At 72.6% G+C, this 57,671-nt stretch carries 46 protein-coding genes and 1 pseudogene (1 of these 47 running past the window's edge); 24 read left to right on the forward strand and 23 right to left on the reverse strand.

Annotated features, from left to right (window positions below; translation table 11 throughout):
- Window positions 1-226, forward strand: a pseudogene (locus ACFY2B_RS26875) (hypothetical protein); the annotation flags it as partial.
- 253 nt (window positions 227-479) lie between these two features.
- Here the strand turns inward: ACFY2B_RS26875 and ACFY2B_RS26880 are convergent.
- Genes ACFY2B_RS26880 through ACFY2B_RS26890 form a run of 3 tightly spaced genes read right to left on the reverse strand, consistent with a single transcriptional unit; the run spans window position 480 to window position 3,222 of the window.
- Entirely contained in the window at window positions 480-1,232 is a 753-nt protein-coding gene (locus ACFY2B_RS26880) for an amino acid ABC transporter ATP-binding protein (RefSeq protein WP_390765777.1), read from the reverse strand.
- 50 nt (window positions 1,233-1,282) lie between these two features.
- A complete protein-coding gene (locus ACFY2B_RS26885) occupies window positions 1,283-2,212 on the reverse strand; it encodes an amino acid ABC transporter permease (RefSeq protein WP_390765637.1) in 930 nt (309 codons plus the stop codon).
- Between the two features lie 53 nt (window positions 2,213-2,265).
- Window positions 2,266-3,222: an ABC transporter substrate-binding protein gene (locus ACFY2B_RS26890; RefSeq protein ID WP_390765638.1), complete on the reverse strand. Its 957-nt coding sequence runs from the start codon at window positions 3,220-3,222 to the stop codon at window positions 2,266-2,268.
- 807 nt (window positions 3,223-4,029) lie between these two features.
- Here ACFY2B_RS26890 and ACFY2B_RS26895 point away from each other — a divergent pair.
- The 4 genes from ACFY2B_RS26895 (at window position 4,030) to ACFY2B_RS26910 (ending at window position 7,941) form a co-directional block, all read left to right on the forward strand.
- A complete protein-coding gene (locus tag ACFY2B_RS26895) occupies window positions 4,030-5,253 on the forward strand; it encodes an NADP-dependent malic enzyme (RefSeq protein ID WP_390765639.1) in 1,224 nt (407 codons plus the stop codon).
- 807 nt (window positions 5,254-6,060) lie between these two features.
- A complete protein-coding gene (locus ACFY2B_RS26900; RefSeq protein WP_390765640.1) occupies window positions 6,061-7,026 on the forward strand; it encodes a zinc-binding dehydrogenase in 966 nt (321 codons plus the stop codon).
- 106 nt (window positions 7,027-7,132) lie between these two features.
- A complete protein-coding gene (locus ACFY2B_RS26905) occupies window positions 7,133-7,342 on the forward strand; it encodes an HTH domain-containing protein (protein WP_376538460.1) in 210 nt (69 codons plus the stop codon).
- Window positions 7,342-7,941, forward strand: a complete 600-nt coding sequence (locus ACFY2B_RS26910) for a Clp protease N-terminal domain-containing protein (protein WP_390765641.1) — start codon at window positions 7,342-7,344, stop codon at window positions 7,939-7,941. The genes ACFY2B_RS26905 and ACFY2B_RS26910 overlap by 1 nt, the downstream gene beginning before the upstream one ends.
- Before the next feature lie 141 nt (window positions 7,942-8,082).
- Here ACFY2B_RS26910 and ACFY2B_RS26915 read toward each other — a convergent pair whose 3' ends face one another.
- The 3 genes from ACFY2B_RS26915 to ACFY2B_RS26925 form a co-directional block, all read right to left on the reverse strand.
- A complete protein-coding gene (locus ACFY2B_RS26915) occupies window positions 8,083-9,183 on the reverse strand; it encodes a helix-turn-helix transcriptional regulator (RefSeq protein WP_390765642.1) in 1,101 nt (366 codons plus the stop codon).
- Between the two features lies 1 nt (window position 9,184).
- Window positions 9,185-10,132, reverse strand: coding sequence for a DUF4097 domain-containing protein (locus ACFY2B_RS26920; protein ID WP_390765643.1), 948 nt, complete (start codon window positions 10,130-10,132; stop codon window positions 9,185-9,187).
- A gap of 631 nt (window positions 10,133-10,763) precedes the next feature.
- Window positions 10,764-10,943, reverse strand: a complete 180-nt coding sequence (locus ACFY2B_RS26925; RefSeq protein ID WP_376538452.1) for a DUF6104 family protein — start codon at window positions 10,941-10,943, stop codon at window positions 10,764-10,766.
- Between the two features lie 206 nt (window positions 10,944-11,149).
- Here ACFY2B_RS26925 and ACFY2B_RS26930 point away from each other — a divergent pair, with 206 nt between their 5' ends.
- The 8 genes from ACFY2B_RS26930 (at window position 11,150) to fxsT (ending at window position 24,528) form a co-directional block, all read left to right on the forward strand.
- Complete coding sequence (locus ACFY2B_RS26930; RefSeq protein WP_390765644.1) at window positions 11,150-11,794, forward strand: CU044_2847 family protein; 645 nt, start codon at window positions 11,150-11,152, stop codon at window positions 11,792-11,794.
- Complete coding sequence (locus ACFY2B_RS26935; RefSeq protein WP_390765645.1) at window positions 11,791-13,953, forward strand: trypsin-like peptidase domain-containing protein; 2,163 nt, start codon at window positions 11,791-11,793, stop codon at window positions 13,951-13,953. Before ACFY2B_RS26930 ends, ACFY2B_RS26935 begins: the two co-directional genes overlap by 4 nt.
- A gap of 139 nt (window positions 13,954-14,092) precedes the next feature.
- Window positions 14,093-15,118: an AAA family ATPase gene (locus tag ACFY2B_RS26940; RefSeq protein WP_376538446.1), complete on the forward strand. Its 1,026-nt coding sequence runs from the start codon at window positions 14,093-14,095 to the stop codon at window positions 15,116-15,118.
- Between the two features lie 7 nt (window positions 15,119-15,125).
- The gene (locus ACFY2B_RS26945; RefSeq protein ID WP_390765646.1) at window positions 15,126-18,482 is read left to right on the forward strand and encodes an SAV_2336 N-terminal domain-related protein; all 3,357 of its coding nucleotides are present in this window, start codon (window positions 15,126-15,128) and stop codon (window positions 18,480-18,482) included.
- Between the two features lie 13 nt (window positions 18,483-18,495).
- Window positions 18,496-18,675, forward strand: a complete 180-nt coding sequence (gene fxsA, locus ACFY2B_RS26950; protein WP_390765647.1) for an FxSxx-COOH cyclophane-containing RiPP peptide — start codon at window positions 18,496-18,498, stop codon at window positions 18,673-18,675.
- A gap of 104 nt (window positions 18,676-18,779) precedes the next feature.
- Window positions 18,780-19,970, forward strand: a complete 1,191-nt coding sequence (locus ACFY2B_RS26955; protein WP_390765648.1) for an FxsB family cyclophane-forming radical SAM/SPASM peptide maturase — start codon at window positions 18,780-18,782, stop codon at window positions 19,968-19,970.
- Window positions 19,970-21,385, forward strand: a complete 1,416-nt coding sequence (locus tag ACFY2B_RS26960; protein WP_390765778.1) for an aKG-HExxH-type peptide beta-hydroxylase — start codon at window positions 19,970-19,972, stop codon at window positions 21,383-21,385. The genes ACFY2B_RS26955 and ACFY2B_RS26960 overlap by 1 nt, the downstream gene beginning before the upstream one ends.
- A 128-nt stretch (window positions 21,386-21,513) precedes the next feature.
- Window positions 21,514-24,528 carry an FxSxx-COOH system tetratricopeptide repeat protein gene (gene fxsT, locus ACFY2B_RS26965; RefSeq protein ID WP_390765649.1) on the forward strand — a complete coding sequence of 1,005 codons (3,015 nt, stop codon included), beginning with the start codon at window positions 21,514-21,516 and terminating at the stop codon, window positions 24,526-24,528.
- A 74-nt stretch (window positions 24,529-24,602) separates the two neighbouring features.
- Here the strand turns inward: fxsT and ACFY2B_RS26970 are convergent, their stop codons facing one another.
- The 4 genes from ACFY2B_RS26970 to ACFY2B_RS26985 all read right to left on the reverse strand — a co-directional run bounded on the left by ACFY2B_RS26970 (window position 24,603) and on the right by ACFY2B_RS26985 (window position 31,350).
- A complete protein-coding gene (locus tag ACFY2B_RS26970) occupies window positions 24,603-28,424 on the reverse strand; it encodes a multifunctional oxoglutarate decarboxylase/oxoglutarate dehydrogenase thiamine pyrophosphate-binding subunit/dihydrolipoyllysine-residue succinyltransferase subunit (RefSeq protein ID WP_390765650.1) in 3,822 nt (1,273 codons plus the stop codon).
- Between the two features lie 282 nt (window positions 28,425-28,706).
- A complete protein-coding gene (locus ACFY2B_RS26975) occupies window positions 28,707-29,816 on the reverse strand; it encodes an ATP-binding protein (protein WP_390765651.1) in 1,110 nt (369 codons plus the stop codon).
- The gene (locus ACFY2B_RS26980) at window positions 29,813-30,553 is read right to left on the reverse strand and encodes a response regulator transcription factor (RefSeq protein WP_376530531.1); all 741 of its coding nucleotides are present in this window, start codon (window positions 30,551-30,553) and stop codon (window positions 29,813-29,815) included. The genes ACFY2B_RS26975 and ACFY2B_RS26980 overlap by 4 nt, the downstream gene beginning before the upstream one ends.
- A 113-nt stretch (window positions 30,554-30,666) precedes the next feature.
- Window positions 30,667-31,350 carry a spermidine synthase gene (locus tag ACFY2B_RS26985; RefSeq protein ID WP_390765652.1) on the reverse strand — a complete coding sequence of 228 codons (684 nt, stop codon included), beginning with the start codon at window positions 31,348-31,350 and terminating at the stop codon, window positions 30,667-30,669.
- A 460-nt stretch (window positions 31,351-31,810) separates the two neighbouring features.
- Here ACFY2B_RS26985 and ACFY2B_RS26990 point away from each other — a divergent pair, with 460 nt between their 5' ends.
- Window positions 31,811-32,641, forward strand: coding sequence for a rhomboid-like protein (locus ACFY2B_RS26990; protein WP_390765779.1), 831 nt, complete (start codon window positions 31,811-31,813; stop codon window positions 32,639-32,641).
- Between the two features lie 54 nt (window positions 32,642-32,695).
- On the opposite strand, the gene ACFY2B_RS26995 is transcribed toward ACFY2B_RS26990, so the two are convergent.
- The gene (locus ACFY2B_RS26995) at window positions 32,696-33,619 is read right to left on the reverse strand and encodes an NmrA family NAD(P)-binding protein (protein WP_390765653.1); all 924 of its coding nucleotides are present in this window, start codon (window positions 33,617-33,619) and stop codon (window positions 32,696-32,698) included.
- Between the two features lie 106 nt (window positions 33,620-33,725).
- Here ACFY2B_RS26995 and ACFY2B_RS27000 point away from each other — a divergent pair, with 106 nt between their 5' ends.
- Both ACFY2B_RS27000 and lon read left to right on the forward strand, forming a co-directional pair.
- A complete protein-coding gene (locus tag ACFY2B_RS27000) occupies window positions 33,726-34,292 on the forward strand; it encodes a TetR/AcrR family transcriptional regulator (RefSeq protein WP_390765654.1) in 567 nt (188 codons plus the stop codon).
- Window positions 34,293-34,556: 264 nt separating this feature from the next.
- A complete protein-coding gene (gene lon / locus ACFY2B_RS27005; RefSeq protein WP_390765655.1) occupies window positions 34,557-37,001 on the forward strand; it encodes an endopeptidase La in 2,445 nt (814 codons plus the stop codon).
- Window positions 37,002-37,087: 86 nt separating this feature from the next.
- Here lon and ACFY2B_RS27010 read toward each other — a convergent pair whose 3' ends face one another.
- Complete coding sequence (locus ACFY2B_RS27010; protein ID WP_390765656.1) at window positions 37,088-37,909, reverse strand: lysozyme; 822 nt, start codon at window positions 37,907-37,909, stop codon at window positions 37,088-37,090.
- Window positions 37,910-38,139: 230 nt separating this feature from the next.
- Here ACFY2B_RS27010 and ACFY2B_RS27015 point away from each other — a divergent pair, with 230 nt between their 5' ends.
- The gene (locus ACFY2B_RS27015) at window positions 38,140-38,631 is read left to right on the forward strand and encodes a MarR family winged helix-turn-helix transcriptional regulator (RefSeq protein WP_390765657.1); all 492 of its coding nucleotides are present in this window, start codon (window positions 38,140-38,142) and stop codon (window positions 38,629-38,631) included.
- Here ACFY2B_RS27015 and ACFY2B_RS27020 read toward each other — a convergent pair.
- Window positions 38,618-39,511 carry a protein phosphatase 2C domain-containing protein gene (locus ACFY2B_RS27020; protein ID WP_390765658.1) on the reverse strand — a complete coding sequence of 298 codons (894 nt, stop codon included), beginning with the start codon at window positions 39,509-39,511 and terminating at the stop codon, window positions 38,618-38,620. The genes ACFY2B_RS27015 and ACFY2B_RS27020 overlap by 14 nt on opposite strands.
- A 383-nt stretch (window positions 39,512-39,894) precedes the next feature.
- Between ACFY2B_RS27020 and ACFY2B_RS27025 the strand changes: the two genes are divergently transcribed.
- From ACFY2B_RS27025 to ACFY2B_RS27045, 5 genes are read left to right on the forward strand one after another with little or no spacing between them, the layout of a single operon-like run.
- Complete coding sequence (locus ACFY2B_RS27025; RefSeq protein WP_390765659.1) at window positions 39,895-43,002, forward strand: nitrate- and nitrite sensing domain-containing protein; 3,108 nt, start codon at window positions 39,895-39,897, stop codon at window positions 43,000-43,002.
- Window positions 42,999-43,505, forward strand: a complete 507-nt coding sequence (locus tag ACFY2B_RS27030) for a roadblock/LC7 domain-containing protein (protein WP_390765660.1) — start codon at window positions 42,999-43,001, stop codon at window positions 43,503-43,505. Before ACFY2B_RS27025 ends, ACFY2B_RS27030 begins: the two co-directional genes overlap by 4 nt.
- On the forward strand, window positions 43,502-43,921 hold the full coding sequence (locus ACFY2B_RS27035; protein WP_390765661.1) for a DUF742 domain-containing protein: 420 nt from the start codon (window positions 43,502-43,504) through the stop codon (window positions 43,919-43,921). The genes ACFY2B_RS27030 and ACFY2B_RS27035 overlap by 4 nt, the downstream gene beginning before the upstream one ends.
- Window positions 43,902-44,537, forward strand: coding sequence for an ATP/GTP-binding protein (locus ACFY2B_RS27040; RefSeq protein WP_390765662.1), 636 nt, complete (start codon window positions 43,902-43,904; stop codon window positions 44,535-44,537). Before ACFY2B_RS27035 ends, ACFY2B_RS27040 begins: the two co-directional genes overlap by 20 nt.
- A gap of 40 nt (window positions 44,538-44,577) precedes the next feature.
- Complete coding sequence (locus ACFY2B_RS27045; protein ID WP_390765663.1) at window positions 44,578-45,831, forward strand: styrene monooxygenase/indole monooxygenase family protein; 1,254 nt, start codon at window positions 44,578-44,580, stop codon at window positions 45,829-45,831.
- A gap of 110 nt (window positions 45,832-45,941) precedes the next feature.
- Here the strand turns inward: ACFY2B_RS27045 and ACFY2B_RS27050 are convergent, their stop codons facing one another.
- The 9 genes from ACFY2B_RS27050 to ACFY2B_RS27090 form a co-directional block, all read right to left on the reverse strand.
- Window positions 45,942-47,018, reverse strand: a complete 1,077-nt coding sequence (locus tag ACFY2B_RS27050; RefSeq protein WP_390765664.1) for an NlpC/P60 family protein — start codon at window positions 47,016-47,018, stop codon at window positions 45,942-45,944.
- Between the two features lie 114 nt (window positions 47,019-47,132).
- Window positions 47,133-47,462, reverse strand: coding sequence for a hypothetical protein (locus tag ACFY2B_RS27055; RefSeq protein ID WP_390765665.1), 330 nt, complete (start codon window positions 47,460-47,462; stop codon window positions 47,133-47,135).
- A 10-nt stretch (window positions 47,463-47,472) separates the two neighbouring features.
- Window positions 47,473-48,126 (reverse strand): TetR/AcrR family transcriptional regulator, encoded by a 654-nt coding sequence (locus tag ACFY2B_RS27060; RefSeq protein ID WP_390765666.1) that lies wholly within the window; start codon window positions 48,124-48,126, stop codon window positions 47,473-47,475.
- A 62-nt stretch (window positions 48,127-48,188) separates the two neighbouring features.
- Complete coding sequence (locus ACFY2B_RS27065; RefSeq protein WP_390765667.1) at window positions 48,189-49,127, reverse strand: diiron oxygenase; 939 nt, start codon at window positions 49,125-49,127, stop codon at window positions 48,189-48,191.
- Window positions 49,128-49,442: 315 nt separating this feature from the next.
- Entirely contained in the window at window positions 49,443-50,900 is a 1,458-nt protein-coding gene (locus tag ACFY2B_RS27070) for a penicillin-binding transpeptidase domain-containing protein (protein WP_390765668.1), read from the reverse strand.
- On the reverse strand, window positions 50,897-52,258 hold the full coding sequence (locus ACFY2B_RS27075) for an FtsW/RodA/SpoVE family cell cycle protein (RefSeq protein WP_390765669.1): 1,362 nt from the start codon (window positions 52,256-52,258) through the stop codon (window positions 50,897-50,899). The genes ACFY2B_RS27070 and ACFY2B_RS27075 overlap by 4 nt, the downstream gene beginning before the upstream one ends.
- Before the next feature lie 42 nt (window positions 52,259-52,300).
- On the reverse strand, window positions 52,301-52,678 hold the full coding sequence (locus ACFY2B_RS27080; protein ID WP_390765670.1) for an SH3 domain-containing protein: 378 nt from the start codon (window positions 52,676-52,678) through the stop codon (window positions 52,301-52,303).
- A gap of 480 nt (window positions 52,679-53,158) precedes the next feature.
- Entirely contained in the window at window positions 53,159-54,406 is a 1,248-nt protein-coding gene (locus tag ACFY2B_RS27085; protein WP_390765671.1) for a histidine kinase dimerization/phospho-acceptor domain-containing protein, read from the reverse strand.
- Window positions 54,406-55,140: a hypothetical protein gene (locus ACFY2B_RS27090; protein ID WP_390765672.1), complete on the reverse strand. Its 735-nt coding sequence runs from the start codon at window positions 55,138-55,140 to the stop codon at window positions 54,406-54,408. The genes ACFY2B_RS27085 and ACFY2B_RS27090 overlap by 1 nt, the downstream gene beginning before the upstream one ends.
- 219 nt (window positions 55,141-55,359) lie before the next feature.
- Between ACFY2B_RS27090 and ACFY2B_RS27095 the strand changes: the two genes are divergently transcribed.
- Window positions 55,360-56,163 carry an NERD domain-containing protein gene (locus tag ACFY2B_RS27095; RefSeq protein WP_390765673.1) on the forward strand — a complete coding sequence of 268 codons (804 nt, stop codon included), beginning with the start codon at window positions 55,360-55,362 and terminating at the stop codon, window positions 56,161-56,163.
- Window positions 56,164-56,179: 16 nt separating this feature from the next.
- On the opposite strand, the gene ligD is transcribed toward ACFY2B_RS27095, so the two are convergent.
- Window positions 56,180-57,061, reverse strand: coding sequence for a non-homologous end-joining DNA ligase (gene ligD / locus ACFY2B_RS27100; protein WP_390765674.1), 882 nt, complete (start codon window positions 57,059-57,061; stop codon window positions 56,180-56,182).
- A gap of 71 nt (window positions 57,062-57,132) precedes the next feature.
- On the opposite strand from ligD, the gene ACFY2B_RS27105 reads away from it, so the two are divergent.
- On the forward strand, window positions 57,133-57,671 hold the 5' end (the start) of the coding sequence (locus ACFY2B_RS27105; protein ID WP_390765675.1) for a Ku protein. It continues 550 nt past the right edge of the window; the window shows 539 of its 1,089 coding nt (coding positions 1-539); it begins with the start codon at window positions 57,133-57,135; its stop codon lies beyond the right edge, outside the window.

Below are 57,671 nucleotides of genomic sequence, written 5' to 3' on the forward strand. Positions count from 1 at the left end.
TGACTGCCAGCACGGCCCGTTGTGCTTCCAAACTGCTCATGCCAGACCAACGAATCAGCGAGCGGAAAGCCACGAGTTAAAGATCTGCACGCCCTACGGCGAGCACGCCGAGGGCGACATGCCGCCGGTCGCGTGGCACGCGCGCGTACTGCGCGAGAAGGGCTTCTCCGAGGCCCGTCCGGTGTGGTGCTCGCCCTCGGACACGCTGCTCCTCGCGCTCAAGTAGCCCGGACGGTATCGGGGGCGGGGCGGGGGCCTACGGCTGTGCTTCAGGTGCGGGCCAGGACACCCCGGCCCGCACCCCGGGCGGTGCGGTGCGTCATGCCAGGCGGTGCCACGGGTCCGTCACCGTCCGCTGCGGGGCCGGCCGCGCCGCCGCGGACGAACGACGGCGCGGCACCGGCCGGCGGAGCGGCGCGGCACCGCCCGTCCCGCGAAGGCGGCGGGGCCGCCTTCGCGGGGGGAAGCGCTCCGAGGGCTCAGAGCACCTTCGACAGGAAGGACCTCGTGCGCTCGTGCTGGGGGTCGGTCAGGACCTCGCGCGGATGGCCGGACTCGACCACCACCCCGTCGTCCATGAACACCAGCGAGTCCCCGACCTCACGGGCGAAGCCCATCTCGTGCGTGACGACGATCATCGTCATGCCGTCCTCGGCGAGGTCCCGCATCACGTCGAGCACCTCACCGACCAGCTCCGGGTCGAGGGCCGAGGTCGGCTCGTCGAACAGCATCAGCTTGGGCTCCATCGCCAGGGCACGGGCGATGGCGACGCGCTGCTGCTGGCCGCCGGAGAGCTGGGCCGGGTAGTGACCGGTGCGGTCGCCGAGCCCCACCCGGTCCAGCAGCCGCTGCGCCCGCTCCCGGGCGACGGCCTTGGACTCCCGTTTGACCTGGATCGGCGCCTCCATGACGTTCTCCAGCGCCGTCATGTGCGGGAAGAGGTTGAAGCGCTGGAACACCATGCCGATGTTCCGCCGCTGCGCCGCGACCTCCCGCTCCTTCAGCTCGTAGAGCTTGTCGCCGTGCTGCCGGTAACCGACGAGGTCGCCGTCGACGTAGAGCCGTCCGGCACTGATCTTCTCCAGGTGGTTGATGCACCGCAGGAAGGTGGACTTGCCCGAGCCGGAGGGACCGATGATGCAGAACACCTCGCGCGGATTCACCTCCAGATCGATGCCCTTGAGGATGTGCGAGAGCCCGAAGGACTTGTGTACGCCCTCGGCCCTGACCATCGGTCCGCCGGCCGAGCCGCCGACGGTGCCGGGGTCCTTGCTGAGACTGCTCATCGGGCCACCTCCGGGCGGCGGAACGAACCGAACTGGCGGAGGTTCTTCCTGAGTCTTTGCAGCGGTGTCGGTGGCAGGCTGCGCGACGAACCGCGGGCGTAACGGCGTTCCACGTAGTACTGACCGATGCTGAACACCGTGGTGAGGATCAGGTACCAGATCGACGCCACGAAATACATCTCGACGACCGCGAGTGAGGTGCTGGAGATGTCCGTGGCCCGTTTGATCAGTTCATTGAACTGGACCGCGTAGGCGAGCGACGAGGTCTTCAGCATGTTGATGTACTCGTTGCCGGTCGGCGGCACGATCACCCGCATCGCCTGCGGGAGGACCACGCGCCGCAGCGTCTTGCCCTGGGTCATGCCCAGCGCGTGCGAGGCTTCCGTCTGGCCCAGGTCCACCGACTGGATGCCGGCCCGGACGATCTCCGACATGTACGCGGCCTCGTTCAGGCCGAGACCCAGCAGCGCGGTCAGGAACGGCGTCATGACCTGGTTCATCTCGTTCTTGTAGAACCCCAGGTTGAGGATGGGGAACACCAGCGAGATGTTGTACCAGAGCAGCAGCTGGACCAGGACCGGGGTGCCGCGGAAGAACCAGACGTAGAACCAGGCGACCGTGCTGGTCACCGGGTTCGACGACATCCGCATCACGGCGAGGACGACGCCCAGGACCAGGCCCAGCGCCATGGCGAGCACCGAGATGTACAGCGTGTGCCAGGCCCCGGAGAGGATCGTCCCGTCGGTCAGGTACTTCGGGATGATGCTGTAGTTGATCTTCGCGTTGGAGAAGGCCATGCCGATCAGCACCAGGACGGCGATGACCAGCACCCCGGCCACCCAACGGCCGTAGTGGCGTACCGGGATGGCCTTGATCTGCTCCGGTGGGACGGTGGACGACGGAATCTTGTCGGCGGTGTCAGACACGGTGGCTGCCCTTCAGTCCTTCAGTACTTCACTCCTCCAGTACTTCCGGACGCTCAGGAACCGCCGTTGATCTTCGCTTCGGTCACGGCGCCCGCCGTGACGTTCCACTTCTCCATGATCTTGCCGTATTCACCGTTCTTGATGATGGCGTCCAAGGCGGCCTGGAGGGCGTCGCGCAGTTGGGTCTTCTCCTTGCTGACGCCGATGCCGTACGGGCCGGCCTCGATCTGGTCGCCGATGACCTCGAAGTCCTTGCCGCCGCCGGAGGTCTTGGCGTTGTAGGCCGCGACCGGGAAGTCGTTGAGGTCCGCCACGGACGCGCCCTGCTTGAGGCGGAGCAGGGCCTCGGGGTCGGTGTCGAAGGTCTGGAGCGTGATCGCCTTCTTGCCGTCCTGCGTGCACTTCTTGGCCTGCGCCTTGGCGATGCCCTCGGACGTGGTGCCCTTCTGCAGGGCCACGACCTTGCCGCACAGGTCGTCCAGCGACTTGATGCCCTTCGGGTTGCCCTTCTGGACGAGGATCGAGGTGCCGGCGGTGAAGTAGTCGACGAAGTCGACGCCGTTGCCGACCTTCTGGCCGGTGTCCGAGTCGATGCCTTCCTGGCGGTCCTTCGTGTCGTTCATCGCGGACATGATCACGTTGAACCGGTTCGCCTGCAGGCCGACGACGAGGTTGTCGAACTTGCCGTTCTGGAACTCGAACTTCACGCCCAGCTGCTTGCCGAGGGCGTCCGCGATGTCCGGGTCTATGCCGACGGCCTTGCCGTCCTGCATGAACTCCACGGGCGGGTAGGCGATGTCCGAGCCCACCTTGATGACACCCGCGTCCCGGACGTCCTTGGGGAGCTTGGCGGCGAGCGGCGCCGAGGAGGAGCCGGTGGAGTCGCTGCCGCCCTTGTCGGTCTGGTCACCACAGCCGGCCAGCAGCAGCGTGCCTGCGACCGCGATCGCACTGGCCGCTGCTAGCCGGGAGTGCGCGGCGGTCGTGCGACGGGTGGGGCGAGCGGCCATGGATTCCTCCGGCTAGTGGATGATGATGCCGATGGGTCGACGAGAACACACACCTTTGGGTGTCGCGACCTCGTGGGTTACCGCATCTTGCCATTGGGGCTACGCCAATCAGGCGACCCGCCATGTCAAAATCGGATAACGGGTGACCCCCGAACCGTGCAGGTCGGTACACCGAACCGGACCGATTGCGGACATCCTTCGTGACTACCGGAACAACTCCGGAACATCTGCGGCGCATCTCACCATGTGGTCGATGCTTGCCCGGCGTCGGCCGTTGTGCGGCGGGCGGACCTCCGCAGGAGGGGATCCCCCTACGAGCGGAACCTCGCACGAGCGGATCCCCCTACGAGCGGATCCCCCTACGAACGGATCCCTGCTGCGGCTCGCGAGCCGGCGGGGCGGTGCCGTCGAGGGGCGACGTCGAGCGGTGCTGGTGGGTGGTGCTGGTGGGCGGTGGCGGCGGACGGCGCCGGCGGGTGCTGACGGCGGACGGCGCCGGCGGGTGGTGCCGGTGGGCGTCGTGTCCGGGCTTCGGTCGGTCTCTCCTGGTGGGCCCTTGCCGCGAAGAGTGACCTCGTACCCAGAGGTGATCTCCCACCCGGTGGACTCGTCTGGACTCGTCGTCGGCCCCGTCCGTCGGGTAAGAAGGTTCTTTACACCCCTCATCCGGGGCTCCGGGCGCGTGTGCGGCGCGCTCGTCGCGTACGACCCGTACGCACAGGTCAGCCGGGTCGTATGCGGTCCCGCCCACTCTTCACCAGGAGTGGCCCTCACCCTCACACCATGAACACTTAAGGGGTAAGACAAGTGGCAGCGGAGATCGTCAATCCTCGCAGCGACAGCAGGGCGGACCAGGACGGCGGGGCCGAGCCCCTCGATTCCTTCGACCCGGCCTTCGCACTTCACCGCGGCGGCAAGATGGCCGTGCAGGCCACCGTGCCGATCCGTGACAAGGACGACCTGTCCCTCGCCTACACGCCCGGTGTCGCGCGCGTGTGCACCGCGATCGCGGAACGGCCGGAGCTGGTCAACGACTACACGTGGAAGTCGTCCGTGGTGGCCGTCGTCACCGACGGCACGGCCGTCCTCGGACTCGGGGACATCGGTCCCCAGGCATCCCTTCCGGTCATGGAGGGGAAGGCGATCCTGTTCAAGCAGTTCGGCGGGGTCGACGCGGTGCCGATCGCGCTCGACTGCACGGACACCGACGAGATCGTGGAGACCGTGGTCCGCCTCGCGCCGTCCTTCGGCGGGGTGAACCTGGAGGACATCTCGGCGCCGCGCTGCTTCGAGATCGAGCGCAGGCTCCAGGAACGGCTGGACATCCCCGTCTTCCACGACGACCAGCACGGGACGGCCGTCGTCACGCTGGCCGCGCTGCGCAACGCGGCGCGGCTGAGCCGACGGGAGATCGGAAACCTGCGGGCGGTCATCTCGGGCGCCGGGGCGGCCGGTGTCGCCATCGCCAAGATGCTGGTTGAGGCCGGGATCGGGGACGTGGTGGTGACCGACCGCAGGGGCGTCGTGTCGGCCGACCGGGACGACCTGACGCCGGTCAAGCGGGAGCTGGCCGGGTTCACCAACAAGGCGGGCCGCACGGGCTCCCTGGAGGACGCGCTGGCCGGTGCGGACGTCTTCATCGGCGTCTCCGGCGGTACGGTCCCGGAAGCGGCGGTGGCCTCGATGGCGAAGGGTGCCTTCGTGTTCGCGATGGCCAACCCCGACCCCGAGGTGCACCCGGACGTCGCGCACAAGTACGCGGCGGTCGTCGCGACCGGCCGGTCCGACTTCCCGAACCAGATCAACAACGTGCTGGCGTTCCCCGGGATCTTCGCGGGCGCGCTGCAGGTGCGGGCCTCCCGGATCACCGAGGGGATGAAGCTCGCGGCGGCGGAGGCGCTGGCGGCGGTCGTCGGCGATGATCTCACCGCCGACTACGTCATCCCCTCGCCGTTCGACGAGCGGGTCGCCCCCGCGGTGACGGCGGCGGTGGCCGCGGCGGCCCGGGCGGAGGGCGTCGCCCGCCGCTGAGGTCGCGTGCCGCTGAGGGCGCGCGTCGCTGGGGTCGCACGGCTGCGTGAGCTGCGCGGCTGCGTGAGCCGTGCGCGACCGAGTGAGCGCGCGGCTGCGTGAGCGCGTCGGTGCGTGGGGCCGCGGCGGGGTGAGCACGTGGGTGCGCGAGCCCGGGGTGCCGGTCAGCGCGTGTCGGCGGGCGGATGTCGGTGGGCGAGTGTCGGTGGGCGCACGCCTCGGGGAGGGTGTCGGCGAGTGACGTGTCTCGCCGGCACCCGTGTTTCGCCGGCGCCCGTCCCCCTGCCGGCGCCCGTCCCCGCCGGCACTCGTGTCTCCGGCACTCGGCCGCCGGACGCGCGCCGCGGGTGATCGTGCGTCGGTGAGTGCACGCCGTCGGCCCTGTACCGGTGGGCGGGCGCCCGGGGCGGTGGCCGGTGAGCGGTTCGTGTCGGGACCGCGGTGGCTGACCCACGGAGCGCTCCGCCGGAAGTGCCGCGATGTGCCGTCGTTCGCCCGCGGCGCCGACGTGGCCGGTCGCGCAGTTCCCCGCGCCCCTTCAGGGCGCTGACTGCGCCCCTGGAACCGGCCCGGAAAGCTGCGGTCGACGGGGAACTACTGGTCGCGGGCCGGGGACCGCGCCGGGCGCGTGCCGGTGGATTCGCGTGGCCGGGCTCGTGGCGGTGTGCGCAGGACAGCACCCCGCCCGCGTCCGGCCCGGTCCCCGCGGGCAAGGAGCGGACCCCCGAGCCGTCCGGCACGCAAGAAGGCGTGTGTCACAGCGCTGCCTGGTTCCGTGCGTGCGGCGGGGAACCTATCGTCGAGCCCATGTTCGCTGTCTACGCCACCCGAATCGACCCCGACCAGCCGCTCTCCGGCCTTGAGTCGGGGGAGCGCCCGGCCCCCGGGGCCCGCCCCGGCTGGAGCACCGTCGACGTCAAGGCCGCCTCCCTCAACCATCACGACCTCTGGTCGCTTCGGGGCGTCGGCCTCCCGGAGGACCGGCTGCCGATGATCCTCGGCTGTGACGCCGCCGGGATCGACGAGGACGGCAACGAGGTCGTCCTGCACTCCGTCATCGGCCAGACCGGCCACGGCGTCGGCCCCAGGGAATCCCGGTCCATCCTCACCGAGCGCTACCAGGGCACCTTCGCGGAGCAGGTGGCCGTACCCACCTGGAACATCCTGCCGAAGCCCAAGGAGCTGTCCTTCGAGGAGGCCGCCTGTCTGCCCACGGCCTGGCTGACGGCGTACCGCATGCTGTTCACCAACGCCGGGGTCCGGCCCGGTGACTCGGTTCTCGTGCAGGGCGCGGGCGGCGGGGTCGCCACGGCCGCGATCGTGCTCGGCAAGGCGGCGGGGCTGCGGGTCTTCGCCACCAGCCGGGACGAGGCGAAGCGGAAGCGGGCCGTGGAACTGGGCGCCGTCGAGGCGCTGGAGTCGGGGGCGCGGCTGCCGCAGCGCGTGGACGCCGTGATCGAGACCGTCGGCGCCGCCACCTGGTCCCACTCGGTCAAGTCCCTGCGGCCCGGCGGCACGATCGTCATCTCCGGAGCCACCAGCGGCGACCGGCCCTCGCACGCCGAGCTGACCCGGATCTTCTTCCTGGAGCTGAAGATCGTCGGCTCGACCATGGGCACCAAGGACGAACTGGAGGATCTGCTCTCCTTCTGTGCCGCCACCGGTGTCCGCCCCGTCATCGACGAGGTGCTGCCGCTGGACCGTGCCCGCGAGGGATTCGAGCGGATGGAGTCGGGCAACCAGTTCGGGAAGATCGTGCTCACCAACGGCTGACCGCGGCCTCACCTCGGTACCGACGGCCGACCCGGCTCCCGGGTCGGCCGTCGGCGTTTGTCAACCATGGTTGACAGGCCGGGTCATGTCAACGTAAGTTGACATCATGACCGAAGCAACCAATCTCGCCGAGCGCGCGGGCGACCGCGACCCGCGGGTCGGGCTGCGGGCCGTCGTCGCCCTGCGCAGGCTGCTGGAGCAGCTGGAGGCCGTGCAGGTGCGCAACGCGCGCAATCAGGGCTGGTCGTGGCAGGAGATCGCCACCGAACTCGGGGTCAGCAGACAGGCCGTGCACAAGAAGTACGGGAGGCAGTGATGTTCGAACGGTTCACCCGGCATGCCCGCGACGTGGTCCAGGGCGCCGTGGAGCACGGCCGGCGCGAGGGGGCACGGACCATCGAGGCCGACCACCTGCTGCTCGCCCTGCTCGACCGTGAGGGGAGCCGGGGCTCCTTCGCCCTGGCCGCGCTGCTCGCCGACCGCAAGGAAGCCGTACGGAACGGGCTGGCCGAGGCCCGGCGGCGGGGCGGACTCACCCGGGCGGACGCCGACGCGCTGGCCGGGCTCGGAATCGACGTCTCCGAGATCGTCCACCGGGTCGAGGAGGCGCACGGCGCCGGAGCGATGTCCGGCGACCGCGCGGACCGGGGGCGGTGGTCGTCGGGCCATCCCCCGTTCAGCCGGGGTGCCAAGGACGTCCTGGAACGGGCGCTGCGCACCGCCGTGGGCCGCCGGGACCTCCCCCACGCTCGAATCCGCTTGCGCGGGGGGACCCTCGCCATCGGCGACGAGCACATCCTCATCGCGCTGACGGTCTGTCCCGGAGTGCCCGCCGAGATCCTCGCCGACCACGGGGTGACGTACGGGTCCCTGACCCGCGTGTTGTACGGCGACGGGGAGGCCAAGGCGGGCTGACGGACCCCGTCGCTTCCCGGGAGCGGCCCTCCGGCCCCGGCCCCGGCCCCGGCGCCGGCGCGGCCGGCGCGGCCGGGGCGCCGGGGCGGTCAGGGCACTGTGGTGTGTCGTGCGGTCAGGGGCAGAGGGCGCGTGGTGCGGTCAGGGGCGGGGGTGGCGGAGGATCACCCCGATGTGGGCCGCCGCCGTCGACAGATGGCGGCGGGTGTCCCGCAACTGGTCGGCGGTGACGCCGTGGTCGCGGGCCGCGTCCCGGATGTCGTCGCGGAAGCGGTCGAGCAGGCGGTCCAGATCACGGGCCGGGTCGCCGCTGGAGTCCTCCTCGGCCCACGCCGGGACGTAGTCGGCCGGGAAGTCCTCCGGGGTCTGTTCGTACTCCGGGGTGGGCGCGGGCCGGCGGGGTCCGGTCTTCGGTCCCGCGTCCGCGCGCGCTCCCGTGTCCGTGCCGGACCGGCCGAAACCGAAGTCCTTGCCGAACTCCTTCCCGAAGTCCTTCCCGAACTCGCCGAACTCCTTGGCGAGTTCGCTCAGTCCCTCACGCATCCCCGTGGGCCAGTCGCCCCGCCCGAAGTGGTCCTGCACCCGCTCCTGGACCCGCCGGGCGATCCGCTGCATCTCCTCCTGGGCCTGCATCCGCGCGCGGGCCTGGGCCTCCTGGGCCTGACGCCGTGCCCGCTGGGCCTCCTCGCGGGCCCGGCGGCTCTCGTCCTTGGCCCGCCTGGCCTGCTCCTTCCATTCCTGCTTGGCGCGGCGCATCTCCTCCTTGGCGGCGCGCCAGGACTCCTTGTCGCCCAGGTCGCCGTACTCCCCGAAGGGGGGCTGGTCGGCGGCTCGGGGGCCGGTGCCGGTGCCGCGCCGGGCCTCGGAGGCGGCGGCCCGCATCTCGCGCCGCAGGTCACCCGCCGCGCCGCGCACGTCCGCCCGGATCTCGGCGGCGAGTTCCGCGACCGACTCGCGGATCTCCAGCTCCAGATCGGCCAGTTCCCCGCTGCGGTCGGCCAGTTCGGCACGGCCCGCGTCCGTGATGGCGTACACCTTCCGGCCGCCCTCGGTGGTGTGGGTGACCAGGCCCTCGGCCTCCAGCTTGGCCAGCCGGGGGTAGACGGTGCCCGCCGACGGTGCGTACAGCCCCTGGAAGCGCTCCTCCAGGAGGCGGATCACCTCGTAGCCATGGCGCGGGGCCTCGTCGAGCAGCTTGAGGAGGTAGAGGCGGAGGCGGCCGTGGGCGAAGACGGGAGGCATGTCAGAGCACCTTCTTGTCGGTCGTGCCGTCGGCCGGGGCGCTCGTCGCGTCGGCTGCCGGGCCGGAAGCGGAATTGTCCCCCGACGTGTGCCGGGACGCGGCCGGATCCGGCCCGCCGTCGTCCCGGGTGATGTCCTCGTCCTCCTTCGGCGGGCGGCGCAGCAGGGCGATCGAGCCGGAGACCGTGGTGGCACGGAGCTTGCCGGTGCCCGCGCCGAGCCGGCCGGTGATCTTGTGGGCGCCCCACTGGCCGTGCACCCGCAGGTCGTCGAAGGCGTTGGAGATCGAGCCGCTGGCCGTGTTCGCCTCCACCTCCGCGTCCGCCGGGTGCGGCAGCCGGATGGCGATCTCGCCGGAGACGCTGGTCAGCCGGACATCGGTGGGACCGTCCGGATCGAGGTCGACGATCATCGATCCGCTGACCGAGTCGGCGTGCACGGAGGAGCCCGCGCCCTCGACGACGGTCAGGTCGCCCGAGACGGAGTTGAAGCGCAGGTCGCCCGTGACGGCCTGGGCGTCGAGGCTGCCGGACACCGTGTCCGCCCGGACCGGGCCGGAGAGGGCGACGAGTGTCGTGTCACCGGTGACGCCCTTGACCACCGAGGTGCCGCTGATGCCCGAGACCACGGCGCCGGCGCCGACCACGCCCACCTCCACGCGGGTCCGCGCGGGGACGGCGAGGGAGACGACCGCGCTGCGCCGCCAGCCCTTGCGGTCCAGCCATGTGAGGAAGCCCTTCCAGGGCAGGTCCTCGTACGCCACCGTGAGGCTGCCGTTCTCCTGGGTGACCACCAGGGGCGGGCCCTCGATCTGTGAGACCTGCAGCCGGGCGGAACCCTCGTCCGTGCCCACGACGTTGACTGTTCCGTGGACGACGCGCACGTGCAGTTCGCGCACGGGGTCGTCGAAGACGAGCTGCGTGGGCTCTGCGACGGACCACTCGGACATGGTGCTGACCTCCTCGACGGCGGACGCGACGCGCCATATCGCGTCTTCCCTCAAACACGATATATCGTGGCCGCGCAAAGTCAAGACACTCGTTCGCCGGGCCGCCGCGCGGGTCGTCGGGGCGCGCTCGCGCTCGGCTTGCGCCGCCGGCCCGGTGAGGACGGAACGGTGCGCGCCGGACCGGGGGAGCGAGATGGCGTGAGGCGGCGTGAGGTGGTGCGGGTGGTCCCGGCGGCCGGGGCCGACGCGGTGGAGGGCCGGCGCGGTGGAGGGCGACCGCCTCGGGCCCGGACCCGCGCCCGCACGCCGGACGTGGCCACGGCGGGCGGGAGGGGGTCGGTCATCGCGCGGCGCGTACGGGGCGTACGGCGGCGCGGCACCGGCGGGCGCGCGGGGAGTGCGGGGAGGCGGGGGAGTGCGGGGTACGGGGGTGCAGGGCGGCGCCGGGAGGTGGGGTCGGGTGTACGAACTGGGCGGCCGTGCGACGCGGCGGGCGCGGCTGCCGCCATCGGTGCCGCGCGCGCCGCAGAGGCCCGAGTGCGGACCGCCGGAGACCTACTGGTCCGCTCTGCTCATTCCGTTCATCCTGCTCGTCTCATTCGTCCTGCTCGTTCCACCCGTCCCGACCGGCCTATTCGTCGTCCTCGTCGTCCAGTCGTGCCAGCCAGGTGGCCAGGCGCTCCACGGGCACCTCGAAGTCGGGGTTCAGGTCGACGAAGGTCCGCAACTGCTCGGCGAGCCACTCGAAGGTGATCTGCTCCTCGCCGCGCCGCTTGTCCAGTTCCTCGATGCCGCGGTCGGTGAAGTACATGGTGGGTCTCCTGCGTGGTCACGTGTGCGTGCTGGCTCCCCACCAGCCTAGGCCGCCGAGCAGAGGGCAGGGCGCGCACGTCAGGGACGCCGGGTGAGGCCGGAAAGCCCCCATGGCACGCGGTACGTCGCGCCCGAGGGGTTGGGGTTTCGAGTGAGGGGAAGGAGTCTTTCCCCGTGTGGACTCGGGGGAACGGGGGAAACAGCATGGCTCGGGAAGTGACGCGGGTAGCGCGCATCGAACTGCCGGACGGTACGCCGGTCTGGGCCCGGATATCGGGGGCCGAGGAACTGGCCGCGCCGTCGGGCGAGTTGTCGTACACGGACACCGGGTTCGCGGAACGGGTGGAGGCGGGTGTGGAGAGCCTGCACTCGCTGGTGACCGGTGTCGCGCGGTCGCTGGCCGGTCCGCTGCGCGCGGTGCGGCCGGACGAGGTGAGCGTCCAGTTCGGCATCGAACTGACCGCGAAGGCCGGCAAGGTCGTGGGGCTGCTGGCGGACGGCGAGGCGAAGGCCGCCGTCACGGTGACCCTGACGTGGACCGGCGACGGCCCGCCGGACCCCACGACGGAGCACAGCCGTGACCCGGCACCGCCGAGCGGCACTCCCCGGGCCCCGACGGCCGGTGACCCGGCCCCGGGCGATCCCGGAAGCGGCGGCTCCGCCCCGCCGGATGCCGCGCGTGGCGCCTCGGCGCCGCGGGCCTCCGCGGCCGGCGGCCCGGTCCCGCAGGATCCGCCGCCCCCCGCCTTTCCCGCACCCGCCCCCGTCAATCGCCCCGACCCGGGTGCGTTCACCGGCGGCCTGTTGCACGGGGGCGCTCGTGGGCCGGTCGGTGGGGGCGGGGTATGAGCGGGCGGCACGACTGGGGCGCATCGGGCGGGTCCCATGCCGCCCACCATGCGCTGCGTGAACTCGTCATCGCGGCCACCGTGCGCATTCATCGCACGTCTGTCGGGTATGACTTCGACGAACCCGACACCTTCCTCGGCAGCGGTTTCTTCATCGCCCCGAACTGGGTTCTCACCTGCGCGCACGTGGTACACGGCCAGGAGGGAGGCGAAGTGGCGGTGGTGTACGAGAGCGGGCCGGGGGAGGGTCCCTCCGCCGTACCCGGGCGGGTGGCGGCCACCCTGCCCGACCACGTCGAGCACCGTGGCCGCGGCGGCTGGCCCGCCCCGGACCTCGCGCTGGTCCGGCTGCGCGAACCCGTCGGCCACGACTGCGTGTACGGCTCCGAGCGGCCCACCGCCCAGTACGGCGAGGGCCGGGTGTTCTACGCGGGCTGGACCGTGACCGGAGGCCGGCTGGAGATCCTGGACGGGTTCCTCTCCGTGCAGGGGACCATCGGGGGCTGGTCGTCGGGGGTGCAGATGAGACTGGGGCAGAACGACCTGCCGAACGGTGTCTCCGGCGGCCCCGTGATCGATCCCGTGCGCGGCGAGGTCATCGGCGTCCTCAAGTCCCGTGCCGACAACGGGTCGGGCGGCACCTCCACTGGCATCGAACGCCTGCGGACGTTGCAGGTCCCGCCGGGCGCCGTGCGCACCGAGCACGACGACGTCTACCACGCCGTGTTCCACGCCCACGACCGCTACCACCGCGACCGCCAGCAGCCCAGCGAGTCCCGCCGACCCACCTGGGCCGACGTCCAGGGCGAACTCGGCGCCCGGCCCGGCCGCGCGCTCGACCCGGACCGCCGCGGGGAACTGCTCGGCCGGCTCGCCGAACTGCCGCCCCCCGACACCACCCGGGCCCTGCTGGACCTCCTCGACTCCCTGCCGAACTTCCAGGCCCCGTCGCTGAGCCCCGCCCCGCGCGGCTGGCGCGACGGCCTGGGCCTGCTCTACGAGAGCGCCGACGGCGACGGCGCGCTGAAGCTCGTCCTCGACTACGCGATGCTCGTCATGGCCGCCGAACGCTCCGCCACGCCCAGCAACCTGACCGCCGAACAGGCCCTGTGGGACTGGGTGAAGCAGACATCGACGGCGCTCGACCCCGGCTATCGCAGCCGCCTCGCCCGGCAGCGCGCCCAGCATCTGGGGCAGCGCCGGGTCCGCGGGCCCGACGACTCCTGCGGGGTGTCCGAGGGCAGGGAACCCAGCTGGCCGGCGGGACCGGCGCGGGACGCCGGGGCCGGGCCGACCGTGCTGCTCGAGGTGCTGCCGCGGGGCTGGGAGCCCGATCGCTGCGACTGGTCGATCTCCGTGGCCCGCGCCGACGGTGAGGTCACGCGGCTCCACGAGGCAGAGCGGACGCCCCTGGACGACCTGCCGTCGTACGTCCTCGGCCCGCTCGCGGAGGCGTTCCGGCGCTGCGACGAGCCCGGACGGCCCGTGGCGCTGCACGCGGCCCTGCCGCACCGGCTGCTCGGACTGGCCGTGGACGAATGGGAGCCCAGGCCGGGCGGCCCTCCGCTGGGCGCGCAGCGGCCGGTCGTCCTGCGCTGCTCGGACCGCGAGCAGGTGCCCGGCGACGAGTCGGCGTGGCCGCCGGGTCCGTACCGGGGCGCGGACCCGGCGGGTCCGCCGGGGGAGCCCGCCGAGGACGGGGACGAGGAGCGCCTCGACCGCTGGAACCGGCTGCACGCGCGCGACGCGCTGGCCGAGGTGCTCGACTGCGACGACGGGGTGCGCGAGCCGGTACCGGCCGTGGTGGAGCTGCGCGGCCTGGCGCCCCGCACCGTCCCGGTGCTGTGCCGGTTCGGCGACCGGCGCTACGACGACGACTCGGCCGCGCTCGGCCGGATCGTGCGCGCCGGGTTCGGGGTGGTCCTCTGGCGCCGCTGGCGCAGTCAACCCGACGCCGTGTGCGGGGAGTTCCACCGGGGCGCCAAGAAGGCGGTCGACGACGGGGACGGCGCGGCCCGGCTGCCCGACCTGGTGCACGGACTGCGCATGAAGGTGCGCGAGGGGCTCACGGAAGCTTTCTGGGCGGACGGGATCGCGCTGCTGTACGACGATCCGCGTCAGCCGCTGCCCGGGACCGGCGATCTGCTGGAGGCGCCCTGATGCGCCGCCCGTGCGTCGGTCTCCCCACCCCGCCCGGCCCCTTACCAGGCTCGCGGCGGATCGATACGGTGATGCTCGTTCGACGGATCGTGACGCACACGTGAGGGCTGGTGGGCCGAGTGACGGCGAGGACCGGATCATGACCGAATCCAGTGAGTGGCTCATCTACCGAGGCGCCGGGGAACCCCACGACGGAATGGACCGGCTGCCTCCGCCGCCGCCCTGGCGGGACTTCTCCGGCCGGGACGCGGCGGAGGACGGCGGCGACGGCTCCCGGGACCGCAGGCTGGGCACGCACCGGCACCTGGCCGAACTCCACCGGCCCGGCGCCGAGGAGCTGGAGATGATCAACGCGGCGCTCTATCTGCGCCGCCCCCTGCTCGTCACCGGCAGCCCCGGCGCGGGCAAGAGCACCCTCGCGCACTCCGTGGCGTACGAGCTGGGACTGGGCCACGTCCTGCGCTGGTCCATCGTCAGCCGGTCCGCGCTCCAGGACGGGCTCTACCACTACGACGCCATCGCCCGGCTCCAGGACGTCCAGATCGCCGCGCAGGGCGGGTACGGCGCCGCGGCCGGCAGCCCGGGGGCCGTCGAGGCCATCGGCAGCTACATCCGCCTCGGGCCGCTCGGCACCGCCCTGCTGCCCTCGGACACCCCGCGCGTGCTGCTCATCGACGAACTCGACAAGAGCGACATCGACCTGCCCAACGACCTGCTGAACGTGCTGGAGGAGGGCGAGTTCGAGATACCCGAACTGCAACGCATCGCCGACCGGCTGCCGGACGGCGAGGCCGAGGTGCTCACCGCGGACGGCACGAAGGTCCGGGTCCGCGACGGGCGGGTGCGCTGCCGCGCCTTCCCGTTCGTGGTCCTCACCAGCAACGGGGAACGGGACTTCCCGGCCCCGCTGATGCGCCGCTGCATCCACCTGGAGCTGGACCGGCCCGACCACAACCGGCTCGCCACCTTCGTCCGGGCCCATCTCGGCGACGAGGCGGCCCGCGCGGGCGACGACCTGATCGGCCACTTCCTGGACCGCTCGCGCAGCGAACTCCTCGCCGCCGACCAACTGCTGAACGCCATCTACCTCACCGACGCGGCCGCGCCGCCCAGCCGCGACCGCCTCGCCGACCAGCTCATCCAGCGACTCGACCGTCCGAGGTGAGGCGGCGATGTCCGACGCTGCGGCGCGACCCGGTCCGGGGCCGGTGAGCGGCCAGGACGGCGACCCCGTCGCCGAACTGGTCCGCCGGCTGCGGGAGATCGGCCTCGACCCGGACGCCGAGAGCCTGAGCGACGCCCTCTGGCTGGCCCGCTGGTCACGTTCCGCTGACTCCGAGGACGCCGGGGACCCGGCCGCCGGTTCCGGCGCAGGGGCCCCGGGCACGGCCGGCGGCGTCCCGTCGGACCGTCGTGTCCCCGTACCGGACGCGGACCGCTGCCCGCGGCGGCCTGAACCGCAGCCGGCCTCCGCCGGACCCGGCCGGCACGTCTCCCTGTACCCGTTGCCGCAGGACGGCGTCCGCCGCACCCGCGGATCCGCCCGCGTGACGGCACTGCCGGTCGGCGTGCCCGCCGCGCACGTGCTGCCCGCGCCACTCGAACTCCAGCGGGCCCTGCGGCCGTTGCAGGGCTACCGCAGCGCGGCGCCACCGCTGCGCACCCAGCTGGACGAGACGGCGACCGCCGAACTGAGCGCCCGGGCCGGCGGACTGGTTCTGCCCGTCCACCGCGCCGTGACCCGCGGCGACGCCCGGCTGCAACTGGTCCTCGACGCCTCGCCCTCCATGCGGGTCTGGGACCGGATGTTCGTCGAGCTCCAGCAGGTCTTCGGACAACTGGGCGCGTTCGGGGACATCCAGATCAGCCATCTGCACGCGGACCCGGACGGCGCACCCGCCGTCAGCCGCAGTCCCGACGTGCACGCGGCCCCGCTGCACACCGCCGACCGGCTGAGCGACCCCACGGGACGCCGTATCACCCTGCTGGTCAGCGACTGCGCGGGACCGCTGTGGCACAGCGGGCACGCGCACCGGCTCCTGCACCACCTGGCCCGGCAGGGCCCGGCCGCGGTGCTGCAACCGCTGCCGCAGCGCCTGTGGAACCGCACCCGGCTGCCCGTCAGCTACGGCGACCTGATCCGCGGTGAGACCCTGGTCGGTGCCGGTGCGCTGCGGGTGCGCACCCCGGCAGGCGCGCCGCTCGGCGGGCCGCGCGGCGCCCTCCCGGTGCCGGTCCTGCCGCCGGAACCGGTGGCGCTCGGCGCCTGGGCGCGGCTGCTGTCCGGGGCGGGCGCCGGTCCGGTGGCGGGCGCCGTGGGCTGGGTGCGCGCGGACCAGCCGCCCGTGCCGCAGGCCCGCCCGGGCCGTCGTCCGACGTCGGTCGAGCGGGTCAGCAGGTTCCGCTCCGCCGCCTCCCCGGCCGCCGGCCGCCTCGCCGTCTATCTCGCCGCCGCACCGCTGTGCCTGCCGGTGATGCAGCTCGTGCAGCGGACGATGCTGCCCGACTCGGGGCCCTCCGAACTCGCCGAGGTCCTGCTCGGCGGCCTGGTCACCCGGGCCGCGGAGGACCACGGCGCGGACGGCGTGCAGTGGTACGAGATGCCGCCCGACGTCCTGGAGGCACTGCTGTCCACGCTCGGCCGGGACGAGGCCGTCCTGGTCCTCAAGCACTGCTCCGCCTACATCGAGCAGCGCTTCGGCAAGGGCGGGCCCAACTTCCCCGCCCTGGCGCTCGCCCAGCTCGGCGGCGAGCCAGGACCGGGCACCGGGCGGGCCTACGCACCCGGCGCCGGATACCCCCGCGACAACGGTGACAACGGCGACAACGGCGACGCCACGCTGGTCCCGCAGCCGTTCGCGGAGGTCGCGGCCCGGGTCCTGGAACGCTTCATGCCACTGCCCGACCAGTTCCGCATGTACGGCGGCACGGACGGGCGTGCCGCCACCGCGGAACCGCCCACGCACCCGGCGGTCTCCCGCGCCCGCTCGCTGCTCGCCCGGTTCGACGACGAGGGCATGGTGCAGGACCTGATCGACGCCGTACAACTGCTGCGCGGCGCCGCCGAGCACGAGCTGCCGCCCGGTGCCGACGCCGAGTTGTGGGCGGAGTACGCGCGCTGCGCCCTGCGGCTGTGGGAGGTGCAGGGCGGCGCGGAACTGCTGCGCGAGGCCGAGGCCGCCGCGGAGCGGGCCGTCGCCCACCCGCACGCCCTGCACGAACGCGCGGCGCTGGCCCGGGTGCTGCACGCCGCGGCCACCGACCGCAGGCGCCGCGGCGACCGGCCCGGCGCCCTCGACCTGCTGCGCCGCGCCGACCGGGAGTACGCGGTCGCCTGCGCGGCACCCGGCCTGGACCCGCTGGAGGCGCTGCGGCTCACCCTGGAGCGGGTCGGCGCGCTGGACGCGCAGTGGCGCCTCGGCGGGGACAGCGCGCTGCTCCACGGCGCCGTCGGCATGCTGGAGGCGTTCGCCGACGCCTGGCCGGACCACCGCGACCGCCCGGCGACGCTGCCGCTCGCGCACGGCCGGATCCTGCTGCGCCTGTCCGGCGCCACGACCGATCCGGAACAGGCCCGCGGCTACGCCGGGCAGGCGGCGCGCTCGCTGCGGGACGCGCTGGAGGCCCAGGCGGCCGGGCCGCCGTTCCGGGATCGGGTGCGGGTCGTCCTCGACCTCGTCGACGCCCTGCTGCGTTCGGACGGCGACCTGGACGAGGCACAGGACCGCGTCGAGGAGGCGCTGGCACTGGCGCAGAAGCGTACCCAGCGGGCGGCCCTGCACATCCGCGTCGGACGGATCGGGGCCGCCCGCTACGCCGAGTCGGGCGACCCGCGCCAGCTCCAGGACGCCGCCGCCGCCTTCGCGACCGCCGCCGCGGACATGCCGAGGGACGCGGCCGGCCACTCCGACCTCCTCGCCGAGTGGGGTGAGACGCTGCTGCGCCGGGCCGAGTCGGAGAGCGGCGCACGCTCCTGGGACCCGCTGTCCCAGGCGGTGCGGGTGCTGCGGGACTGCCGGTCCGAGACCCCGGCGGGCAGTGAGCACATGGCGTTCCGGCTGCTGCTGCTGGGCCGGGCGCTGATCCTCAGGTACCGGCTGCGCGGCGACCGGGTCGACCTGCGGGAGGCGGAGTACCTCTTCGGGCTCGCCGCGGCCGACGCGGACGAGCCGCTGCTGGCCGCGCGCTGCCGCCTGGAGCTGGGGCAGGCCCAGTACGAGGCGTACCGCGGCCTGGACCGCCCCACCCGGCTGGACGGCGCGGTGGACGCCTTCCGGCTGGCCGCGGAGTCCGCCCACGAGGCCGAGGAGACGGCCCGGACGGACCGCCGCCGCCGAGAGGCGGTGGAACTGAGTGCGCAGGCACACCACTGGCGGGGTATGTCCTATGAAGCGGCTGCCCGTCCACGGGCGGCCCGCGAGGCGTATCGCGCGGCGCGCGGCGAGTGGTCCAGGCTTCCCGACGGCAGTCTCGGCGTCGGCGGACCGACGGCGCGGGACACGGCGGAGCGGCTGGCGGAACTGGAATGAGGGGATCGAGGGGATGACGGAGCGGAACGGGGCCCCGGCCGGGGTCGACGAGGCACTGCCGGACCTGCTGGACCTGGATCTGGAGGCGCTGAGGACGATCGAGCACCCGGTGCTGCGCGAGGTGCTGGACGGGTTGCGGGAGCGGGCGGAGCGGCCGAGCGAGATGCTGTGGGGCTTCAACCGGTCCTTGTGAGCTGAAGAACGAGCGGAAAGAGACAACTTCGGACGTGCCGGGTTTCTCTCGGTACCCGGACCGGGAATGCGGGCCACAACCAGTGGACGGCATGGGGGTGCGGGGTGTCTGGACCGACAGCTCCCGTTCCGGCGTCCGCGTCTCCTCCGCACTTCCGGCAGTTCATCGTGAAGGTGCACGGGCGCTGCAACCTCGCCTGCCGTTACTGCTACCTCTACGAAGGCCCCGACCACACCTGGCGCACCCGCCCGGCCGCCGCCTCGCCCGAGGTCCTCACCCGCACCGCCCAGCGCATCGCCGAGCACGCCCGCGCCCACGGCCTGACGAGCGTCTCCCTCGTCCTGCACGGCGGCGAACCCCTGCTCGCGGGCGCGGACACGCTCGCCCGCTTCACCGACGACGTGCGCGCCCGCGTCCCCGCCGGCTGCGCGGTCCAGGCGGCCGTCCAGACCAACGGCACGCTCCTGACGGAGCGGCGCGTCGCGGTGCTGGACCGGCACGGCATCCGGATCGGCATCAGCCTCGACGGCGGTCTGCCCGCGCACAACGCGCGTCGACTCGACCACGCCGGACGCCCGTCCTGGCCCGCCGCGGTCCGCGGGGCCCGGCTGGTGGCCGAGCGCTTCCCGCGGTCGTACGCCGGCATCCTCACCGTCGTCGATCCCACCCTCGACCCGGTGGAGACGTACGAGTCCCTGCTCGAACTCGGCCCGCCCGCACTGGACCTGCTGCTGCCCGACGGCAACTGGTCGGCGCCGCCGCCGCGATGGGAGGGCGCTCGCCACGGCATGTGGCTGTGCGCCGTGTTCGACCGCTGGTGGACGGCCGGGCGCCGGGAGACCCGGGTGCGGCTTTTTGAGGAGTGCCTCGCGCTGCTGCTGGGCCTGCCCGCGGCCACCGAGTCCCTGGGCCTCGCCCCGTTCGACGCGCTCGTGGTGGAGACCGACGGGACGATCGAGCAGGTCGACTCCCTCAAGTCGGCCTACGAAGGTGCCTCCCGCACCGGCCTGGACGTCTTCCGGCACGCCTTCGACGAGGCCCTCGGCCACCCCGGGGTGGCCGCCCGGCAGGCGGGCGCGGCGTCCCTGGCGGAGCAGTGCCGGGCCTGCCCGCTGCTCAAGGTCTGCGGCGGCGGCCACTACGCCCACCGGTACCGGGCCGGACACGGCTTCAGGAACCCCTCCGTGTACTGCGCGGACCTGAAGATCTTCATCCGACACGTGGCCGGACGACTGGCGCGGGACACCGGGGTCGCCCGTGCGGTCCCGGTCTCTTCCGAGGGGGTCACCCCGTGATACTTCCGGAGGTCCCGGACCGGGCCCTCACCGAACTCGGCCGCACCGAGGGCGGCGCCGACACCCTCGCGCTCCTCGTCCGCGACCAGGACACGCGGCGCATGATCCTGCTGCGCGCGGTGCTCGACGCGGCGGAGACGGCCGCACCGGAGGTGTGCTCCGACGCCCGGCGGACCCGGCTGCGGCAGGACTGGGCGCTCCTCGCCGAGGCGGACCGCACGGACCGGGCGCACGGCCGACCCTCGTCGGCACGGGCGCGGCTCGTGCACCCGCTGACGGGACCGTGGGCCGCGCGCTGCCGGCACGGGCTGCGGAGGAGCCTCACGACGGACCCGGCGCGGCACGAACTCGCCCGCGATCTGTCCCACTTCAGCACGTTGGCCGCGGTGGCCGCCGCGCGCGCCGGGATTCCCTTCAGCACCCGGCTGACCCCCCGTGACGGCCTGCTCGCCCTGCCGTCCCTGGGCGCCCTGCGCACGGACCCGGACGAGACGGCGGTCGAAGCCGTCCACGACAACGGTGTCCTGACCCTGCGCCGGTCCGGTGCCCGGGACGTGGTCGTGCATCTGGAGCGCGACACCGGAGCCTGGTCCGCCGCCTCCGCCTGGACGTCGGCCTACGCGCTGCCCGGCCTGCTCCCCGGCGCCCAGCCCATGCCCCTGGAGGACCTCGACCCCTACCGCGTACCGTCGTCCGGGCCCGGTCGGCACGCGCTGGGTGCGGCACCCGACGACACCGAGCGCAAGCGCTGGTTGCAGGCGTGGTCCGCGGTGGCCTCCGTCCTGGGGACCGGCGGCGAACACCGGCTCACGGAGACGCTCGCGCTGCTGCGCTGCCTGGTTCCGCTTGAGTCGCCGCCGGGCGCGGAGGGCCGCGGCAGTTCGAGTGCGACCCGGCACGAGGCGTTCGGCGCGCTGCTGAGCAGTGTGCCGGCCACACCGGTGGCCTTCGCCGCGACCCTCGTGCACGAGTTGCAGCACTGCAAGCTGGCGGCGCTGTCGGAGATGGTGACCTTGCACCAGGCCGACGCCACCGCACGCTACTTCGCGCCGTGGCGGCCGGATCCGCGACCGTACGACGGACTGCTCCAGGGCGCGTACGCGCATCTGGGGCTCGCCGACTTCTTCCAGCGCCGTGCGCTGACGCAGGACCGGGACCGGCAGCGCAGCACGTCCGCGTGGATCCAGCACGCCCGCTACCGGGCCCAGGTCGGGGCGGCGCTGCCCGCCCTCGTCGGCTCGCCCCATCTCACGGTGCGGGGCCGGGCGTTCGTCGACGAGATGGTCGTCGCCCACGAGCGGATGGCCGACCACCCCGCGCCCAGGGGACACACGGCGCGCGCTCAGGCGTATGTGAAGGCGGCGCGCGCCCTGTGGATTCAACGCCACCCGCTCGCGACGCCCACGAATCGCTGAATCGCCGTCGTCGCCCCGTTTACTGCGCAAAGATCGTCGAGCCGAGGTGTTCGTTCATGAGGTCGTCGGACTCCCCAGAGCCGCGCCGAGGTTCTAGGATTTTATGACTATGCGCTGGAGGCCGCTGCATGTCTGAAGCTCGTACCCCGGTCAGGCAGACCGGGCGGGGGAACGCGAGGCAGACCGTCACGATCAGCTTCGCGGGGTTCAACCGGGCCTGGGCGGCGTGGATCGGGGACAGACTGGAGCGGCACGGCCTGCGCGTCGTGTACCTGCGCTGGGACGCACCGGCGGAGGAGCCGCTGGTCAACCTGCTCGGTGATCTGGCGCTCGCCGAGGGCCGCATCCTCATCCTGGTCAGCGAGTGGTACTTCCAGCTGGGCCCGCGGTCCCACGAGGAGTGGAACGCCGCTCTGCGCGAGGTCGTCGCGCCGAACGCGTCCCGGTTCGCCGCCGTGTCGATCACCAACGCCTCGCTGCCCATGGCCACCGCCGTCCTGGCACCGACCAACCTGACCAACATGGGCGCGGACGAGGCCGAACGGCGGCTCTTCGACCGGCTGGACCTGCCGGTCGACGCCGCGTCCGCCCCGGACACCTTCTACCGCGGACCGCGCTTCCCCGCGGCCACGCCCGAGGTGTGGGGCGGCGTGCCCCGCCGCAACACGCGTTTCACCGGCCGCGACGGCCTGCTGACCGACGCCTACCACCTGCTCCAGGGCAGCGAGCCCGGCGCCGGCGTCCTCACGCTGCACGGCATGTCCGGCGTCGGCAAGACCCAGTTCGCGGCCGAGTACGTGTACCGGTTCGGCTCCGAGTACGACGTCGTGTGGTGGGTCAACGCCGAGAGAAGAGTGACCTACCGCCGCCTGCTCGCCGAACTCGCCCCCAAACTGGGCCTGTCCACCGGCGCCGAGTACGGAGAGCGGCTGCGCGCGGTGCGCGACTCCCTGCGCCGGGGAGAGCCGTACTCCCGCTGGCTGCTGATCCTGGACGGCGCCGACGAACCCGACCAGATCTGGGACCTCGTCCCGACCGGCCCGGGCCACGTGCTCATCACCTCCCGCAACCCGGAGTGGGGCGAGCACAACAGCCAACTCCTCGAAGTGCCGGTCTACGCGCGCGAGGAGTCCGTGGCCTTCATCCGGCGCCGGGCCCCCCGACTGAGCGAACCCGAGGCCGACCAGCTCGCGGAGGCACTGGAGGACCTGCCGCTGCTGCTCGACCAGACGGCGGGCTGGCTCAACGACTCCGCCCTCTCCGTCGACGGCTACATCGCCCTGCTGGAGGGCGGCATCGACCAGGACGTGGTCAAGGTCTCCGCCGACTTCCCGGTCGCCTTCCAGACCGCGTGGTCGATACTGCTGAACAAACTCCGCGAGACCGTCCCCGAGTCGGTCGCCCTGCTCCGGCTGTGCACCTTCTTCGCGCCGGGCTTCATCCCCGTACGCCTCCTGAAGGAGATGCCGCACGACGAGCTGCCCGAGGAACTCGCCGGACTCCTGGACGACCCGCTCCTGTGGAACAAGGCCGTCAACCAGCTGCGCCAGTACTCCGTGGTGCGCCTGGAGTCCCACGAGTTCCCCGCCGACGAGACCAACGGCGGCTCCTCCTCCGGCGAATCCGTCTATCTCCACCGCATGGTCCACCAGATCGTCCACAAGGACATGCCGGACGAGAGCCGCCGGCAGTACATCGACGTGGTCCGACAGGCCCTGGCCGCGGCGGACCCCGGCCGCCCCACCGACACCCGCAACTGGGACACCTACGCCGAGATCCTCCCGCACCTGAAGTACGCCGACGTCCTCAAGAGCAAGGACCGGCGCGTCCAGAGCATGGTCCTCAACTGCCTGCGCTACATGTCGTTCGCGGGCGAGTACAACTCCGGGTCCAAGCTGGGCAAGCGGACCCTGGACGCCTGGCGGGGGCTGCTCGGCGACTCCCATCCGCGGGTCTGGGAGGCCACCTTCCACTACGCCAACCTGCTGCGCTCCTCGGGCCGGGTCCTCGAAACGGAGGCCCTGGAGCGGGCCGCTGCGGAACAGCTGCTCGAAGAACGGGGCGAACGCGACCTGGAGTATCTGCGGACGGTCGCCGGACTCGCCGCAGACCTGCGGATCCTCGGCCGCTACGACGAGACGCTCGAACTGGACCAGTGGCTGTACCCCACCTACCAGGAACTGCTGGGTGACCAGGATTCCCGGACCCTCAACGCCCTGAACAACATGGCGTTCACCCTCCGGCTCCTCGGCAAGTACGCGGAGGCCGTGGAGCTGGACCGCAAGACCCTGGACGCCCGCCGCCTGGTGCTGAAGGCCCGGCACCCCTGGACCCTGTCCTCCGAGATCTCCTACGCCGTCAACCTGAGACTCCTCGGCCGCTACGGCGAAGCCGAGTCCGTCCAGGCTAAGAACGTGCGCGAGTCCCGGATCGTCATGGGCAAGGACAACCCCGGGACCCTGCGGGGCGAACTCAACCTGGCGCTGTGCTGGCTGCGCGCCGGGAAACGCGCCGAGGCGGGCGAACTCCTCACGAACGTCCTGGAGGGCTACGAGCGCAAGCTGGGCGACACGGCCCTGGACACGCTGTCCGCCGCCGTCAGCCAGAACTGCTTCGCCCGCGAGCACGGCGACATCGACCAGGCCCGGGAGACCGGCGAGTCCATCATCGCCCGCTACGAGATGCTCCTGCCCGAAGGACACCCGTTCATCAGCGGAGCCCGCGCCAACCACGCCCTGGTCCTGCGCAGCGTGGGCGAGCGCGACCACGCACACGTGCTCATCGAGCAGGCCCTCGCCGACCTGACCGCGGCCGTGGGCGCCGACCACCCCTACACCCTCGGCTGCGCCATCAACGCCTCCGCGCTGCGCAACCTGGTCGGCGAGACGGAGTCCGCGACCCAGCTCAGCAGGGCCACCATCACCCGCGCCACCGAGACCCTGGGCCGCACCCACCCGCTGACCCTGTCCGCCCGGGTCGCCCACGCGGCCGACCTCCGGGCCCTGCGGGACCGCCAGCAGGCCGAGAAGACCGAGCAGGAAGCCCTCTCCGACCTGGCCGAAACCCTCGGTCCCCAGCACATCCACACCATCTCGGCCCGCTCCCGCAACAGGCCGTACTGGGACTTCGAACCGCAGAACTGACCGGCCCGCACGCCCGAGGGGCCCGGTACCGGATCGATCCGGTACCGGGCCCCTCGGCTGCCGTGCCGCGAGACCTACGCCTCGAACACCTCACGCACCAGCTGCTCCTGCTCGGCCTGGTGGCGCTTGGCCGAACCGACCGCCGGGGACGAGCTGTGCGGGCGGGAGATCCGGCGCAGCCGCTCGCCGTGCGGGACGTCGGCGCCGACCGCCAGGTCCAGGTGGTCGATCAGGTTGAGGGCGATGAACGGCCAGGCACCCTGGTTCGCCGGCTCCTCCTGGGTCCACAGGTACTTCTCGGCGTTCGGGTACTTGTTGACCTCCGCCTGGAGCTCGGCACCCGGCAGCGGGTACAGGCGCTCGATGCGGATGATCGCCGTGTCGGTCACCCCGCGCTTGCGGCGCTCGGCGTCCAGGTCGTAGAAGACCTTGCCCGCGCAGAAGACGACCTTCTTCACGGCGGCCGGGTCGACCGAGTCGTCGCCGATGACCGGCCGGAACTCGCCGCTCGTGAACTCCTCCGCCTTCGCCGCCGCCGCCTTCAGCCGCAGCATCGACTTCGGGGTGAACACGACCAGCGGCTTGTGGTCCGGGTTGTGCACCTGCCAGCGCAGGAGGTGGAAGTAGTTCGACGGGAGCGTCGGCATCGCGACCGTCATGTTGTTCTGGGCGCACAGCTGGAGGAAGCGCTCCGGGCGGGCCGAGGAGTGGTCCGGGCCCTGGCCCTCGTAGCCGTGCGGGAGGAGCAGCACTACGCCACTCGTCTGACCCCACTTCTGCTCGGCGGCCGAGATGTACTCGTCGATGACCGACTGGGCGCCGTTGGCGAAGTCGCCGAACTGCGCCTCCCACATCACGAGTGCGTTCGGACGGGCCAGCGAGTAGCCGTACTCGAATCCCATCACCGCGTACTCGGACAGCAGCGAGTCGTAGACGTTGTAGCGGGCCTGGTCCGCGGACAGGTACAGCAGCGGCGTGTAGTCCTCGCCCGTCTCCCGGTCGATCAGCACCGCGTGGCGCTGGCCGAACGTGCCGCGGCGGGAGTCCTGCCCGGACAGCCGGACCGGGACGCCTTCGAGCAGCAGTGAGCCGATCGCGAGGGTCTCGCCCATGCCCCAGTCGATCGTGCCGTCCTCGACCATCGACGCCCGGCGCTGCAACTGCGGCAGCAGTCGCGGGTGCACGGTGAAGTGCTCGGGGATGTTGACCTGGGACTCGGCGATGCGCTTGACGACCTCGGCGGAGATCGCCGTGCCGACCGCGACCGGGAAGCCCGCCTGCGAGTCCGCGGACTCGGGCGCCGACGGCTGCGAGGTGGCCTCGCGGACCTCGGTGAAGACCTTCTCCAGCTGGCCCTGGTAGTCCTGAAGGGCCTGCTCGGCCTCTTCCAGGGTGATGTCGCCGCGACCGATCAGGGACTCGGTGTAGAGCTTGCGCACCGAGCGCTTCTTGTCGATCAGGTCGTACATCAGCGGCTGGGTGAAGGCCGGGTTGTCCGACTCGTTGTGACCGCGGCGGCGGTAGCAGATGAGGTCGATCACCACGTCCTTGTTGAACGCCTGGCGGAACTCGAAGGCCAGCCGCGCGACGCGCACGACCGCCTCCGGGTCGTCGCCGTTCACGTGGAAGATCGGGGCCTCGATCATGCGGGCCACGTCCGTCGCGTACATCGACGAGCGCGAGGACTCGGGGGCCGCGGTGAAGCCGACCTGGTTGTTGATGACGATGTGGACCGTGCCGCCGGTGCGGTAGCCGCGCAGCTGCGACATGTTCAGGGTCTCGGCCACCACGCCCTGGCCGGCGAAGGCCGCGTCGCCGTGGATCGCCACCGGCAGGACGGTGAAGTCCGTACCGCCCTTGTTGATGATGTCCTGCTTGGCGCGGGCGATGCCCTCGATGACCGGGTCGACCGTCTCCAGGTGGGAGGGGTTCGCGGCCAGCGAGACCGTGATCTGCTCGCCGTCCAGGCCGGTGAAGGTGCCCTCGGCGCCCAGGTGGTACTTCACGTCGCCGGAGCCGTGCATCGACTTCGGGTCGAGGTTGCCCTCGAACTCGCGGAAGATCTGCGCGTACGACTTGCCGACGATGTTGGCGAGGACGTTGAGCCGGCCGCGGTGGGCCATGCCGATGACGACCTCGTCGAGCCGCGACTCGGCGGCCGAGTCCAGCACCGCGTCGAGCAGCGGGATGACGGACTCGCCGCCCTCCAGGGAGAAGCGCTTCTGGCCGACGTACTTCGTCTGCAGGAAGGTTTCGAAGGCCTCCGCCGCGTTCAGCCGGCGCAGGATGCGCAGCTGCTCCTCGCGCTCCGGCTTGGAGTGCGGGCGCTCCACCCGGTCCTGGATCCACTTGCGCTGCTTCGGGTCCTGGATGTGCATGAACTCGATGCCGGTGGTGCGGCAGTACGAGTCGCGCAGCACGCCGAGGATGTCGCGCAGCTTCATCAGGGTCTTGCCGGCGAAACCGCCGACGGCGAACTCGCGCTCCAGGTCCCACAGGGTGAGGCCGTGCTCGGTGATGTCCAGGTCCGGGTGCTTGCGCTGGCGGTACTCCAGCGGGTCGGTGTCGGCCATCACGTGGCCGCGGACCCGGTAGGAGTGGATCAGCTCGAAGACCCGGGCGGCCTTGGTGACGTCGTCGTCGTGGGAGGCGTCGATGTCCCTGAGCCAGCGGATCGGCTCGTAGGGGATGCGCAGCGCCTGGAAGATGTCGTCGTAGAAGCGCTCCTCGCCCAGCAGCAGGTTGGCCACCTGGCGCAGGAACTCGCCGGAGGCGGCGCCCTGGATCACCCGGTGGTCGTAGGTCGACGTGAGCGTCATGACCTTCGAGACGCCGAGCTTGTTCAGGGTGTCCTGGGAGGTGCCCTGGAACTCCGCCGGGTAGTCCATCGAGCCGACGCCCATGATCACCGACTGGCCGGGCATCAGACGCGGGACCGAGTGGACGGTGCCGAGGCCGCCGGGGTTGGTCAGGGAGACCGTGACCCCGGTGAAGTCGTCCATCGTCAGCTTGTTGTCGCGGGCGCGCCGGACGATGTCCTCGTAGGCCTGCCAGAACTCGAAGAAGTTCAGCGTCTCGGCCTTCTTGATCGCCGCGACGACCAGCTGGCGGTCGCCGTTGGGCTTGACCAGGTCGATGGCGAGGCCGAGGTTGACGTGCGGCGGCTTGACGAGGGTCGGCTTGCCGTCCTTCTCGCCGAACGACCAGTTCATCGACGGCATGGCCTTGATGGCCTGGACCATCGCGTAGCCGATGAGGTGCGTGAAGGAGATCTTCCCGCCGCGGGCCCGCTTCAGGTGGTTGTTGATGACGATGCGGTTGTCGAACAGCAGCTTCACCGGGACCGCGCGGACCGAGGTGGCGGTCGGCAGCTCCAGCGAGGCGTTCATGTTCTTGGCGACCGCCGCGGAGGGGCCGCGCAGCGTCTGGTACTCGGGGCCTTCGGCAGCCGCGGTGGCCGGGGCGGCGGCGGGCTTGGCGGCCGGCGCGGCGGGCTTGGCGGGGGCCGGGGCGGCCGCGGCGGGCTGCGGGGCGGCCGGGGCCGGCGCCGGAGCGGTGGCCGCGGGCTGCGGGGCGGCCGGAGCGGGCGCGGGCGCGACCGGTGCGGCGGGCTGGGCCGGGGCAGCCGTGGTGGTGGTCTCTGCGGCCCCCGCGGCCGCAGCACCCGCCTGGGCCGGGGCGGCAGCCGCTCCCGGCTTGTAGTCGGCGAAGAAGTCCCACCAGGCGCGGTCTACCGAATTCGGGTCCTGGAGGTACTGCTGATAGATCTCGTCGACTAGCCACTCATTGGCCCCGAACGCGGCTGCGGGATTCTTCCCGGCCGGCTCGTCGGTCGTGGTGGAACCGCCCGGCCGAAGGCTGGGAGAGCTCGAATTACTGGCTGACTGTGGCGACACGGCGGCAACCGCCCTCTTCCGCTTCACAAGGTGATGGACAGCGGGAATAAAGGCTACGCCTCCGCGACCCTGAAGGTCAGGTCGGACCGGTTCATCGTCGTGTAAGTCACATCAGAAACCGGGTTTCGAGCCTTCAAATGGCGGGAAACAAGCGTGGTTCGGCTACGAATGGAGTGTCCGGCCCCGGGCCCGTGGGCGCGCATCCGCGCAGGCGTGGGCGGACCGCACGCGCCTGTCCGTGGAAAGGCGCGTGGATCTTGTGGTTCCGCTTCGAACTTTACGTCAACTTGGGAGAGAAGGCTCTCCCGGAAGAGTGACAAGGATCCGGCAGCCCCGCTCGGATTCGGCCACGCCGATCCGGCCGCCGTGGAGATCGACCGCCCAGCGGGCGATCGCCAGGCCGAGCCCCGTGCCGCCGTCGCTGCCCGGACCGTGCGGGCGGTTGACGGCGCCGCGGTTGAACCGCTCGAAGACCCTGTGCCACTCCGAGCGCGGAATGCCGGGGCCCTCGTCGAGGACTTCGAGCTCCAGCGAGTCGGGATGCGTCCCGCGCCGCGCCCGCAGGGTGACCCGGCCGTGCGGCGGGCTGTGCTTGACCGCGTTGTCGATGAGGTTGGCGACGACCTGGTGGATGCGCTCCGGGTCGGCGAGCACCGTCAGCTCCGGCGGCGAGACGTCCAGGTGCAGATGGACGTCGGTGCGGGTGTGGCTGCCCGAGCCGGAGGCGATGCCCGCGCGCGCGGAGGCGACCATGTTGGCCTCCTTCAGCACGCCCGACAGGTACGGCCACACCTCGAACCGCTGCTTGCGCAGCGGCACGACCCCGTTGTCCAGCCGGGACAGGTCGAGCAGCGTCTCCACGAGGCGGCCGAGCCGCTCCGTCTGCTTGAGCGCCGTACGCATGGTCTCGGTGTCCGGCTCGGCGATGCCGTCCACGACGTTCTCCAGCACCGCCCGCAGGCCCGCGATGGGCGTGCGCAGCTCGTGTGAGACGTTTGCCACCAACTCCTTGCGCTGCCGGTCCTGGGCCTCCAGCTCGTCCGCCATGATGTTGATCGTCTGGGCCAGGTCGCCCAGCTCGTCACGGCGGTTCTCGCGCACCCGGCGCGTGTAGTCGCCGTGCGAGATGGACCGGGCCACCGCGTTCATCTCGTCCAGCGGCGCGGTGAGGGACAGCGCCACGAACTGGGTGATCAGCAGCGTGGCGATCATCGAGAAGACCGTGATGAAGCGCAGCTCCGTCTTCGTCTGCACCGCGATCATCGACAGACCTGTCGTGATCAGCACCGAGATGACGACCAGCGCACCCAGCTTGGTCTTGATCGAGAACGGGCGTACGCCGCCCCAGGGCTCTACGGGGCTCCTCCGTGCGGCCGACCGCCCCTCGCTCATGGCGTCGGCGTCTCCAGCGCGTAGCCCACACCGTGCACGGTGCGGATCCGCTCGGCGCCGATCTTCCGGCGCAGCGCCTTGATGTGACTGTCGACGGTCCGCGTGCCGGAGGCGTCGGCCCAGTCCCAGACCTCCGCGAGCAACTGCTCGCGGGAGAGCACCGCGCGCGGGGTGTTCGCCAGACAGACCAGCAGGTCGAACTCGGTCGGGGTGAGGTGCACGTCCTCGCTGCGCACCCGCACCCGGCGCTGCGCGTGGTCGATCTCCAGTTCGCCGAGGCGCAGGATGCCCGACCGCGGAGTCGCCGCGGCCAGCGCGGCCCGCTCCACCCGGCGCAGCAGCACGTGCACCCGCGCGGCCAACTCGCGCATGGAGAACGGCTTGGTCATGTAGTCGTCCGCCCCGACCCCGAGCCCGACCAGCATGTCGGTCTCGTCGTCCCGCGCGGTGAGCATCAGTACCGGCACCGGGCGCTGGGCCTGCACGCGGCGGCAGACCTCCAGGCCGTCGAAGCCGGGCAGCATGATGTCGAGGATCAGCAGGTCCGGCTGCCAAGCCTCGGCCGTGTCGACGGCGGCCGGACCGTCGCCCGCGGTCTGCACGAGGAAACCCTCGGCGCGCAGGCGGGCCGCGATGGCGTCGACGATCGTCTGGTCGTCCTCGACGACCAGGACCCTGCGCTGCGCGCCCGGCCCGGCCGTCGCCGTGCCGTTGTGGGAGGTATGTGTCTGCTCCATCGCCCGCCCCTGAAGTGTGCTTTCCGGAATCCGTGGGGTGATCCCATGACTGCTATTGACGCTTGAATGATCCGCGTCAGGGAAGCACACTACGGGGACAGAGCGCGCCGTCGCTATCCAGGTCGTACGGCGAGATGCACGGCGTCCGGAACGCCCCGGGCAACGGGGATCTCTTCGGTACGCACCCGTTGGAACCCGGCATTCTGCAAGGATCCTTCAAATTTCGGAGACGGTTCGGCCGACCAGACGGCGAGCACCCCGCCGGGCCGCAACACGCGTGCGCAGTCGGCCAGTCCGGCCGGTGTGTACAGCCCGCCGTTGTCCTCGGTGACCGTCCAGCCGGGCCCGTTGTCAATGTCCAGGCACAGCGCGTCGAAGGCGGCGGAGGTTTCACGCACGTACGCCACCAGGTCGGTTTCCACGATGTGGGTGCGCGGATCGGCCAGGGCCGCGGCGGACATCTCCGCGAGCGGTCCCGCGCGGTGCCAGGCGACGACCGCGGGTTCCCGTTCCACGACCGTGATCCGGCCCCAACGGGGGTTCGCGGCGGCGTGTGCGAGCGAGAACCCGACCCCCAGCCCGCCGATCAGCACCTCGGGCGCCGCCCGCTCGTCCAGCGCGTCCAGCGCGGCGTCCACGAGCAGCCGTTCCGAGCGGCCGTCGGACGTGTCCATCAGGAAACAGCCGTTGGCGATGATCTGCAACAGCGGACCGTGCCGGCGCAGCACCACCTCGCCGTACGGGCCCTCGCGGCGGTCCAGGACTTCGGGAGTGTCGTAGGCGTAGGCGGCGGTCATGCCCCCATCCTGCCCGACGCCCCGGACCGCGTCCGCGGGTCCGCCCCGGCGCCGGTGACCGCGCCCGCGGACCGGGCCCGGCGGCGTCCGCACGTGCGGATCCGCTCGTGCGCCGTCACCCCCGACGGCGGCGCCTGTCACCCGATCGCGTGGTCGGCCCGCGGTCGTGGTCCCCGTACGGCGCAGCCCGCGGCTCTGCACATGCTGTGAATCCGGGCCTCAGGTGGCGTCGGTCATAGACAGAGGTCACCGGGGCGCGAAGGGTGGGGCGGAACGGAAGGAGCGCCGCACGGTGGACGAGACCGCGGCGGCCGCGACGACGGCCGCCCCGCCCACGCCCCTGCCGGAGGTCTCGGGTCCGTCCTGGACTGCGGACACCTCGGGTCCGCGCCGGGCTCCGGACGCTTCCGGTCCGCCGCTGACCCCGGACGCCTCGGGTCCGCCGCGGGTTGCGGAGGCCGTGGGTCCGCCCGGAACCGGTACGGCCGGGCTGCTGGGCGGGATGCCGCAGCAACGGCGGGCACGGCCGGCGGCACTGCCCGCCGAAGCCGCGCCCGCCCGGCTGCCGTCCGATCGGCTGCCGTCCGTCCGCCGGCCCTGGCTGCTGCTGCCCACCCCGGCCGCCACGCCCTTCACCTTCGTCTACGCGGCCGTGCTCGCCGTGACCTCGCTGGTCGCCTCCGTCGCCGATCCGTCCCTCGTGCACGCCCTCCAGCAGGGCTCCAGCACGGACGTGGCCCACCTGGTGCGCACGCCGATGAGCGTGCTGGTGGCGAGCGCGCTGTGGATCGCGGGCGGGGTGTTCACGCCGTACGTGCTCGGCTTCCTGCTGGTTCTCACCGCGCTGGAGCGGCGGGTCGGCGCCCTGCGCGCGGCCGGAGTCTTCCTGCTCGGGCACATCCTGGCCACCCTGGCGACCGAGGTGCCCGTGGGGCTCGCGGTGCTGGCGGGACATCTGCCCGCCACCTCGCTGCACCGCCTCGACTACGGCATCAGCTTCGGCGTGGCCGCCGCCACCGGCGCCCTGGCCGGGCTGGTCGCTCCGTGGCTGCGCTGGATCCTGCTCGGCCTGATCGGCGCGACGATCGCCGGGAACCTGATCGCGTTCACGGATCCGATGACCGGCTGGGGTCACCTCATCTCGCTGGTCATCGGCGTCGCGACCTGGCCCCTGGTGCGGTACTGGCACCGTTCGCGCAACGCCGCCGCCGCGGCTGCCGCCGTGGCTGTCGCAGGTGCGGCCGTCGAGGTGGCCCCTGCGGGCGACGGCGGAGCACGGGACCCCCGCTGACCCGGTTCTCGGCTCTGCGGCCGGCCCGGCCGCCGCGGTCCCGCCGGGGCCGGGTCAGGCCGTGGGCCGCAGGTGCCGCCGCGTCCATTGCGCGAAACCGGTGAGCGGGATGCCGAGGGCCCGCGCGTACTCGGGGCGGGCGGGCTGGCCGGCCATGTTCATCCACGCGTGCCCGGCGCCCATCGGCGGCATCCCGGCGGCCAGGGCCTCCTCCTCGGTCATGTCCGGCGCGGACAGCGGGACGCCCAGCGCGCGGGAGAGCACCTCGGCGATCTCCGTCATCGACAGGTAGTCGCTCGCCAGCTCCAGCTCGACCCCGTCGAACCGCTCGGGCGCCGCGACGGCCGCGGCGGCCGCCGCGCCGATGTCGTCCACCGCGGCGAGCGACAGCCGGGTACCGGGGTTCAGGACGCTCACCAGGCCGCCCTCGACGCCGCGCGGGAACAGGAAGGCCATGGAGGGGAGGAAGTTCTCCATGAAAAAGCCCGGCTTGAGGAGGGTCCAGTGCGGGAATCCGGCCTCGCGGAGCCGGTCCTGGACGGCGCTCTTGGCGCCCAGGCTGGCTTCCAGCGTCGCCCAGCGGCCCGCGGTCCAGCCGGGCGTCCGGGTGTGCTGCCCGGCGCCGCTGACGGACGTGTGCACGAACTGCGGCACTCCGGCCGCCCGCGCGCCCTCGATGAGGTTGACGCCCTGGGTCACCTCCCCGTCGAAGTCGAAGCCTTCCGCGGTCAGGGCGGGCATCTGCACGGAGAAGACGGCGCGGGCCCCCTCGGCGGCCCGGATCACCGAGGCGCGGTCGTGGAGATCGCCGGTGACCAGTTCGGCGCCGAGCGCTTCGACGGCCTTGGCCCGGTCGGCGCTCGCGTCACGCACCAGGGCGCGGACGGGAACACCCGCTGCGAGCAGGGCGCGGGCGGTCGCTCCGCCCTGTCTGCCGGTGGCACCAGTGACCAGGACGGGTGCGGGGTCTGCGGACATGGGTCTCCTCCAGTGCTCTGCCCGACGAGAAAACGGCGGGGGCCGCCGTTTTCTTCACGGTACGATATGGCGGGGTCCGCCACTTAGCAAACCTGGAGATGACGCCATGCCCGACATCCGGCGTGCGGACGCGCGCCGCAACTACGCGCGCATCCTCGCCGTGGCCGAGGAGGAGGTCGGCGCCCACGGGGCCGGCGCCTCACTGGAACAGATCGCCCGCATCGCGGGGGTCGGCTCGGCGACCGTGCGCCGGCACTTCCCCACGCGTCGTGCCCTGCTGGAGGCGGTGTCCCGGCAGCGGATCGAGGCACTGTGCGCCCGTGCGCGGGAGCTGACCGGCGAGAGTGACAGCCGGAGCGCGCTGCTGTCCTGGCTGGGCGACGTCGTCGTTTACTCCGCCTCCGCGCGGGGGCTGGCGGCGGCGCTGGCCTACGAGGGGGCCGGGCCCGACTCGGTGTACGAGAACTCCTGCGCGACGAAGCTGGAGGAGGCGGGGGAGCCGTTGCTGCGGCGTGCCGTGCGGGACGGGGCGGTGGCGGCGGACGTCACCGTCGCGGAACTGATCACGCTCGTCGTCGGGGTGGTTCTGGCGACGGAGGGCCGGCCGGATCCCCGGGGGGCGGCGGAGCGGATGTTCCGGCTTGCGGTGGTGGGGATCAGTCCGGCGGTGTGACGTGGGTTCCGGGGCGGTTTGCGCAGTTCCCCGCGCCGCTATGAGGGTTTCTGTGGTGGGTCGGGTGCGGGTGCGTTGTGGTTTGTTGCGCAGTTCCCCGCGCCTCTGGATGCGCGGTTCCGTGTGACCCCTGGATGTGGGGTTCCCCGCGCCCCAGGGGGCGCTGGCGGGGTGATCGCTCTGGGCGAACGGGGGGTGGGGAACATACGGGGGGCCGTGTGCATTGAGTCGGCATAGCTCAACTTGACTGCCGAAGGGGAGATCATGGCTGCTGAGTCCGCGGCGTTCACACCGCTCGCCCTGCCCGTGCTGCCGCTCGACGACGAGGTCGTGCTGCCCGGGATGGTGGTTCCGCTGGACCTCAATGACACCGACGTACGCGCCGCGGTGGAGGCCGCCCAGGCCGCCGCGCGGGCGGAACCCGGGAAGCCCCGGGTCCTGCTGGTCCCACGCATCGACGGTGCGTACGCGAGCACCGGTGTGCTCGGCACCGTCGAGCAGGTGGGACGGCTGGCCGACGGCGACCCCGGCGCGCTGATCCGCGGCCGGAGCCGGGTGAAGATCGGCGCGGGGACCACCGGACCGGGGGCCGCGCTGTGGGTCGAGGGGACCGGGATCGACGAGCAGGTGCCCGAGCCGCTGCCCGGCCACGTCGCCGAACTGGTCAAGGAGTACAAGGCCCTCGCCACCGCCTGGCTGCGCAAGCGCGGCGCCTGGCAGGTCGTCGACCGGGTGCAGGCCATCGACGACGTCTCGGCGCTGGCCGACAACTCCGGCTACTCGCCGTTCCTGTCCATCGAACAGAAGATCGAACTGCTGGAGACCGCCGACCCGGCGGCCCGGCTCCGGCTGGCCACCCAGCACCTGCGCGACCACCTCGCCGAGCAGGACGTGGCCGAGACCATCGCCAAGGACGTCCAGGAGGGCGTCGACAAGCAGCAGCGCGAGTTCCTGCTCCGCCGTCAGCTGGAGGCCGTCCGCAAGGAGCTGCGCGAGCTGAACGGCGAGAAGGACAGCGAGGAGTCCGACGACTACCGCGCCCGGGTCGAGGCCGCCGACCTGCCCGAGAAGGTCCGCGAGGCCGCCCTGAAGGAGGTCGACAAGCTGGAGCGGTCCAGCGACCAGTCCCCGGAGGGCTCCTGGATCCGTACCTGGCTCGACACCGTCCTCGAACTGCCGTGGAACGAGCGGACCGAGGACGCGTACGACATCCAGGGCGCCAAGGCGATCCTGGACGCCGAGCACGCGGGCCTTCAGGACGTGAAGGAGCGGATCACCGAGTACCTGGCGGTGCGCAAGCGCCGTGGTGACCGGGGGCTCGGTGTGATCGGCGGCCGGCGCGGCGGTGCCGTGCTGGCGCTGGTCGGCCCGCCCGGGGTCGGCAAGACCTCGCTGGGCGAGTCCGTGGCGCACGCCATGGGCCGCAAGTTCGTCCGGGTCGCCCTCGGCGGTGTCCGGGACGAGGCCGAGATCCGCGGCCACCGGCGCACCTACGTCGGCGCGCTGCCCGGCCGGATCGTGCGTGCCGTCAAGGAGGCCGGGTCGATGAACCCGGTGGTCCTGCTGGACGAGATCGACAAGGTCGGCTCGGACTTCCGCGGCGACCCGGCGGCGGCCCTGCTGGAAGTCCTGGACCCGGCGCAGAACCACACGTTCCGGGACCACTACCTGGAGGTCGAGCTGGACCTGAGCGACGTCGTCTTCCTGGCGACCGCCAATGTGCTCGAAGCCATCCCGGAGGCCCTGCTCGACCGCATGGAGCTGGTCCGGCTGGACGGCTACACCGAGGACGAGAAGGTCGTCATCGCCCGCGACCACCTGCTCCCGCGCCAGCTGGAGCGGGCGGGCCTCGCGGACGACGAGGTCACGCTCGACGAGAGCGCCCTGCGCAAGCTGGCCGGCGAGTACACCCGTGAGGCGGGCGTGCGCAACCTGGAGCGGGCCGTCGCCCGGCTGCTGCGCAAGGTCGCCGCGCAGCACGAACTGGGCGAGCGGAAGCTGCCGTTCACCGTCCGGGACGCCGATCTGCGCGACCTGCTCGGCCGGCCGCACCATGTGCCTGAGTCCGCCCAGGACCCGGCTCAGCGCCGCACGTCCGTGCCGGGCGTGGCCACCGGCCTCGCGGTCACCGGAGCGGGCGGTGACGTCCTGTTCGTCGAGGCGTCCCTCGCCGACCCGGAGACGGGCGCGGCGGGCCTGACCCTGACCGGGCAGCTGGGCGACGTGATGAAGGAGAGCGCGCAGATCGCCCTGTCCTTCCTGCGCTCGCACGGCGCCGAACTGGAACTCCCGGTCGGCGACCTGAAGGACCGGGGCGTGCACATCCACTTCCCGGCGGGCGCGGTGCCGAAGGACGGTCCGAGCGCCGGCGTCACGATGACCACGGCCCTGGCCTCGCTGCTGTCCGGGCGGCTGGTGCGCACCGACGTGGCGATGACCGGCGAGGTCTCCCTCACCGGCCGGGTGCTGCCGATCGGCGGTGTGAAGCAGAAGCTGCTGGCCGCGCACCGGGCCGGGGTGACCACCGTGATCATCCCGAAGCGCAACGAGGCCGACCTGGACGACGTGCCGCCGGAGGTGCTGGACAAGCTCGACGTCCACGCCGTCACGGACGTCCGCCAGGTCCTGGAGCTGGCCCTGTCGCCGGCCGTGAACGGTGCGGAGCCGGAGGTTCCGGTGGCCGCGATGGGGGCACCTCCCAGGCGTTGAGCACTGAGGGAGGGGGCCGCCGGATGAAGGAAGGCCCGGTTCCCGTGCTCTCGCACGGGAACCGGGCCTTCACCTGCCCTGGGAGGTCAGCCGTTCGCGAGTGCCTGCACCCGGTCCAGCGCCCCGTTGAACTTGTCGTGGTCCCCGACCGTCGGTCCGGACGACGTGTACTGCCACATGGTGTAGAAGCCCCAGCCGGCCGGGAGCGTGCCCACGGTGGAGGCGTAGCGGGCGATCCACAGCGGGTTGGCGGACGCGAAGCCGCCGTAGTTGCCGGTGCACTCGGTCCACCAGCTCGTGGCCGTGTAGATGACCGCGTCGCGGCCCGTACGGGCCTTGTAGGTGTTCAGGAAGTCGGCGATCCAGCTCACCATCGCGCTCTGCGACTTGCCGTAGCAGGAGGCGCCGTACGGGTTCCACTCGATGTCCAGGGCGCCCGGGAGGGTCTTGCCGTCCTTGGACCAGCCACCGCCGTGGTCGACGAAGTAGTTGGCCTGGGTGGCGCCGCTGGTGGTGTCCGGGGTCGCGAAGTGGTACGCGCCGCGGATCATGCCGACGTTGTACGAGCCGTTGTACTGCTGGGTGAAGTAAGGGTTCGTGTAGTACGTCCCTTCCGTCGCCTTCGTGTACGCCCACTTGACGCCGCTGTTCCACAGCGTCGACCAGGCGACGTTGCCCTGGTAGCTGGCGACGTCGACGCCCTCGGTCTGGGTGGCGTCACCGGTGCTGGGCGTGCCGTTGCGGCCGTCGTGGGCCAGGACGCCCATGCCCATGTAGGCCGAGCCGCGCGCGGGGGTGGTGGCGGCCTGGGCGCTGGTGAGGGGCAGGGTGAGGGACAGGGCGGCCAGCAGCGTCACGGACAGGGCCGTGAGCCTGCGGCGGATGGTGCCGGGTCTGTGCACGGGCATGGGCGTGCCTCCGAAGAGTGTGGTGGGGGGACCGCGGACGACCGACTCGGCCGAATGGCGTGAGCATGCCAGTAACGGCCTGGCAGAGAAGCTACGCACGTAGACCGGGTCGTGGGAAGGGGCCCCGGAGGCTGCCGTTGGTCTACGCCTGCGAAATACTTACGGAGCTGGGGCGATGGCGACGCTTGGCAGAAACTTTCAGGACCGCGAAATTGATCAGGGGTGCTGACGTGCACGAGGACGCGAACGACGATGGACGGCGCGCCGCCGCCCAGGTGTCGCCGGATGGTACAGACCAGGAGTTCCTGTCCCTGGAACGGGAGATGACGGTCCTGATGCGCCGCGCCCGGGCCAGCCAGGGCGAGATGGCCCGCGAGGTCCACCCCGACCTGGAGTCGGCCGCGTACGGCCTGCTGATCCGGCTGGACGAGCAGGGCCGGCAGCGGGCCACCGATCTCGCCGCCTACATCGGCGTCGGCAAGGCGACCATGTCCCGCCAGCTGCGGGCCCTGGAGGAGCTGGGTCTGGTCGCCCGCGAACCCGACCCCGGGGACGGTCGCGCCTGGCTGGTGAACCTGACCGGCGAGGGCCGCCGCCGGGTCGGCAGGGTGCGCGAGGCACGCCGGGCCCGGTACGTCCACCAGCTCGCCCACTGGGACCCGCACGAGGTCGCCGAACTGGCCCGGCTGCTCCACAAGCTGAACGGGGTCATCGAGAAGTAGGGGAAGCGGGGGGAGCAGGGGAAGCGGGGGAGGCAGGGGACGTCGCCGGGCCGTGCGGGGCACGGTCCGGTGCCGCGGACGTGCGGGGCTGCCGGAGTTCGGCATGGACCGCCGTCGCGTCGTCGTGTGTCTTGCTGCGTCGCAGATGTCTGCGCTCCTCGCGGTCGGCCGTCTCCAGGGCCCGCACCCGGTCGATCAACGCCTGTGCGCCCTCTTTCCGCAGCAGAGTGAAGCAGTCCGTCCAGCCGCCCTCGTGGAACTTCTCCACCCAGCGTGTCGCCCCGTCCGTCAGCGCGGCCAGGGCGCGGACCTCGCCGCGGGGCACGCTCCCCGTCACCGCGCGGGCGGCGACCGACGGGTCGGCGGCGGCCGTGAAGAAACCGCCCTCCTTGTTGCGGACCGTGGCATCCGCCACGGCGTCGGTCGCCAGGGACGAACGGGGCAGCCGGGCGATGCGGTCGTCCTGGACCGGGGTGACCGTGCCGTCCGGGGACTCCAGCAGGAGGGTGGAGTCGGACAGGACCAGGTACTCCAGTGACTCCGCCGACCAGCGGGCCAGGACGACGGTCGCCTGCGGGGTGCGCGGGTGAGAAAGGTCACAGGTGTCGGCGTGTGCGTCGGCGGTTCTGGCGATCGCCCGGGAGAGAATCTCTGCCAGCGTCAGATCTCGGCAGGAAACGGTCAGTTCGATCAGTGCACCGCCGAGTCGCGCGGTGAACCAGGGGACGGAATGCAGACAGCCCGTCCCGTCCTTCGGCGGGGTCACCCCGTCCAGGACGACCACCCAGCCGCCCTGTCCTGAGGCCGGTGCGCCGACACCCGCGAAGTCCTCGTTGGGTCGGCCGGGGTCGCCGGGCTCGGAAACGACGTCAGTACGCATCCGGCCAGTCTGCACGAGCCCTTCACAAGGTCTGCGGAAGGGTGGCAACGGTCCCCGAATTCGCGCAGCCGCGCAGGTCAGGCGCCTGTTTTGCGGGGGAATGGAGCGCTCCGCGAAAACGTGGCCGGGCATACTGCCAAAGCGAGCCGTCCGCGTCCAACCGGCCTGCCGCGACCCCCGCCCGCCCATGCCGGTGGAATTTGCCCGTCAACTCCCCTCCAGGGTTCACTCCTTCGGGTGGCGGGTCAGGTGATGCACGACCGTCGGCCACCGGCACTGGGAGGGTCGGACGGACCACACCGGGTGTACACATCACCTCGGCATCGGGACGATCAGCGGGACGGCGGGGTGCCACCCGGGCCCATGGGTACACGAGTTCAAGAATGCGAGCACCGGTGCAGATGAAGCGGCCTCGGCGCACAGGCGGACAGCCGGCCTCCGAAGGGGGCGCCGCCGAGCGGACCCCCGTAGGCACCGGCCGCCCGACCCACGTACGCAACCGGCTGATCCTCGCCGTGGCCGTGGTGGCCGCGGCCGTCGCCGGGGCGGGCGCCCCGTCCCTGATCGCCGCCTCCGGGCAACTGAGCGACGCCCAGGAACTGGTGAACCTCGCCGGACGCACCGAGAGCGCGCTGACCCTCGCACACGCGCTCGCCGACGAGCGTGACGAGGTCACCTCCTTCGTCGCGGCGGGCCGGCCCAAGTCCAAGACCCCGTCCGAGGACCGCGGCGCCCGCGTCGACCAGCAGGTCGAGGAGTTGCGCGCCGACACCGACACGCCCGCCGGACTCCGCTCGGAACTGGACACCATCGCCTCCGTCCGCAAGGCCGCGCTCACCGGCAAGGGCACCGCGCTGGACGCCCACGAGGGCTACACCGCCGTCATCACCGACCTGCACAGGCTCGCCGAGGAACTGGCCGAGCAGATGCCGCCGCGGGCGGGCTCCGGAGCGTACGCGCTCGCCGAGCTGGACACCGCGGTCCAGCAGTCCGCCGCCACCCGCGGGCTGCTCCTCGCCGCGCTGAAGGTGCCGAGCACCACCCAGACGGTGATCGACCCCCTGACCGGCCTGCCCACGACGGCCGCGGTCACCTCCGACGCCGACAAGAAGCAGCGCGACGCCCTCACCGCCGCCGCCCAGCAGGCCCGGCTGCGCGCCGACGCGGCCCTCGCCGACTTCCGCGAGGGGGCGCCGGGAACCGCCGTCGCGACGTACGACTCCACGGTCACCGGACCCGAGGCCGACGCGGCCGACAAGGACCTCGCCGGCCTCACCGACCAGCCCACGCTCTCCGACGGCGAACTGGCCACCAGCACCAAGAAGCTGGACGCCGCGCTGTCCGCGCGCGTCGACCTGATGCGCGGCGCGGAGTCCTCGCTCTACCACCACCGCACCAAGGACCTGTCCCGGCTGCGCGACGACGACGTCACCGAGCTGGAGATCCGCACCGCCGCCCTGGGTGCCCTGCTGCTCGTCGCCATCGGCGTCGCCACCGCGCTGGCCCGTACCCTCACCCGCCCGCTGTCGGTGCTGCGCCGCGGCTCGGCACGGCTGGCCGAGGCGGAGGACCTGACGGCCGAGGGACCGATCGCCTTCACCGGCCGCAACGACGAGTTCGCGCGGGCCGTCCGCTCCGTCAACACCCTGCACGCGCGCGCCGTCGCCCTGCACGAGCGCGTCGCCACCCTGGAGACCGACCGCAAGCACCTGGTCGGGCAGCGCCAGAAGATGGCCGATGCGCGCCAGGAACTGCGGGACGCGCTCCAGGTCTCCCAGGCGCAGCTGGAGCAGCTGCGGGCCGGCATCGGCGGCACGTTCGTGAACCTGGCGCTGCGCACGCTCGGCCTGGTCGAGCGGCAGCTGGCCGTCATCGAGGGCCTGGAGGAGCGCGAGCAGGACCCCGACCGGCTGGCCACCATCTTCAAGCTCGACCACTTCACCACGGTGATGCGCCGGCACAGCGAGAACCTGCTGGTCCTCGCCGGTTCCGAGCGCGTCCTGAACCACCCGGGACCGGTGCCGCTGGTCGACGTGGTGCGGGCCGCGGTCAGCGAGATCGAGCGCTACGAGCGGGTACGCATCGCCGCGCTGCCTCCGCACGCCCATGTGGTGGGCTTCGCCGCGGACGACATCTCCCACCTGCTCGCCGAACTCATGGAGAACGCGACCTCGTTCTCCCCGCCGGAGCAGCCCGTGGAGATCTCCGGCTGGCTGCTGGAGAACGGCGAGGTGATGCTCTCGGTGCAGGACGAGGGCATCGGCATGACCGGTGACCGCCTGGAGCGGCTCAACGCCCGCCTCGCCGACTTCGACCCGAACACGTCGTACGGCCAGGACGGCGAGGACGGCCTCGGGCTCGGCCTGTACGTCGTGGCCCGCCTCGCCCAGCGGCACGGCGTCCGGGTGCAGCTGCGCGAGCAGAAGCAGGGCGGTGTGACGGCGGTCGTGGTGCTTTCCCAGGACCTGCTGGAGAGCGCCGCGGCGACGTCCGTCCCGTCCGCGGCGGCCACGGCCGGCGGCGCCCCGACGGTCTCGCTGCCCGGGGCGGACGCCGAGGTCAACTCCAATGTGCTGCACGGCCGGGCGCCGGACGACGATCCGTTGGTGGCGCTGGCGGAACGCGCCGTGAGCCGGGCGGCCGCCACGGACGCCCCCGCCGACCCCGCGCAGGCGCGGCCCGAGCCCGGCGATGGGCCCGCGACGCCGGAGCACCCGGTGGCCGCGGACCCGGAGAGCCCGGTGGCCGGGACCGCGGAGCACTCGGCGGCCCCGGAGCACCCGGCCGCCGGTCCGGTGGAGCACTCGGCGGCGACGGAGGCCGGGACAGCTCCGGTGGAGCACGCCGCCGTGCCGGAACCCGCGGTCTCGTCGGAGACGTTCGCCGAGACGACGATGGAGCTGCTGGTACCGAACCCCGCCGCCGTCGACGCCGCGACGGCCCGGCCGGGCACACCGGCGCCAGTGCCGGCACCCGCACCGGATCCGAGCGACGAGGCGCACGGCTACCCCGCGCCCGCGCCCGGCCCCGCCCGGACCACGGAAGCACCGGAAACGGTCCGCTCCGTGGACGCGCCCGAGGCTCCCCGGCCCACGGAGGAGTCCGGGGCTCCCCGGTCCGCCGACGGTGCCCACGGGCGTCCCCCCACCCCCGGGGCGGACGCCGGAGTCCGTGCGTCCGCCGTAGGCGGTACCGGCGACGAGGCGGCCCACGAGCGCACGCCCGACCTGCTCACCGCGAAGGGCCTGCCCAAGCGCACCCCGAAGGTCACCGCACCCGCCCAGGCACCCCGGCGGACGGCCGGCTCCGTGGACGCCGACGCGCTGCGCCGCAGACTCGGCGGCTTCCACCGCGGAGCGGAGGCCGGCCGCCGCGAGGTCGAGGCGGAGATGGCCGGGGAGACCCCCGGGACCAGCACACCCGCGGACCGGCCCGCGGAGCGAACCGCCGGAGAAACCACGGGGGGCACCGTCGAGGAGGCAAGCAGTTGACCGCGCCCAGCACCTTCGGACTGAGCCGTGAGGCCCGTAACCTGCACTGGCTGCTGACGAACCTCATCGAGGAGGTGCCGGACATCCTGTCGGTCGCGGTGGTCTCCTCCGACGGCCTGCTGCTCGTCTCCTCCGACCCCGGCCATGCCGCCGAGGCACGGGAGGCCGGCGAGTCCCCCCGCCGCAGCGGTCCGCGCGGTTCCGCCGCCGACCTCGCCACGCTCGTCTCCGGCATCGGCAGCCTCACCCTGGGCGCCGCCAAGCTGATGGACTCCGGCGCGGTCAAGCACACGATGGTCGCGATGGACGAGGGGAGCCTGTTCGTGATGTCGATCAGCGACGGCTCGCTGCTCGGCGTGCACGGCTCCGCGGCCTGCGACATGAGCGTGGTGGCGTACCACATGGCGCTCTTCGTGGGCCGGGCCGGCCACGTGCTGACCCCGGAACTCCGCAGCGAGCTGCGAAAATCCCTGGAGTCCGATGCGACGGGGAGCAGCAGGTGAGCGGTGCTCCGAAGGAGCTCCCGGTCCGCGGCGGCGACCGCAGGCCCGCCCGGGTCCGTCCCTACTCGCTCACCGGCGGCCGTACCCGCTTCGGCCACGTCCTGCTCGTGGAGACGTTCGTGGCCAGCACCGAGGCCCTGGAGCCCGCCGAGGAGCGCAGGGAACTGACGCAGGGCGACCGCCCGAGCCGGGTGATGCCGGAGATGCGGGCCATCGTCGAACTGTGCCGCCGCATGCGTACGGTGGCCGAGATCGCCGCGCTGCTGCACATGCCGCTCGGCGTGGTCCGCGTGCTCCTGAGCGACCTCGCGGACCAGGGAAAGATCCGTGTGTACGGAACCGGCACCGGTCACGGCACCGGCCGACCGGACAGGTTTCTGCTGGAAAGGGTCTTGAGTGGACTCCGTCGTCTCTGACGCCGTCGGCGTCGTTTCCCCCGTCGAGTCCGACGAGGAGCTGAAGCCCTGGCAGATGGATCGCACCCGGCCGCCCGCCGCCACCAAGATCGTCATATCGGGCGGCTTCGGTGTCGGCAAGACCACGCTGGTCACCGCCGCCTCGGAGATCAGGCCCTTGCAGACCGAGGCGCTGATGACCGAGGCGAGCGAGGGCATGGACGACATCTCCGCCACGCCCGCCAAGCAGACCACCACCGTGGCCATGGACTTCGGCCGTCTCACGCTCGACGACGACCTGGTGCTCTACCTGTTCGGCACGCCGGGCCAGCAGCGGTTCTGGTTCATGTGGGACGACCTGGTGCGCGGCGCGATCGGCGCGGTCGTGCTCGCCGACACCCGCCGGCTCAAGGACTGCTTCCCGGCGCTGGACTACTTCGAGAGCTGCGGGGTGCCTTATATCGTCGCGGTCAACCACTTCGAGGGCAGCGACCCGTTCGAGCCGCAGGACGTACGGGAGGCGTTGACCGTCCCCGCGCACGTACCTGTCATGATCATGGATGCGCGGCGCCGGATATCGGTGATCGAGACTCTGCTCGCCCTAGTCGCTCACGCGCTTGAGGAAAGCCCCGAGTAGGCCGTAGGCCGACCGTAGCCCTCCAGGAGGCATCACCCGCATGCGGAAGATACTCGTCGTCGGAGCCGGGCAGTCCGGGCTTCAGCTCGCGCTCGGACTCCAGTCCCACGGCTACGACGTCACCGTGATGTCCAACCGGACGGCCGACGAGATCCGCTCCGGCCGGGTCATGTCGACGCAGTGCATGTTCCACACGGCACTCCAGCACGAACGCGACCTCCAGCTGAACTTCTGGGAGGCGCGGGCCCCGAAGATCGAAGGACTCGGCGTCTCGGTCGCCGCCCCCGGCTCCTTCGACCCGGGCCCCGCGCAGCGGGCGATCGGCTGGGTGGGCAGGCTCGACGGGTACGCGCAGTCGGTCGACCAGCGGCTGAAGATGGCCGGCTGGATGGAGACGTTCGCGCAGCGCGGCGGCCAGTTGGTCATCCACGGAGCCGCGGTCGGCGACCTCGACTACTTCTCCCGCGTCTACGACCTGGTGCTGGTGGCGGCGGGCAAGGGCGAACTGGTGTCCATGTTCGCCCGCGACCCCGAGCGGTCCCCCTACCGCGAACCGCAGCGCGCCCTGGCGGCGGCCTACGTCCACGACCTGGGCCCGCATCCCGAGCACCCGGAGTTCGACGCGGCCCGCTGCAACCTCGTCCCGGGCGTCGGCGAGCTGATCGTCAGCCCGTCCCTGACCGCCCACGGCCGCGCGGACATGCTGTTCTGGGAAGGCGTCCCGGGCGGCCCCCTCGACGTCTTCGCCGGTGTCAGGGATCCGGGCGAGCACCTGTCCCTGACCCTGGCCCTCATGGAGAGGTACACCCCCTGGGAGTACGAGCGGGCCAGGAAGGCGGAACTGACCGACGCGGGCGGCGTGCTGGCGGGCCGTTACGCGCCCACCGTCCGCAACCCCGTCGGCCGGCTTCCCGGCGGTGGTCTGGTCCTGGGCGTGGGGGACGTGGTCGTCGCCAACGACCCGCTCACCGGGCAGGGCTCCAACTCGGCGTCCAAGTGCGCGGCCTCCTACCTCGCCTCGATCCTGGAACACGGTGAGAAGGAGTTCGACGAGGTCTGGATGCGGGGGACCTTCGAGCGGTACTGGGAGACGACGCGGTATGTCACCAAGTGGACCAACGCGATGCTTGCTCCGCCGCCGGAGCATGTTCTGGAGCTGATGGAGGCGGCCGGGCGGTTCGAGCCCGTCGCGCGGCGGTTCGCGAACGGGTTCGATGATCCGGCGGACTTCGAGGACTATTTCTATGAGCCGGAGAAGACGAAGGCGTACTTGGCCTCTGTTGCCGGGGGCTGAGTGTTGTGCGGGTGGGTGGGGGTTTGTCGCGCAGTTCCCCGCGCCCCTATGGGGGCGGGGGTGCGCTGTTTGCTGCGGGCCTGGGGATGGGGCTGTGGGGCGTTGGGTGGCTAGGGGGCTGGTTGGGCTGTCGGGGTGTGGGGGCGGGTGGGGTTTTCGGTCGGGTCCGGGCGGACCGCGCCCAGGATCGGGTTGGCCGCGATCGGGGAGATCTTGACTCGGTCGCCGGGGCGGGGGGCCTGGACGACCTTTCCGTCTCCTAGGTACATCGCCACGTGCGTGGCCTCGGGGAAGTAGACGACGAGGTCGCCGGGGCGCAGTTCGTTCAGTGGGACGCGGGCGAGGCGTGCCCACTGCTCCTGGCTGGTCCGCGGGATCGGCGTGCCGGCGTGCTCCCACGCCTGTGAGGTGAGCCCCGAGCAGTCGTACGCCCCGGGGCCCTGCGCCCCCCACTGGTACGGCTTGCCGAGCTGGCCCATGGCGTAGCGCACGGCCCGGTCGCCCTGCTCGGACGCGGGCCGCGCGCTGCTGAGCGCGCCGGAGGTCACGATCTTCTGCTGGGCGTCGGCGATCCCGTCCTGTTCGACGCGGGCGAGTTCGGCGAGCTGCTCGGCGCTGAGCGAGGCGAGCAGTTTCTCGATGCCGGCGAGCCGGGTACGGACGTCGTTCCGCTGCTTCTGCTGCCGCTCGGCGAGCCGGAGCTGCGTGTCGAGGGCCCTGCGCGCCGTGCGGACGAGGGCGTTCTGCTTCTTCTCGCTGCCTTCGAGCCGGTCCACGGTCCGTGCCTGCTCCCGCGCCAGCTGACCGATCACATGCCCCTCGTCGAGCGCCCGCTGCGGATCGCGGGCGAGCAGCAGCCGTACGTAGGGGGAGAGGCCGGTGCTGCTCTGGTACTGCTGCCGGGCGAGCCGCGCGGCGTCCCTGCGGCTGTCGTGCAGGGAGAGCCGGGCGCGGGCCAGCTCCCCGTCGAGCCGCCTGACCTCGGCGCGCTGCCGCTCCAACTGCACCGCGGTGCCGTTGTAGGTCTCGGTGGCCTGTTCGGTCTGCCGGTACAGCCGCTGAAGGTCCGTCAGCAGCTCGGCCACGGACCGCTGCGGGTCCGGTACGGCCACGGCGGGGAGCGGCGCCAAGACGGCCTGGGCCGCCACCACGGCCGTACCCACCAGACGCAGCAGCCTTCCTGACACGACATCACCTCCGATGCGGGCGGGCGTTTTGTCGTATCTTCACCCCCGCGCCGGGAGTATCGGGGGTGCGCGCGCGGTCCGCGCGCCGAGCGTGCGCGGTTCGGCGCAACCATGTCACCCGTCGGTGTCGTCCGGTGTGCCGGACCGCGGGGCGTCAGGGCCGGTCGCCGGCCGGGACCAGGGCCACCGGTGGCGGGCGCCGGCCCGCGCCGCCCCCTGGCCGGCCTCGGCGTCGTAGGCGTACTTCCAGCCCTGTACGAGTCCCAGGCGCTTGCTCTGTGCGCGGGGCACCCGGCGGTAGACCAGGACGGTGGGCGGCCCGCCGTGCGCGTCCGGCACCGGGATGCGGTACGTCTTCGGGGGATGGCCGGTGAGGCCCAGCAGCACGGGCAGCACGCGCCCGTCCATGGGCCCGCCCTCGAACGGGGTGTCCTGACTCTTCACGGCACCAGTGTCAGTCATCCTCGGCGAGCGCCGCGATGAGCGCCGCCGTCTGCGGGTCCCGGCCCGCGGTCACCGTCAGCAGGGCCACGAACTGTTCGACCAGCCAGTCGCGCAACTCGTCGAGGGGCGGCTGTTTGTCCTCGTCGAGCCAGATCAGGGAGGCCGCCTCCACGGCGGTGATCCACATCCGGACGGTCATGCGCATCCGGGGGCCGGGCTCGGTGATGTCGAGGTGGTTGTAGATGTGCACGGCGGCGGCCCGCCGTACGCCGTCCACGATCGCGCTGGTGCGCCTGGTCTCGACCACGCTGCCGCCCTGAAGGAGGGCGCTGAAGCCGGTGTCGTGCCCGTCGACGAAGGTGAGGTAGCGGTCGAGGGCGCGGGTGAGGCGGAGCAGGCGCGGGCCCTGGCGGGGCTCGTCGAAGCACTGCTCCAGCTCGTCCGCGGCGGACCCGACGGCGGCCTCGTACAACTGCTGCTTGCCTCCGGGGAAGTACCGGTAGACCAGCGGCCGGGAGACGCCGGCGACCTCCGCCACGTCGTCGAGGGACACGTCCTCGGGCCTGCGGTGCGCGAACAGCGACAGCGCGGCGTCGATGAGCTGACTGCGGCGCTCCTCGACGCTGAGCCGGCGGTAGGCGGGGGTGGGGGCCTGCGGGGTCATGACCGGCAGCGTAACCGTTCCCGGCCGCGGCGGTCGCGGGTGATCCCGTCCCCGGCGACCGCTCAGGCCAGCAGTCCCGACGACCGCCACAGCCTGCGGCCCGCGCCGCGCAGCACCCCGATGTCGTCGAGGAAGTCCGTCAGGCGCCTCGCGCCGGTCTGCATCACCTCACGGCGGTGGCCGCTGGCCTTCACCTGCGCCATCGCCTCCCGCTTGTCCAGCCCCACGTTCGGGTAGACCTCCGGGTTGACGAAGGCCACCGAGAACACCCGCGCGAACTCGCCCGAGGTGACCCGGGTGAACTCCTGGGACCACTTCGGGGCGGTCACCATCTGGCGGCGCAGCTCCTCACGGGCGTAGCGCACGTGCCGGGCCTCCTCGACGACGTGGATCCGGGTGACGCCCCGGATCAGCGGCTGGACCCGCTCGTCGGGGAAGGTCAGCCGCTGCATCCAGTCGAGGACCTCCTCGCCGAGCAGCGTCGCCGTGAAGGAACCCGGGGTCGTGGAGATGGTCTTGAAGACCCGGCCCAGGGTCTGGTGCGCCCGGTCCACCGGGTACCAGGGCGTGCCGCCGTGCGAGATCAGCCGGGCGAACATCTTGGAGTGCCGGCACTCGTCCTCGATCTCGGTGAGCGCGTAGCGCACATGGGCGCTCGTCGCGGCCTTGTCGTAGATGTGCCGGACCAGCAGCTGCATCAGGATCATCTCGAACCAGATGCCCAGCGAGGCGAGCGCCGCCGCCTCGTGCCGGGAGAGCAGGATCCGCTGCTCCTCGCTCATCCGCCGCCACAGCGGCGTGTCGTACAGCGACACCAGCTCCGGCGGCCAGAACCACTTGCCCTCCTCGAAGGGCGCGTCCCAGTCCAGCTCCTTGTCGGGGTCGAAGGAGTGCTTGGCTGAAGAGACGAGCAGGCGCTCGGCCACCTGCTCCCGGTCCTTGAGCAGGCCGAGGGCGTCACGCAGTCCGTCGAGCGCGTCGGCTTCCGTCAGGGTCGTCATGGCTCCGTCACCTCGTTACCCGGGGTACGTCCTCTCGCCCTTATGAGACTGCTTGTCAGCAAGCGAGTCAATCCCCCGCGTGCAACTTGTTGACCCGGCGTCAACAAGTACGGCATGCCGCACGGGTCCGAGCCGACCGACGCGACAGGGGTGAGCTGCGACGGCACTTCGCCGCCGGGTGGTTCGGCCGGTTCCGGCACGGCGAAGCGGACGCGATGATTGCCCGGCGCGAGCACTCGGCGGGACGGCGGGACGGCAGGGCGGCAGGACGACGGGGCGGCAGGACGGCGGGGCAGCGGACCGGCGTTCGCCGGCTCACAGGCCGAGCACCGCCCGCATCACCGCCTGGGCGATCGGCGCCGCGTTGCCGGCGCCGCTGATCTCGCCCCGGTCGGCGGAGGCGTCCTCCACCACCACGGCGACAGCCACCTGGGGCTCCAGCGCCGTGTCGGCCTTGGCCCAGGACACGAACCAGGCGTACGGCACACCGGCGTTGCCGACGCCGTGCTGCGCGGTGCCGGTCTTGCCGCCCACGGTGGCCCCCGGGATGGCCGCGTTGGCACCGGTGCCCTCCCGGACCACGCCGGTCATCAGCTCCTTCAGCCGCATGGCCGTCGCCGGGTTCATCGCCTGGCGCATCGCGCGCGGGCCGGCGGTGCCCACCGTCTCCCCGCCCTTGCGGATGGTCCGCTCCACCAGGTACGGCGTGCGCACCTGCCCGTCGTTCGCCACGGCTGCCGCGACCATCGCCATCTGGAGCGGTGTGGCCCGCGTGTTGTACTGGCCGATCGACGACAGCGCCAGCTGCGCCTTGTCGACCCGGGTGTCGAAGGTGCTCTGCGCCACCGAGAAGGGGATCTTCAGATCGGTGTCGTTGAAACCGAAGCCCTGCGCCGTCGACACCATGTCCTCGACCCCGACGTCCACGCCCAGCTTCGCGAACACCGTGTTGCACGACCACTCGAAGGCCGCGCGCAGCGAGGCGTCCGCACAGCCCTCCGCCTCGTTCGTCAGGCGCGTCCTGGTGCCGGGCAGCGTGTACGGGTCGGGGGAGTCCGTGGGCCGGTCCAGGTCCTGGACCACTCCGGCGTCCAGCGCCGCCGCCGCGGTGACCACCTTGAAGGTGGAGCCCGGCGGATAGGTCTGCCGCACGGCCCGGTTCAGCATCGGCTTGTCCGGGTCGTCGTTGAGCCGGTCCCAGGCCCGCGTCACCGACGCGTCGTTCCCGGACAGCTCGGCCGGGTCGTACGACGGGCTGGAGACCAGCGCCAGGATCCGGCCGGTGGACGGCTCCACGGCGGCCACCGCCCCCTTGCGCCGGCCCAGCCCCCGGTAGGCCGCCTCCTGCGCGGCCCGGTTCAGGGTGGTGACGACGTTCCCCGGCTCGCTCTGCGCCCGGGTGACGTCGTTCCACAGCGGGAACGGCGACAGCAGCGGGTCCGCGCCGGAGAGGATGCCGTCCTCCGCGTGCTCCAGGAACGTCGTCCCGTACACCTGCGAGGCGAAGCCGGTGACCGGGGCGTACAGCGGGCCGTCCCGGTACGTCCGCTCGTGCCGCAGCTGCTCGCCGGTGTCCCGGGAGCCGGTGACCGGGGCGCCCGACACCAGGATGTCGCCGCGCGGCTGGCCGTAACGGGCGATGGTGGCGCGGCGGTTGGCGGGGTTGCCGTCGTAGCCCGGTCCCTCGACGACCTGGACCCGGGCGGCGTTCACCAGGAGCGCCGCGAGCAGCAGGGCGCAGAACACGGCGGCGTGCCGGATGTGCCGGGTCATCGGGCCACCTCCGGGTCGCCGGGACGCCGGGCCGAGTCGCTGACCCGGATCAGCAGCGCGGTGATCGTCCAGTTGGTGACGACCGAGGAACCGCCCTGCGCCAGGAACGGCATCGCCATGCCGGTCAGCGGGATCAGCCCGGTCACCCCGCCCGCGATGACGAACACCTGGAGCGCCACGAGCGAGGCGAGGCCGGTGGCCAGGAGCCGGCCGAAGGGGTCGCGCAGGGCGAGGCCGGCCCGGTAGCCGCGCTCCACCAGCAGCCCGTACAGCAGGAAGATCGCCGAAAGACCGGCCAGCCCCAGCTCCTCGCCCGCCGTCGCCAGGATGAAGTCCGACTTGGCGGCGAAGCCGATCAGCACGGAGTGGCCGAGACCCAGACCGGAACCGAGGACACCGCCCGCGGCGAAGGCGAACAGGGACTGCGCCAGCTGGTTGGGGCCCCGGCCCGCGTCGATCGTCGCGAACGGATGCTGCCAGTCCTCGACCCTGGTGTGCACGTGCGGCTCCAGCCAGCCGACCACGACCGCGCCGAACGCGGCGAGCAGCAACCCCACCGCGATCCAGCCGGTGCGGCCGGTGGCGACGTACAGCAGGACCACGAACAGGCCGAAGAACAGCAGTGAGGTGCCCAGGTCGCGCTCCAGGACCAGCACGCCGACGCTGATCAGCCAGAGGGTGACGATCGGGCCGAGGACCCGTCCGGTGGGCAGTTGTACGAACCAGACGCGGCGGCCCGCGTAGGCGAGCGCGTTGCGGTTGGCCGCCAGGTACGCGGCGAAGAAGACCGCGAGCAGCACCTTCGCGAACTCGCCGGGCTGGATGGAGAAGCCGGAGAGCCGGACCCAGATGCGGGCGCCGTTCACCGCCGGGAAGAGGATCGGCAGCATCAGCAGGGCGAGCGCCGCCGCGCCGCTGACGTAGGCGTAGCGCTGGAGCACCCGGTGGTCGCGCAGCAGCAGGACGACGGCGATGAACAGTCCCACGCCGAGCGTGGACCACACGAGTTGGGCGGGCGCCGCCCGGTCGCCGGGCGTCTCCAGGTCGAGCCGGTAGATCAGCACCAGGCCGAGGCCGTTGAGCAGCACGCCGATCGGCAGCAGCAGGGGGTCCGCGCAGGGGGCCCGGAGCCGGACCGCGGCGTGCGCGCCCAGGGCGAGCACGCCGAGCCCGGCGCCGTAGCCGGCGGCGCCGGGCGGGACGGCGCCGGTGCGCGCGAGACCGACGGCGCAGTAGCCGTACACGGACAGCAGGACGGCCAGCACGATGAGGGTCAGCTCGATGCCGCGGCGCCGGTGGAGGGGTACGACGGGGGTGGGGGTCTTAGCCGTCGCCACGGCGGTTCCGGCCTTCGTCATGTCCGGAACCTACCTAATGGGGAGCCTTGTGCGTCTTGACGGTCAGCACCAGCGTGGCGTGAGCCCGAGGACGCGGATGTAGCGGGCCGAGCCCCAGGCCCAGGTGCGGTCCCCGAGGAGGTACCAGATGCGGTTGCCGTTCACCGGGCCGCCGGGGAACCGGCAGTAGATCGACACGATCTGGCCCCGTTGGGCGAAGCCGATCCGGCGGCTGCCGCGGTCCGGCCGGTCGTGCAGCCACAGGCCGCCGATCGCGGTGACCACGCCCCGGGAGCGGACCGGGCCGTCGCCGCCGTGCGGGGCCGCGGTGGCGGGGGCGGCGGCGAGTGCGGTGAGCAGGGTGCCGGACGCGGCGGTCGCGGCGAGGGTGCGGGTGAAGGTGTGGGTGAGGCCGCGGGTGTGGGGGGAGCGCGGGCGCATGGGGACCTCCTGGGGGGCGTGGATGAAATCAGCGAAAGTGATGAAAACGATGAAAGCCGACGAATCATCAAATCGGCCGACCGCCACGCTAGGAGTGCCGTTCTTGACGGCCCCGTCGTGTTGGGCCATCGGTGCCGGGGGTTGCCGGATGGCGGATGGTGTGGTGTGGGGTGGGGTGGGGTGGGATGGGGGGTGGTTGTCGGGTGTGGGTTGGGGGTGGCAGGTTGCGCAGTTCCCCGCGCCCCTGGGGGGAAAGGGGTGGCTGGAGGGGGTGGTCTGCGGGTTGGGGGTGGCAGGTTGCGCAGTTCCCCGCGCCCCTGGGGGAAGGGGGTGGCTGGAGGGGGTGGTCTGCGGGTTGGGGGTGGCTGGTCGCGCAGTTCCCCGCGCCCCTGGGGGGAGGGGGTGGCTGGTGTGGGTGGGTTGGGTGACGGCCGTGTTGGGGGGTGGGTGGTTGTCGGGTGTCGGGTGCGGGTCGGGGGTTCAGCGGGGGCGGCGTAGGTGCAGGCGGGCGATGGCTCCGCCGGTGGTGGCGTTGGTGAAGTCCAGGAGTGCGCCCAGTACCTCCGCCTGGCCCACCGCGATCGTCAGTCCGAGCCCGTGGCCGGTCGTCACGCCCTCTGTGCGGAATCGCTGGGGGCCGTGGGCCATCAGGTAGTCCGGGAAGCCGTCGCCGTGGTCCCGGACCGCGACGACCGGCCCGTCCACCGTCAGCACCACGGGCGGCCGCCCGTGCCGGTGCGCGTTGGCCACGAGATTGCCCAGCACCCGCTCCAGACGCCGCCGGTCGGTCTCCACCCAGGCGTCCGTGACCACCCGCACCTCGGTGTCGGTCCCCGACGCCCGTACCACCCGCCGGGCCAGCGCCGCCAGTTCCTCGGTGTCCGTCTCCAGCCGTTCCCGTCCGGCGTCCAGCCGGGAGATCTCCAGCAGGTCCTCGGTGAGCGTCCGCAGCGCCGCGACCCGGTCCCGCACCAGCTCGGTCGGGCGGCCCGGCGGCAGCAGCTCGGCCGCCGCGTGCAGCCCGGTCAGCGGGGTGCGCAGCTCGTGCGCCACGTCCGCGGTGAACCGCTGCTCGCTCTGGAGCTTGCCCTGGAGCGACGACGCCATCGAGTCCAGCGCGGCGGCGACCGCCGCCACCTCGTCCGGACGGTGCGCCGGGTCCTTCGTCCGCGGGTCGTTCACCCGTGCGTCCAGGTCACCGGCGCTGATCCGGCGGGCCACCTGTGCCGTGCCGTGCAGCCGCCGGGTCACCCGGGTCACCGCGAACGCGCCGACGGCCAGCGTCGCCGTGATCGCCAGCCCCGACGACCACAGGATCGAGGTGTCGAGCCCGGCGATGGTGTTCGCCTGCTGCGCGTAGTCGACCTCCACCGCGAGCGCCCGGCCGCCCGTGGCCGGGCCCGCCGCCCACATCGTGGGCTGTCCGTGGTGCCGGGTGACCATCGTGCCCCGCTGCCCGCCTGCCGCCAGGGTCCGCAGCGACTCGGGCAGCCCCGCCGGATCGAGGCCGGCGCCCGGCGGCAGCATGTCCCCCGACTGGTACGCCTGGGTCGCGTCGGTCAGCTGGGCCAGCGCCTCGGCCCGGGCCTGGCCGACGGTCTGGTTGGTCACCGAGGTGTGCACCAGGACACCCAGCAGCGCGGCCAGCGCGCAGCACATCACCGCGATGAAGACGGCGGCCTTCGCGGCGAGCGCCCCGGTCCACTGGGGCAGTGCGGGCCGCCTCATCACGATCCCTGGGCCGACGGCGACGGCGCCGGTGATGACGACGGTGTGCGGGCGGGTCCACCCCCGCCGGTGCGCAGGAACTCGTCGCGGGCGAACACCATCGCGCGCTGCTGCGGATCCCAGGTCCAGGTCGTGCGGTACTCGTAGCCGGAGATCCCCGCGGGCGAGCGGACGATCACGGTACGCCCGGCCAGCTCGACCCCGACGATCGCGTCGTTGTCGGCGAGGACCTGGACCAGCCGGTGGCCTTCGACGGTGTAGACACGGATCGCGGTCTGGTTCGTCGGGTACAGCCGGAAGCCCAGTGCCAGCTCGTCGCGGCCGTTCCCCGTGAGGTCGCGGTAGTACGCCGGCAGCAGCGGGCACCGGCTCCGGTCCCCGCCCGCGGCGCAGTCGGCGATCCGGTCCGCCGCCCCGTGGTACGGGCCCTTCGAGCCGTAGCTGTCCGGATGCGCGGCGATCTCCGCCCGTACCACGGCGACCGGGTCCACCTGGTGGATGTCGTCCCCGGGCACGGTGACGCCCCGCACGGGCTCTCTGCTCGCCACGTCGTACGGCCAGGCGGGGCTGGACGCCGGCTCCAGGCCGGGCCAGAGCCTGGCCGGGCCCGCGGCGGTCGGGGTGGGGCCCGCGGCGCGCAGCCCGCCCGTGTCGCCGCAGCCGGCCGCCGCCACCGACAGCAGGGCGACGGCCAGCGCGGTACGGGCGGCGCGGGCGGGGGGACGGCGTGGCACGGTGCTCCTGGGACTCGGGGTCGGTGGGGACCCGTACACCCTATTCGGCGGCAAATCCTTTTTGTGCACCCGAACGGCGCAACACGGCAGAGGCGGCTCGGCCTGCCCGGATGCCCGTGGCACCGCCCGTCCGCGGGGGCACCGCCGGCCGGTGGCGCAGGAACCTGCTCCTTGCCCCCGGGGCGTCCCGCCTGTTCCATGGTCGGGGGGTGATGGCGCATGAGCGGACTGCGCGTGGTGCCGGACCGGCGGCAGGGCCGGGAGCGGTTGTACGTCTGTCTCCAGGACGGCAGGAACATCGCCTGGTACGACCGGGCGGCGGCCCGGGTCAACCTGCTCAGCGAGGACCGCAGACAGGACGTCCTGGAGGTGCTGGAGCCCTTCCTGACCGGCGCGGTGAGCGTGGGCCCGCCGCCCGTCCCGACGCCCGCCGAGCTGGCCCGGCTCTCCCTGCACCCGGACGACGACCTGGCCCCGAACCGCCCCGGCGAGGCGCTGCTGGTGGACCTCGACCGGGACCCGGGTCCGGCTCGGCGGCTGCGTCCCGACCCGCGGCGCCGGGCCCTGCTGGCCGAGCAGACGGTCGGCGAGGTGCTGGACGGCCTGGACGGCGCCGGCTGGCACGTCCTGCACTCGGTCCCGCTGCCCGGCGGCGACCGGATCCACCACCTGCTGATCGGACCGGCCGGGATCTTCGCCCTGCACAGCCTGTACGCCCGCAAGCAGCGCGTCCTGGTGACCGACCCGCTGGTCGCGCTCGGCCGCCGCGAGGCGCACCCGGTGCTGCGCCGGGTCCGCTCCGACGCCGACCGCGCCTCGTACGCCCTGACCGCTGAGGTCCGCCCGGTGCTCGTCCTGGTGGACCCGGCGGACGTCACCGTCACCGTCCGGCCCCGCGAGCTGCGCGTCCTTAGGGACTCGGAGGTCGCGGCGCTGGCCCGGCTCGGCGGGGTGCTGAAACCGGCGGACGCCGAGGCCCTGCACGCGCTGGCCCGCGACCGGAACACCTGGCTGCGGGTGTGAGGGGCGGCGGCCCCCGTCAGGGCAGCTCCGCGGCGCGTGCCGGGTCCAGCAGCGGAGCCATCAGGTCGCCGAAATCCTTCAGCCGCGCCGCGACGTCCTGGGCCCGGAAGGCCAGCCGCTCCGGCTGCCGGCAGTCCGCCACCTCGTCCCAGGTGACCGGCGCGGACACCGTCGGCTCGGCCCGTGCCCGCAGCGTGTAGGGCGCGGCCGTGGTCTTGCTGCCCGCGTTCTGGCTCCAGTCGACGAACACCTTCCCCGGCCGCAGACTCCGGGTCATCCGGTGCACCACCAGCCGCGGCAGCGCCCGCTCCGCCTCCACGGCGACCCCCTTCGCGTACTCCGAGGCCCGCTCCGACGAGGCCCCGCGGACCGCGGCGAGCAGATGCAGCCCCTTCGCCCCGGAGGTCTTCGCGTACGCCTCGACCCCGTCCGCCGCCAGCCGCTCCCGCAGCCACAGCGCGACCTCGCAGCAGTGCACCACCGTCGCCGGGGCGCCCGGGTCCAGGTCGAACACCAGCCGGTCGGCCCGCTCGGGGGCCCCGATCAGCCACTGGGGGGTGTGGAACTCGGCGACGAGGTTGGCCGCCCACATCAGCGAGGGCAGGTTCTGCACCAGCACCATCCGGGCGGGCCCCTCCGACCGGGGCACCTCGGCGGTCGTCACCCACTCGGGCGTGCCCGGTGGCACGTTCTTGGCGAAGAACACCTGCCCGTCCGGCCCGTCCGGATAGCGCAGGAACGACGCCGGCCGGTCGCGGAGGTGGGGGAGCAGCGCCGCGGACGTGGTCGCGTAGTAGTGCAGCAGCTCGCCCTTGGTGAAGCCGTCCGCCGGGTACAGCACCTTCTCCAGGTTGCTGAGCGCGACCCGTCGCCCCTCCACCTCTGTGATCGGCGTCATAGGATGACAATCTCAGATATCTGCCGCCATAACACCAGGAAAGCCTGGAATTGGAAGGAAGGGTGTGGAACGTGCGATCCATTTGGAACGGCGCCATCTCCTTCGGTCTCGTCAGCATCCCGATCAAGCTGGTGAACGCCACCGAGAGCCACTCGATCTCCTTCCGCCAGATCCACACCGAGGACGGCGGTCGCATCCGCTACCGCAAGTTCTGCGAACTGGAGGACCGCGAGGTGAGCGGCGCGGAGATCGGCAAGGCGTACGAGGACGCGGACGGCTCCGTCGTCCCGATCTCCGACGACGACCTCGCCCACCTGCCGATCCCGACCGCCCGCACGATCGACATCGTGGCCTTCGTCCCGGCCGACCGGATCGACCCGCTCCAGATGGGCTCGGCGTACTACCTCGCGGCCGGCGGCGCCGCGGCGGCCAAGCCGTACACGCTGCTGCGCGAGGCGCTCAAGCGCAGCAACAAGGTCGCCATCGCCAAGTACGCCCTGCGCGGCCGGGAGCGGCTGGGCATGCTGCGGGTGGTGGGGGACGCCATCGCCATGCACGGGCTGCTGTGGCCGGACGAGGTCCGCGCCCCCGAGGGCGTCGCCCCGGAGGC

It is taken from the genome of Streptomyces sp. NPDC001270, from assembly GCF_042896695.1.
GTDB lineage: Bacteria > Actinomycetota > Actinomycetes > Streptomycetales > Streptomycetaceae > Streptomyces.

Coding starts and splice junctions, on each gene's coding strand:
- fxsA (WP_390765647.1), top strand. CDS start 18,496: ATGACGGAGCGGAACGGGGCCCCGGCCGGGGTCGACGAGGCACTGCCG.
- lon (WP_390765655.1), top strand. CDS start 34,557: ATGGCTGCTGAGTCCGCGGCGTTCACACCGCTCGCCCTGCCCGTGCTG.
- ACFY2B_RS26905 (WP_376538460.1), top strand. CDS start 7,133: ATGACCGAAGCAACCAATCTCGCCGAGCGCGCGGGCGACCGCGACCCG.
- ACFY2B_RS26880 (WP_390765777.1), bottom strand. CDS start 1,232: ATGGTCAGGGCCGAGGGCGTACACAAGTCCTTCGGGCTCTCGCACATC.
- ACFY2B_RS26980 (WP_376530531.1), bottom strand. CDS start 30,553: ATGGAGCAGACACATACCTCCCACAACGGCACGGCGACGGCCGGGCCG.
- ACFY2B_RS27000 (WP_390765654.1), top strand. CDS start 33,726: ATGCCCGACATCCGGCGTGCGGACGCGCGCCGCAACTACGCGCGCATC.
- ACFY2B_RS27020 (WP_390765658.1), bottom strand. CDS start 39,511: ATGCGTACTGACGTCGTTTCCGAGCCCGGCGACCCCGGCCGACCCAAC.
- ACFY2B_RS27085 (WP_390765671.1), bottom strand. CDS start 54,406: ATGAGGCGGCCCGCACTGCCCCAGTGGACCGGGGCGCTCGCCGCGAAG.
- ligD (WP_390765674.1), bottom strand. CDS start 57,061: ATGACGCCGATCACAGAGGTGGAGGGGCGACGGGTCGCGCTCAGCAAC.
- ACFY2B_RS26935 (WP_390765645.1), top strand. CDS start 11,791: ATGAGCGGGCGGCACGACTGGGGCGCATCGGGCGGGTCCCATGCCGCC.
- ACFY2B_RS26910 (WP_390765641.1), top strand. CDS start 7,342: ATGTTCGAACGGTTCACCCGGCATGCCCGCGACGTGGTCCAGGGCGCC.
- ACFY2B_RS26945 (WP_390765646.1), top strand. CDS start 15,126: ATGTCCGACGCTGCGGCGCGACCCGGTCCGGGGCCGGTGAGCGGCCAG.
- ACFY2B_RS27065 (WP_390765667.1), bottom strand. CDS start 49,127: ATGACGACCCTGACGGAAGCCGACGCGCTCGACGGACTGCGTGACGCC.
- ACFY2B_RS26975 (WP_390765651.1), bottom strand. CDS start 29,816: ATGAGCGAGGGGCGGTCGGCCGCACGGAGGAGCCCCGTAGAGCCCTGG.
- ACFY2B_RS27070 (WP_390765668.1), bottom strand. CDS start 50,900: ATGACCCGGCACATCCGGCACGCCGCCGTGTTCTGCGCCCTGCTGCTC.
- ACFY2B_RS26930 (WP_390765644.1), top strand. CDS start 11,150: ATGGCTCGGGAAGTGACGCGGGTAGCGCGCATCGAACTGCCGGACGGT.
- ACFY2B_RS26920 (WP_390765643.1), bottom strand. CDS start 10,132: ATGTCCGAGTGGTCCGTCGCAGAGCCCACGCAGCTCGTCTTCGACGAC.
- ACFY2B_RS26940 (WP_376538446.1), top strand. CDS start 14,093: ATGACCGAATCCAGTGAGTGGCTCATCTACCGAGGCGCCGGGGAACCC.
- ACFY2B_RS26900 (WP_390765640.1), top strand. CDS start 6,061: ATGTTCGCTGTCTACGCCACCCGAATCGACCCCGACCAGCCGCTCTCC.
- ACFY2B_RS26915 (WP_390765642.1), bottom strand. CDS start 9,183: ATGCCTCCCGTCTTCGCCCACGGCCGCCTCCGCCTCTACCTCCTCAAG.
- ACFY2B_RS27025 (WP_390765659.1), top strand. CDS start 39,895: ATGCGAGCACCGGTGCAGATGAAGCGGCCTCGGCGCACAGGCGGACAG.
- ACFY2B_RS26995 (WP_390765653.1), bottom strand. CDS start 33,619: ATGTCCGCAGACCCCGCACCCGTCCTGGTCACTGGTGCCACCGGCAGA.
- ACFY2B_RS27060 (WP_390765666.1), bottom strand. CDS start 48,126: ATGACCCCGCAGGCCCCCACCCCCGCCTACCGCCGGCTCAGCGTCGAG.
- ACFY2B_RS27095 (WP_390765673.1), top strand. CDS start 55,360: ATGAGCGGACTGCGCGTGGTGCCGGACCGGCGGCAGGGCCGGGAGCGG.
- ACFY2B_RS27045 (WP_390765663.1), top strand. CDS start 44,578: ATGCGGAAGATACTCGTCGTCGGAGCCGGGCAGTCCGGGCTTCAGCTC.
- ACFY2B_RS27075 (WP_390765669.1), bottom strand. CDS start 52,258: ATGACGAAGGCCGGAACCGCCGTGGCGACGGCTAAGACCCCCACCCCC.
- ACFY2B_RS26890 (WP_390765638.1), bottom strand. CDS start 3,222: ATGGCCGCTCGCCCCACCCGTCGCACGACCGCCGCGCACTCCCGGCTA.
- ACFY2B_RS26985 (WP_390765652.1), bottom strand. CDS start 31,350: ATGACCGCCGCCTACGCCTACGACACTCCCGAAGTCCTGGACCGCCGC.
- ACFY2B_RS26925 (WP_376538452.1), bottom strand. CDS start 10,943: ATGTACTTCACCGACCGCGGCATCGAGGAACTGGACAAGCGGCGCGGC.
- ACFY2B_RS27080 (WP_390765670.1), bottom strand. CDS start 52,678: ATGCGCCCGCGCTCCCCCCACACCCGCGGCCTCACCCACACCTTCACC.
- fxsT (WP_390765649.1), top strand. CDS start 21,514: ATGTCTGAAGCTCGTACCCCGGTCAGGCAGACCGGGCGGGGGAACGCG.
- ACFY2B_RS27010 (WP_390765656.1), bottom strand. CDS start 37,909: ATGCCCGTGCACAGACCCGGCACCATCCGCCGCAGGCTCACGGCCCTG.